At 31.8% G+C, this 57,671-nt stretch carries 53 protein-coding genes (1 of these 53 running past the window's edge); 25 read left to right on the top strand and 28 right to left on the bottom strand.

Annotated elements, in window-relative coordinates:
- Positions 1-160: the beginning of a hypothetical protein gene (locus IU405_RS11850; RefSeq protein WP_197438825.1), read on the bottom strand. 239 nt of this gene lie to the left of the window's left edge; 160 of the gene's 399 nt are visible here — the first part of the coding sequence; its start codon is at positions 158-160; its stop codon lies beyond the left edge, outside the window.
- A gap of 472 nt (positions 161-632) precedes the next feature.
- On the opposite strand from IU405_RS11850, the gene IU405_RS11845 reads away from it, so the two are divergent.
- Positions 633-1,670: an IS110 family transposase gene (locus IU405_RS11845; protein WP_197438824.1), complete on the top strand. Its 1,038-nt coding sequence runs from the start codon at positions 633-635 to the stop codon at positions 1,668-1,670.
- 241 nt (positions 1,671-1,911) lie between these two features.
- Here IU405_RS11845 and IU405_RS11840 read toward each other — a convergent pair whose 3' ends face one another.
- The 5 genes from IU405_RS11840 to IU405_RS11820 form a co-directional block, all read right to left on the bottom strand.
- Positions 1,912-4,116, bottom strand: coding sequence for a M1 family metallopeptidase (locus IU405_RS11840; RefSeq protein ID WP_197438823.1), 2,205 nt, complete (start codon positions 4,114-4,116; stop codon positions 1,912-1,914).
- Positions 4,117-4,268: 152 nt separating this feature from the next.
- Entirely contained in the window at positions 4,269-6,380 is a 2,112-nt protein-coding gene (locus IU405_RS11835) for a M1 family metallopeptidase (RefSeq protein WP_197438822.1), read from the bottom strand.
- A gap of 21 nt (positions 6,381-6,401) precedes the next feature.
- Positions 6,402-6,899, bottom strand: a complete 498-nt coding sequence (locus IU405_RS11830; protein WP_197438821.1) for a DUF6702 family protein — start codon at positions 6,897-6,899, stop codon at positions 6,402-6,404.
- A 30-nt stretch (positions 6,900-6,929) separates the two neighbouring features.
- Positions 6,930-7,736, bottom strand: a complete 807-nt coding sequence (locus IU405_RS11825) for a hypothetical protein (RefSeq protein WP_197438820.1) — start codon at positions 7,734-7,736, stop codon at positions 6,930-6,932.
- A gap of 105 nt (positions 7,737-7,841) precedes the next feature.
- Positions 7,842-8,636, bottom strand: a complete 795-nt coding sequence (locus IU405_RS11820; RefSeq protein WP_197438819.1) for a carboxypeptidase-like regulatory domain-containing protein — start codon at positions 8,634-8,636, stop codon at positions 7,842-7,844.
- Positions 8,637-8,768: 132 nt separating this feature from the next.
- Here IU405_RS11820 and pepE point away from each other — a divergent pair, with 132 nt between their 5' ends.
- Positions 8,769-9,473, top strand: coding sequence for a dipeptidase PepE (pepE, locus tag IU405_RS11815; protein ID WP_197438818.1), 705 nt, complete (start codon positions 8,769-8,771; stop codon positions 9,471-9,473).
- Positions 9,474-9,594: 121 nt separating this feature from the next.
- On the opposite strand, the gene IU405_RS11810 is transcribed toward pepE, so the two are convergent.
- The 14 genes from IU405_RS11810 to IU405_RS11745 all read right to left on the bottom strand — a co-directional run bounded on the left by IU405_RS11810 (position 9,595) and on the right by IU405_RS11745 (position 27,110).
- A complete protein-coding gene (locus IU405_RS11810) occupies positions 9,595-10,548 on the bottom strand; it encodes a transglutaminase domain-containing protein (protein ID WP_197438817.1) in 954 nt (317 codons plus the stop codon).
- 9 nt (positions 10,549-10,557) lie between these two features.
- Positions 10,558-11,484 carry an alpha-E domain-containing protein gene (locus tag IU405_RS11805; RefSeq protein WP_197438816.1) on the bottom strand — a complete coding sequence of 309 codons (927 nt, stop codon included), beginning with the start codon at positions 11,482-11,484 and terminating at the stop codon, positions 10,558-10,560.
- A gap of 10 nt (positions 11,485-11,494) precedes the next feature.
- Complete coding sequence (locus tag IU405_RS11800; RefSeq protein ID WP_197438815.1) at positions 11,495-12,940, bottom strand: circularly permuted type 2 ATP-grasp protein; 1,446 nt, start codon at positions 12,938-12,940, stop codon at positions 11,495-11,497.
- A 202-nt stretch (positions 12,941-13,142) separates the two neighbouring features.
- On the bottom strand, positions 13,143-13,757 hold the full coding sequence (locus IU405_RS11795; RefSeq protein ID WP_197438814.1) for a hypothetical protein: 615 nt from the start codon (positions 13,755-13,757) through the stop codon (positions 13,143-13,145).
- A gap of 64 nt (positions 13,758-13,821) precedes the next feature.
- Positions 13,822-14,601, bottom strand: a complete 780-nt coding sequence (locus tag IU405_RS11790) for an anti-sigma factor domain-containing protein (protein ID WP_197438813.1) — start codon at positions 14,599-14,601, stop codon at positions 13,822-13,824.
- A 1-nt stretch (position 14,602) separates the two neighbouring features.
- Entirely contained in the window at positions 14,603-15,133 is a 531-nt protein-coding gene (locus tag IU405_RS11785) for an RNA polymerase sigma factor (RefSeq protein WP_197438812.1), read from the bottom strand.
- Between the two features lie 52 nt (positions 15,134-15,185).
- Positions 15,186-18,599: a caspase family protein gene (locus IU405_RS11780; protein ID WP_197438811.1), complete on the bottom strand. Its 3,414-nt coding sequence runs from the start codon at positions 18,597-18,599 to the stop codon at positions 15,186-15,188.
- A gap of 12 nt (positions 18,600-18,611) precedes the next feature.
- A complete protein-coding gene (locus tag IU405_RS11775) occupies positions 18,612-20,090 on the bottom strand; it encodes a C1 family peptidase (RefSeq protein WP_197438810.1) in 1,479 nt (492 codons plus the stop codon).
- Positions 20,091-20,183: 93 nt separating this feature from the next.
- On the bottom strand, positions 20,184-22,133 hold the full coding sequence (locus IU405_RS11770; protein ID WP_197438809.1) for a DUF3857 domain-containing protein: 1,950 nt from the start codon (positions 22,131-22,133) through the stop codon (positions 20,184-20,186).
- On the bottom strand, positions 22,134-23,213 hold the full coding sequence (locus IU405_RS11765) for an exonuclease domain-containing protein (protein ID WP_197438808.1): 1,080 nt from the start codon (positions 23,211-23,213) through the stop codon (positions 22,134-22,136).
- A gap of 25 nt (positions 23,214-23,238) precedes the next feature.
- Positions 23,239-23,898, bottom strand: a complete 660-nt coding sequence (locus IU405_RS11760; RefSeq protein ID WP_197438807.1) for a YggS family pyridoxal phosphate-dependent enzyme — start codon at positions 23,896-23,898, stop codon at positions 23,239-23,241.
- 57 nt (positions 23,899-23,955) lie between these two features.
- The gene (locus IU405_RS11755; RefSeq protein WP_197438806.1) at positions 23,956-24,909 is read right to left on the bottom strand and encodes a D-2-hydroxyacid dehydrogenase; all 954 of its coding nucleotides are present in this window, start codon (positions 24,907-24,909) and stop codon (positions 23,956-23,958) included.
- A gap of 68 nt (positions 24,910-24,977) precedes the next feature.
- Positions 24,978-26,042, bottom strand: coding sequence for a 3-phosphoserine/phosphohydroxythreonine transaminase (gene serC / locus IU405_RS11750; RefSeq protein WP_197438805.1), 1,065 nt, complete (start codon positions 26,040-26,042; stop codon positions 24,978-24,980).
- 6 nt (positions 26,043-26,048) lie between these two features.
- The gene (locus tag IU405_RS11745) at positions 26,049-27,110 is read right to left on the bottom strand and encodes an acyl-CoA reductase (RefSeq protein WP_197438804.1); all 1,062 of its coding nucleotides are present in this window, start codon (positions 27,108-27,110) and stop codon (positions 26,049-26,051) included.
- Positions 27,111-27,182: 72 nt separating this feature from the next.
- On the opposite strand from IU405_RS11745, the gene IU405_RS11740 reads away from it, so the two are divergent.
- Both IU405_RS11740 and ychF read left to right on the top strand, forming a co-directional pair.
- The gene (locus IU405_RS11740; protein ID WP_197438803.1) at positions 27,183-27,533 is read left to right on the top strand and encodes a 4Fe-4S binding protein; all 351 of its coding nucleotides are present in this window, start codon (positions 27,183-27,185) and stop codon (positions 27,531-27,533) included.
- Positions 27,534-27,638: 105 nt separating this feature from the next.
- The gene (gene ychF / locus IU405_RS11735; protein ID WP_197438802.1) at positions 27,639-28,730 is read left to right on the top strand and encodes a redox-regulated ATPase YchF; all 1,092 of its coding nucleotides are present in this window, start codon (positions 27,639-27,641) and stop codon (positions 28,728-28,730) included.
- A gap of 145 nt (positions 28,731-28,875) precedes the next feature.
- Here the strand turns inward: ychF and rlmD are convergent, their stop codons facing one another.
- Positions 28,876-30,327 carry a 23S rRNA (uracil(1939)-C(5))-methyltransferase RlmD gene (gene rlmD / locus IU405_RS11730; RefSeq protein ID WP_197438801.1) on the bottom strand — a complete coding sequence of 484 codons (1,452 nt, stop codon included), beginning with the start codon at positions 30,325-30,327 and terminating at the stop codon, positions 28,876-28,878.
- Between the two features lie 262 nt (positions 30,328-30,589).
- Here rlmD and rocD point away from each other — a divergent pair, with 262 nt between their 5' ends.
- Together rocD and IU405_RS11720 are read left to right on the top strand one after the other, a co-directional pair.
- A complete protein-coding gene (gene rocD, locus IU405_RS11725) occupies positions 30,590-31,864 on the top strand; it encodes an ornithine--oxo-acid transaminase (RefSeq protein ID WP_197438800.1) in 1,275 nt (424 codons plus the stop codon).
- 41 nt (positions 31,865-31,905) lie between these two features.
- Positions 31,906-32,346, top strand: coding sequence for a DUF5362 family protein (locus tag IU405_RS11720; RefSeq protein ID WP_197438799.1), 441 nt, complete (start codon positions 31,906-31,908; stop codon positions 32,344-32,346).
- Positions 32,347-32,463: 117 nt separating this feature from the next.
- On the opposite strand, the gene IU405_RS11715 is transcribed toward IU405_RS11720, so the two are convergent.
- Positions 32,464-32,781 (bottom strand): YbaB/EbfC family nucleoid-associated protein, encoded by a 318-nt coding sequence (locus IU405_RS11715; protein WP_197438798.1) that lies wholly within the window; start codon positions 32,779-32,781, stop codon positions 32,464-32,466.
- 146 nt (positions 32,782-32,927) lie between these two features.
- Here IU405_RS11715 and IU405_RS11710 point away from each other — a divergent pair, with 146 nt between their 5' ends.
- The 8 genes from IU405_RS11710 to ald all read left to right on the top strand — a co-directional run bounded on the left by IU405_RS11710 (position 32,928) and on the right by ald (position 44,833).
- On the top strand, positions 32,928-35,042 hold the full coding sequence (locus IU405_RS11710) for a S9 family peptidase (RefSeq protein WP_197438847.1): 2,115 nt from the start codon (positions 32,928-32,930) through the stop codon (positions 35,040-35,042).
- A gap of 191 nt (positions 35,043-35,233) precedes the next feature.
- On the top strand, positions 35,234-36,238 hold the full coding sequence (locus IU405_RS11705) for a PLP-dependent cysteine synthase family protein (protein ID WP_197438797.1): 1,005 nt from the start codon (positions 35,234-35,236) through the stop codon (positions 36,236-36,238).
- 71 nt (positions 36,239-36,309) lie between these two features.
- Positions 36,310-37,551 (top strand): aminotransferase class I/II-fold pyridoxal phosphate-dependent enzyme, encoded by a 1,242-nt coding sequence (locus IU405_RS11700; RefSeq protein ID WP_197438796.1) that lies wholly within the window; start codon positions 36,310-36,312, stop codon positions 37,549-37,551.
- A 142-nt stretch (positions 37,552-37,693) separates the two neighbouring features.
- A complete protein-coding gene (locus IU405_RS11695) occupies positions 37,694-38,011 on the top strand; it encodes a hypothetical protein (RefSeq protein ID WP_197438795.1) in 318 nt (105 codons plus the stop codon).
- A 410-nt stretch (positions 38,012-38,421) separates the two neighbouring features.
- The gene (locus IU405_RS11690) at positions 38,422-42,219 is read left to right on the top strand and encodes a PAS domain S-box protein (RefSeq protein ID WP_197438794.1); all 3,798 of its coding nucleotides are present in this window, start codon (positions 38,422-38,424) and stop codon (positions 42,217-42,219) included.
- Between the two features lie 11 nt (positions 42,220-42,230).
- Entirely contained in the window at positions 42,231-42,635 is a 405-nt protein-coding gene (locus IU405_RS11685) for a two-component system response regulator (RefSeq protein WP_197438793.1), read from the top strand.
- A gap of 32 nt (positions 42,636-42,667) precedes the next feature.
- Entirely contained in the window at positions 42,668-43,366 is a 699-nt protein-coding gene (locus IU405_RS11680; RefSeq protein ID WP_197438792.1) for a GDSL-type esterase/lipase family protein, read from the top strand.
- A 381-nt stretch (positions 43,367-43,747) separates the two neighbouring features.
- The gene (ald, locus tag IU405_RS11675) at positions 43,748-44,833 is read left to right on the top strand and encodes an alanine dehydrogenase (RefSeq protein WP_197438791.1); all 1,086 of its coding nucleotides are present in this window, start codon (positions 43,748-43,750) and stop codon (positions 44,831-44,833) included.
- Between the two features lie 159 nt (positions 44,834-44,992).
- Here the strand turns inward: ald and IU405_RS11670 are convergent, their stop codons facing one another.
- Positions 44,993-45,877 carry a sterol desaturase family protein gene (locus IU405_RS11670; RefSeq protein WP_197438790.1) on the bottom strand — a complete coding sequence of 295 codons (885 nt, stop codon included), beginning with the start codon at positions 45,875-45,877 and terminating at the stop codon, positions 44,993-44,995.
- A gap of 118 nt (positions 45,878-45,995) precedes the next feature.
- On the opposite strand from IU405_RS11670, the gene rpsF reads away from it, so the two are divergent.
- The 11 genes from rpsF (at position 45,996) to IU405_RS11615 (ending at position 53,924) form a co-directional block, all read left to right on the top strand.
- Positions 45,996-46,337 carry a 30S ribosomal protein S6 gene (gene rpsF / locus IU405_RS11665; protein ID WP_197438789.1) on the top strand — a complete coding sequence of 114 codons (342 nt, stop codon included), beginning with the start codon at positions 45,996-45,998 and terminating at the stop codon, positions 46,335-46,337.
- A 3-nt stretch (positions 46,338-46,340) separates the two neighbouring features.
- Positions 46,341-46,637, top strand: a complete 297-nt coding sequence (rpsR, locus tag IU405_RS11660) for a 30S ribosomal protein S18 (protein WP_105045688.1) — start codon at positions 46,341-46,343, stop codon at positions 46,635-46,637.
- A 15-nt stretch (positions 46,638-46,652) separates the two neighbouring features.
- Positions 46,653-47,096 carry a 50S ribosomal protein L9 gene (rplI, locus tag IU405_RS11655; protein WP_197438788.1) on the top strand — a complete coding sequence of 148 codons (444 nt, stop codon included), beginning with the start codon at positions 46,653-46,655 and terminating at the stop codon, positions 47,094-47,096.
- 63 nt (positions 47,097-47,159) lie between these two features.
- Positions 47,160-47,624 carry a DUF6495 family protein gene (locus tag IU405_RS11650; RefSeq protein WP_197438787.1) on the top strand — a complete coding sequence of 155 codons (465 nt, stop codon included), beginning with the start codon at positions 47,160-47,162 and terminating at the stop codon, positions 47,622-47,624.
- 135 nt (positions 47,625-47,759) lie between these two features.
- Positions 47,760-48,173 carry a response regulator gene (locus IU405_RS11645; protein WP_197438786.1) on the top strand — a complete coding sequence of 138 codons (414 nt, stop codon included), beginning with the start codon at positions 47,760-47,762 and terminating at the stop codon, positions 48,171-48,173.
- Between the two features lie 2 nt (positions 48,174-48,175).
- On the top strand, positions 48,176-48,715 hold the full coding sequence (locus IU405_RS11640; protein ID WP_197438785.1) for a heme NO-binding domain-containing protein: 540 nt from the start codon (positions 48,176-48,178) through the stop codon (positions 48,713-48,715).
- Positions 48,715-50,700 carry a PAS domain S-box protein gene (locus IU405_RS11635; RefSeq protein ID WP_197438784.1) on the top strand — a complete coding sequence of 662 codons (1,986 nt, stop codon included), beginning with the start codon at positions 48,715-48,717 and terminating at the stop codon, positions 50,698-50,700. The genes IU405_RS11640 and IU405_RS11635 overlap by 1 nt, the downstream gene beginning before the upstream one ends.
- A complete protein-coding gene (locus IU405_RS11630) occupies positions 50,697-51,839 on the top strand; it encodes an FIST signal transduction protein (RefSeq protein WP_197438783.1) in 1,143 nt (380 codons plus the stop codon). The genes IU405_RS11635 and IU405_RS11630 overlap by 4 nt, the downstream gene beginning before the upstream one ends.
- Positions 51,836-52,885, top strand: a complete 1,050-nt coding sequence (locus IU405_RS11625; protein WP_197438782.1) for a sensor histidine kinase — start codon at positions 51,836-51,838, stop codon at positions 52,883-52,885. Before IU405_RS11630 ends, IU405_RS11625 begins: the two co-directional genes overlap by 4 nt.
- Positions 52,882-53,205: an Hpt domain-containing protein gene (locus IU405_RS11620; RefSeq protein ID WP_197438781.1), complete on the top strand. Its 324-nt coding sequence runs from the start codon at positions 52,882-52,884 to the stop codon at positions 53,203-53,205. Before IU405_RS11625 ends, IU405_RS11620 begins: the two co-directional genes overlap by 4 nt.
- A gap of 5 nt (positions 53,206-53,210) precedes the next feature.
- Entirely contained in the window at positions 53,211-53,924 is a 714-nt protein-coding gene (locus IU405_RS11615; RefSeq protein ID WP_197438780.1) for a LytR/AlgR family response regulator transcription factor, read from the top strand.
- A gap of 343 nt (positions 53,925-54,267) precedes the next feature.
- Here the strand turns inward: IU405_RS11615 and IU405_RS11610 are convergent, their stop codons facing one another.
- The 5 genes from IU405_RS11610 to IU405_RS15930 all read right to left on the bottom strand — a co-directional run.
- Positions 54,268-54,972, bottom strand: coding sequence for an SIR2 family NAD-dependent protein deacylase (locus IU405_RS11610; protein WP_197438779.1), 705 nt, complete (start codon positions 54,970-54,972; stop codon positions 54,268-54,270).
- Between the two features lie 54 nt (positions 54,973-55,026).
- Positions 55,027-55,395 carry a DUF4258 domain-containing protein gene (locus tag IU405_RS11605; protein WP_197438778.1) on the bottom strand — a complete coding sequence of 123 codons (369 nt, stop codon included), beginning with the start codon at positions 55,393-55,395 and terminating at the stop codon, positions 55,027-55,029.
- Between the two features lie 48 nt (positions 55,396-55,443).
- On the bottom strand, positions 55,444-56,640 hold the full coding sequence (locus IU405_RS11600) for an alanine dehydrogenase (protein WP_197438777.1): 1,197 nt from the start codon (positions 56,638-56,640) through the stop codon (positions 55,444-55,446).
- 6 nt (positions 56,641-56,646) lie between these two features.
- The gene (tsaE, locus tag IU405_RS11595) at positions 56,647-57,054 is read right to left on the bottom strand and encodes a tRNA (adenosine(37)-N6)-threonylcarbamoyltransferase complex ATPase subunit type 1 TsaE (RefSeq protein ID WP_197438776.1); all 408 of its coding nucleotides are present in this window, start codon (positions 57,052-57,054) and stop codon (positions 56,647-56,649) included.
- Between the two features lie 451 nt (positions 57,055-57,505).
- Positions 57,506-57,671: T9SS type A sorting domain-containing protein (locus IU405_RS15930; RefSeq protein WP_197437778.1), on the bottom strand; the 166-nt coding region annotated here is incomplete at its 5' end.

Here is a 57,671-nt window from a genome sequence, read left to right as displayed (position 1 = left end):
CCGCTTCTTTTGGCAGTTCTGCTAATCCGCCCCAATTTAGTGTCGTTTGGATTGCGTCTTTTTCTTGCCAAGGAAAAATAAAGCTTGAGAAGAAGTTTAAATAAACAAACACTAAAAGCAAGAATAGGAGTGAACCTAATATTTTAATTGTCTTTCTCATTTCTGTTATTTCCCAAATGTGATTTTAAAATCACTGCTAACTAGTTATTATACGCAAGTTTATAGTACTTTTTCATAGTTTTAAAAACATATTCGCCTCAGCTAAAATAACATTATATTTTAATAAAAACCAATTATTACCCCTTTTTTGTCCTTTATTAGCAACCATTCTATTTAGAGGACTTTGTATTTCTCTGCCTTTTTTTCTATGTTTCTCCTATGTTTGCGAAGTTATTGATTATAAAGATAAAAGTCAATAAATTTGAAAAAATAAAGTGAAAAGGAATGAGAGAAGATATGTCCCAAAATAGTTCAAAGAAACATATTGACACATAGAAAAATCCTCATTCCTTTTTATCTTTTAGAGTCTGAACAGAATGTAAGGAATTAAACAAGAATTAATATCCAGAATATCCAATTAGGAGACAAGACGAAGGAAGATTCATCACTTTATAAATTTAAACTTTAAGGTTATGAAAGAATTAAAACAAGTAGTTGGAATTGACGTAGCTCAAAAAGAATTGGTGGTTACTTTGGGCAGAATGTTTGAAGATTTATCAATTGAATTGTATAGATACAAGGTTTTTAAAAACACAGAAAAAGGATTTATTGGATTAACAAACTGGGTAAAAAAGTTAACTAAAGAAGAAGTAAAAGTTCTTTATGTAATGGAAGCTACAGGGGTTTATCATCAAAAAATTGCATATTATTTGGATAAGAATAACTTTGATGTTGCTGTGGTTCTTCCAAACAAAATAAGCAATTACATCCGAACTTTAGATATTAAAACCATTACTGATAAAACGTGCTCGCAAGCAATTACTAGATTTGGACTAGAAAGGAAACTAGATTTATGGAAACGTCCCAAAAGTATTTATAAAAACTTACAGCAATTAACTAGAGAACGTGATCAAATAGTTGCAGAACGGGTTACCGCAAAGAATCAATTGCATGCAGAATTATCAGAAGCAGAACCGTATGAGAAAAGTATAAAACGTATAAAGGCAAGAATCAAGCTATTGAATACTCAAGAAAAAGAAATAAAAAATGATATAGCTGTAATTGTAGCAAGTGATGAAAATATAAGAAAAGAAATAGACATCATTTGTACATTACCTGGTGTTGGAGAGTTAACTGCCGTAATCGTTTTGGCAGAAACTAATGGATTTGAATTAATACGAAACAAAAGGCAATTAGCCAGTTATGCAGGATTAGATGTAAAAGAAAAACAATCAGGCACCTCCATAAAAGGAAAACCTAGAATATCAAAAAAAGGAAATAGAAGCTTACGAAAAGCAATGCATTTTCCGGCATTGACTGCTGTAAAATGGGATGAAAACTTTAAAGAATTGTATGCAAGATTAGTGTCAAAACATGGAATAAAAATGAAAGCGCTAGTAGCTGTACAAAGAAAATTATTAGAAATGATTTTTACATTGTATAAAAACCAAACATCTTATGACAAGGATTATTTAAATAAAAAAAATAGCGTGAAAACTCAATTGGTTTAACACGCTATAGAGTCTAGCTCTATGACTGACTTAGCACAAAATTATAAAAAAAATATAAATTTTAATTGGAAATCAACACAGAATCTATGTGGCTATAAAATTTTATGATACTTCAAATTCATTTTTGATTTAATTTCACTCAAAAGTTCTCCCAAATAAATGTAAAGAACCAGCATTCATTTTTATATAAAAACGAAAAAAGCCCCAAAATTGGGGCTTTTACGTTTATATCAATTGGATATTAATTTTGTACTTTGTTTTTAAACTGATCAAACTTATCAGCTTCTTTTTTAGGCCAACTGTTGTTAGAAGTGTCCACATCTGCCGTTTCTAAATCTGGATCTACAGTGATGCTGATGATTTCTTGTGATGAAGCAAATACTCTTTTCACTGAATTGTCATCTCTCATCCAAATTTGTGCAGGGAAGGTTTGTTTTTCTTTTGTGCCATCTTTGTAAGTCAATTCTACAATTAAAGGAACTACCAAACCTCCTGGTTTGTCAAATTCAACAGAATAAATAAAAGAAGGTACTTCTTTCCCATCTACATATTTTGCCATCGCTTTTGGGTTTGCATCTTCTTTTATATCCGTAATATATACTAAATCTCCCAAGCTATCAAAATAGTCTTTGTATTGTGTTTTTAGTTTTTGAACACGCTCACTTGCTTTGTCAGTCAAATACAATGGTTTTACTTCTTTAATACCAATGTCAGTTACATCAGTAGTATAAAACCAACCTCTCCAAAACCAATCTAAATCCATGGCAGAAGCATCTTCCATAGTTCTGAAAAAGTCTTCTGGAGTTGGGTGTTTGAACATCCATCTTCTTGCATAGGTTCTAAATGCATGGTCAAATAATTCAGGACCCATAATGGTTTGACGCAACATGTACAATCCTGCAGCTGGTTTTGTATAGGCATTTGGTCCAAACTGTTTTACGTAATCTCCTTGAGACATGATTGGTGAAATATTGCTTTGATCACCACCCATATAACGTACAATATCTTTGGGTAAATTTCCAGTATTGAAGTTTGGATCGTAGTCCAATTCTGCTAAAATTTCAACAAATGAGTTCAATCCTTCGTCCATCCAAGTCCATTGTCTTTCGTCTGAATTTACAATCATTGGGAAGAAATTGTGCCCAACTTCGTGCGTAATTACGCCAATCATTCCATCTCTTACTCTGTCAGAATAGGTTCCATCAGGATTTGGACGACCATAATTGAAACAAATCATAGGATATTCCATTCCTTGTCTATCAGCATGAACAGAAACAGCTTTTGAATAAGGATAATCAAAGGTCAATTTTGAATATTCTTCTAAGGTATTTGCAACCACTCTTGTAGAATGTTTTTCCCATAATGGATTTCCTTCTTTTGGATATAAGGAAGTTGCCATCACTGTTCTTCCGTTGATATTCACAGCCATAGCATCCCAAATGTATTTTCTTGAAGTTGCAAACGCAAAATCACGCACCATATTGGCTTTGTAATGCCATGTTTTAGAAGTTGTTGCACGTCCTTTTTCGGTAACTTCAGCTTCAGCTTGTGTCACAATCATCACTGGGTCTTTGAATGATTTTCTTGCTTGATCAAAACGACTGCGTTGTTCTTTGGTCAACACGTCTTTTTCATTCAATAAATCTCCTGTTGCTTCCATGATATGGTCTGAAGGAACTGTGATTTTTACTTCATAATCTCCAAATTCTAACGCAAATTCACTACGTCCCCAAAACTGCATGTTTTGCCATCCTTCTACGTTATTGTACACACACAATCTTGGAAAAAATTGCGCAATCGTATAATTGTTGTTTCCATCAGGAAAATCTTCAAAACCAGAACGTCCTCCGTCTTTTACAGAGTTGTTGATTTTGTAATTCCATTTGATGCTGAATACAAATTTTTCGCCTGGATTCAATGGTTTTGGCAAATTGATGCGCATCATTGTCCAGTTGATTAAATAAGATAATGGTTTTCCATCAGCAGTTGATACTTTTTCGATGTTGAAACCAAAACCTTTTCCTTCTTTCATAAACTCTTTTTTGAAATCTTCAGGAGTTAAAAAAGCAGAAGCTGCATTGGATTGTGCTAAAGGAGTTTTAGAATCGTCAGCTCTCATGTTTTGGTCAAGCTGAACCCATAAATAATCCAATACGTCTTTTGAATTGTTGTGATAGGTGATTTTTTCATCACCATAAATTTTGTTGGTACTTTCTTCCAAACGGATGTCCATCACATAATCCACTTTTTGTTGTGTGTATTGATGTCCTGGTGCTCCAGAAGCCGAGTGTTGGTCATTGGGCGTTGCCAACAAATCTTTCATTTGACGAAACTTATTCTCGTCAGTATGCCCTTTTTGTGTTCCTTTTTTTTCGATTTTTTCTTGCGCAACAAAAGCTGTTGTGATGAAGAAAAACGAAAAAAGAACGAAATAAATTCTTCTCATTTGTATTGATTTGATTTAAATTGAATATTGCCCACTAAAGTAGTAATTCACATTAAATTTGAGCGAAAAATCTATAATTTTAACAAACCTTTACCAAAAAAAAAGTACTGTCAATGGACAGTACTTTTTTTAAAAGATATGGAACTACAAATTTACCCTTTAATCTCTTTTTTGAATTTGTCGAATTTATCGCTTTTTTCTCTTGGAAAACTATTGTTAGAAGTATCCACATCAGCCGTTTCTAAATCTGGATCCACTACAATACTTTCTATTTGTTTTGAGCTAGAAAAAACTTTGGTTACTTCGTCATCTGTATATCTCCAAATTTGTGCTGGATAGGTTTTTCGTTCTTTGGTGCCATCTTTATAGGTAAATTCTACAATGATTGGCATTACCAAACCTCCTGGTTTTTCATAGGTAATTTCGTAATGGTATTTTGAGTGACTTGTTGCATATCCTAAACCCTCAGAAGTATCTTCAATAAAGTTTACGGTGTCGTCTGAACTTGAAGAAGAATAGAATTTTTTCACTCCTTTAACTCCTATATCAGTAACATCTGTTGTGAAAAACCAACCTCTCCAAAACCAATCCAAATCGACTCCAGAAGCGTCTTCCATGGTTCTGAAAAAATCCTCAGGAGTTGGGTGTTTGAACATCCATCTTTGTGCATAGGTTTTGAATGCATGGTCAAACAATTCTTTGCCCATAATAGTTTCGCGCAACATCCAAAGTCCTGTTGCAGGTTTGCCATACGCGTTGTTTCCAAAACTATATACATTGTCTCCTTTTGACATGATGGGCGCAATTTTTGATTGATCTCCACTCATATAATTCACAATATTTTTTGGCAATCCTCTTGACATTGGGAAATTTTTATCATACGCCAATTCTGCCAACATTTCTAAATACGAATTCAATCCTTCGTCCATCCAAGTCCATTGTCTTTCATCTGAATTGACAATCATTGGAAAAAAGTTGTGACCCACTTCGTGAATGGTTACTTTAATCATGGTATATTTTACTCTGTCAGAATACGTTCCATCAGGATTTGGTCTTCCTGGATTGAAACAAATTTGAGGATATTCCATTCCCATTTGTCCGTCCACAGAAATTGCTTTGTGATAAGGATAATCAAACGTGTATTGAGAGTAGGTTTTTAAGGTTTGAGCTACTGCTCTTGTAGAATGATCACCATACAAAGGATTTGCTTCTTTCGAATACAAGGAATAAGCCATCACTGTTTTTCCATTGATATCAACAGCCATTCCATCCCAAATAAATTTTCTTGAGGTTGCAAAAGCATAATCACGCACGTTTTCAGCAAAAAACTTCCATGTTTTTGTTTTTGTTGCTTTCGATTTTTCAAAGTTGATAGCTTCTTCTTGAGTTCTAATGATGATAGGATTGTCAAAACTTTTTTTAGCGTCTGCCAATCTTTTCAGTTCCGTTTTTGACAAGACTTCTTTTTCATTTAATAAAACCCCTGTAGCACCCAACATGTGATCTTCAGGAACTGTGATGTTTACAGTGAAATCTCCAAATTCTAAGGCAAATTCACTTCGTCCCCAAAATTGGTCATTTTGCCATCCTTCTACATTGTCATACACACACAATCTTGGGTAAAATTGTGCAATTACATAGTTGTTATTTCCGTCTTTTGGGAAATGTTCAAAACCTGATCTTCCTCCATCTTCTCTATGATTATTGATGTTGTACCACCATTTGATGTTGAACTTAAATTTTTCGCCAGAAGCCAATGGTTTCACCAAATTGATACGCATCATGGTTTGATTGATGGTATAAGAAAGGGGAGAACCATCTACATTTGTAACACTCATGATGTTAAAACCGCCATCAAATGGTTCATTCTCAAAAGCTTTTTCAAAACGAGTTTTGCTTAACTTTTCAGGAATTTTATTGGGATTGATATCTGGAGTTTTTGAATCTTTGGCACGCATATTTTGGTCTAATTGCACCCACAAAAATTCCAATTTATCAGGAGAATTGTTATGATAGGTAATGGTTTCAGCGCCTGTAATTTTCTGTTTTTCATCATCTAAAGTGACGTCGATTACATAATCTACTTTTTGTTGTGTATAGCCTTTTCCTGGTGCACCAGTAGCATTGTGCTGTTCATTGGGTGTTGCCAACAAATCATACATTTGTCTGAATTTGTTTTCGTTGGTGTGTCCTTGTTTTGTAGTCTGAGCATAGGAAGTGCTCAAAAAAACAAAAGAAAGTAATAGAAATCCGATTTTTTTCATGTGTATTGAGGTTTGAATTGATTAATGTTCTAGGGTTCCAAAAGTTTCATCTTTGTTAAGAAGCACACTTTTGTTGGTTTTTCCAATAGAGGTTTTTACCAAATTTTGTTGGTCTGGAAAATGTTTGATCAATATTTTATTATTGATTTTAATTGTTTTTACTTGATTGATATTTTCAATTTCTAAATAAAAATACACCAAATCATTTTCATATTCTTTGCCTATATAATTGAATTTTTTTTGAGTTCCGTCAATGGTGAATTGCAATTTATCTCTTAAATATTTTTCAAAATACACATCGTTATTTGGTAATTCTTTTTTGGTAGTGAGTTGTAAATCAATATTGTAATCTTTATTGAGCGCCAATTCAATATCATCCATAAAAACATTGATGATGATTTGAACTGATTTAGCTTCGGGTTTAAATTTGATTTGTGTGAGACTTAAATAATATTTATGAACTGAAAAAGAACATAATGGAATGATAAAAAGTAAGAGTAAAAATGAATAGTTTTTCATGAATTATTTTCAATCAAATAAAAAGGCAATTTACTCATTTTTTATGATTTTAAGATATGTGACGCTTTCTGTTTTTAATATTTTTATCACTTCAAGCAATCGTCCTTCTTTGTGCATTTTTTCAATCCCTAAAGGATTGCAATATTCTAAGAAATGAAAATAATTGTCTAACGGAATTTTCAAATCATCAAAGAAAAATTTGTCACCCAATTCCGATAATAACTTATAAGGAAATGCTTTTTTACGTTCCAATTCTTTGCGCAAAGCCCACAGTTTTTCTGAATATTTGAAAGCAATATTAGCAGTGGCTCCAGCTCCAGCAAATCGTGCAGTTGGATCAACAGTTACGATTTGTGGACGCACTCTAGTGTCAATATAATCATCACCTTCAACGATTTTCATATTCACTTTCGATAAATCCATCACTTTTTTTAACAGGGAGTCTTTTTTATCAATAGGAACATTTTTAGTGTCAATTCCCAATCTTCCAGAAAGATTGTGTTTTTTTAGTTCAAATTCGTCCAAAACATAGGTAGAAGCTGTCAAGGTAATTTCAATGGTTTTATCATTGAAAATTTGGGTATTTATCTTTATTTTTTTTGTGTAATGTTGAATGGAAGAAAACTGAACACTATCGCCTTCAGAAACAAAAATTCGAAACAAACCTTCGTCATTTGAAAAAGTTCCCTGATTGGTTTTAAGGTTGATGATATTGGCATTTTTAACGATTCCAAGAGAATCCATCACTTTTCCGCTTAAAATGATGTTCTTTTTTTGAGCAAAAAATGAGAAACTAATTAATAGGATAAAAAAAAATGAAAATAATTTTTTTAACATTTGTTTGATTATAATCCCAAATTTATTGTTTTACTTGATAAAAACATAGAGCTTCCAATTAAACTTTTGTTAAAGCTAATAAGGAAAGTGAATAAGGTTTGTCCTTTATTCACTCATAATTTTTAAGTAATTTTTGCTTTCTGATGTTAAAAATTCAATCAAAGCCAAAATTTCTCCTTTTTTATGCATTTCATATATTTTTGAATACGAACAAAAACTAATAAATTGATGATATTTTTCTTGAGGAATTTTTAGTTTTTCAAAGAAAAAATCTTTTCCAAATTCGGATAAAATTTTATCAGCAATGCTAGTTACTTTTTGATTTTTTTCAATCAATGATTGATAAGGTTTTGAATTGCCTCCAAGTTTAGTTCCAACACCTTCAAAATAATTTGGCAATCTTATTACAGAAGCTTTTGTTAAATGAGCTTCATCAATACTTATTGGTGTTTTTGAAATTGCATTAAAATCTAACTTTTTTATGCTAGAAACCACATTTCTAACGATTTCTCCAATAGAATCTTTGGGTGTTTTTTTAATATCCAATAAAAGAGAACCTGATAATTTGTTTTTTTTAATAATTACTTCCGCTAATGTTGTGGTATATTCTTTTAAAAAAATGAGGTGTTTGGTTTTTTGAGAATGCAATTTTAATATTGGTATTTTTTTTGTTACATATCCAATTGAACTGATTTGAAGTGTGTCATTAATTGAAACATAAATATTAAAATTTCCTTCATCATCAGAAAATGTTCCTTTTTTGGTGTTTAAATTAATCACATTTACATTTTTTACAATGTTTACAGAATCAATTATTTTTCCATAAAAAGTAAAACTATTGTCTTGAGATAAACAATGAAAAGAAATAAATAGCAAAAGAGAAAGTAATTTTATTTTCATAGAAATTTATTTACAGCAAATTAAGAAATTAACTTTCTTAAATTGATATTAATAGAATTGTAATCTTATGTTAAATCCAGAATTTTGTTTTTTTATGTAAGCATAATTGTAAAATTATTTTATTTTTGGAGTATGAAAAATATGATTATCGCAAGTACTTCTACAGTGTATGGAAGTGATTATTTAGCTTATTTGTTACCCGAAATAAGCCTTTTGTTCAAAGATGCTGATACAGTACTTTTTATTCCATATGCAAGACCAAGTGGAATTTCATATGATGAATATACTCGAATTGTAAAGAATGCTTTTGCAAAAATTTCTAAAAAAGTAGTTGGCATTCATCAATTTGACAACCCAAAAGAAGCGTTAGAAAATGCCAAAGCAATTTTTACAGGTGGAGGAAATACTTTTGAATTGGTCAATCAGTTGTATAAAAACGATATTCTTGTTGTATTGAAAAAAGTACTTGAAAACGGAACTCCGTATTTAGGGACAAGTGCAGGAGGGAATATTTGTGGAGTTTCAATGATGACAACCAATGATATGCCCATTGTATATCCGCCAAGTTTTGAAACTTTAGGATGCTTGCCTTTCAATTTGAATGCACATTTTATAGATGCTGTTCAAAATTCCACACACATGGGCGAAACTCGCGAAACTCGCATCAAAGAGTTTCATGTTTTTAACAATACGCCTGTCATGGGTTTGCGTGAAGGAAGCTGGTTAAAAGTAACTGGAAATTCGATAACTTTAAAGGGAAATTTAACGGCAAGATGGTTTGTGCCCAACAAAACGCCCATAGAAATTGAGAGTGAAAGTGAATTTTTGAGTCAGTAAGTTTTCTTGAAAAAGAAACAGAACCCCTGAAAATCAATTATTTGAATTTTTGATTTTAGCAGTTTACTTTAAGTTTGAGAATAATTCAACGTTGAATCTTAAATTCAAAACGTTGAATATTTTACTGCTGCTGTTGATGTTGTTGCAATATTTCTAAGTTTTTTTGGTATCTATTGGCATCTTTAAATTGGTCAGTAGTTTCGAAAATCGGTTGTTTTTCTACAAATTTTTTGGTGGTATCTACTGTGACATTTACTTCAAGTTTGTCTTCAACTTTACCTCTAAAAACACCTTTTACTGGCGAACAATCGTTATAATTTCTGCCTATTGCCAAACGCACATGATGCTCTGTGGCAATGATATTATTGGTTGGATCAAAACCTAACCAACCATAATTGGGAATAAATGCTTCAATCCAAGCGTGTGTTGCACCTTCTCCACGTGAAAAACTTTCGTAAGGACACAAATAGCCACTGACATATCTTGCAGGAATCCCCATCATTTTGCAGGCTTGCAACATAAAATTGGTGAAATCTTGACACACTCCTGATTTGATTTCCCATACTTCATCCAAGGTAGTGTTTACGGTTGTAATCCCTTTGATATACTTAAATTCATTGAAAATAAATGAACTCAAAGCTTGTAGAAATTGATATGGTGTTACTGTATTTTTATCAAAAGTGTGCAAATATGCTAATACTTCTTCACTACCTGCAAATGATTTGAATTTTGTAAAATCAATAAATTCCGTTTTATGTGAAATAGTTTTCAACGTTTGCCATTGCAATACAGGATCAATCATATCTTCAGGAAACATTCTTGAATAGACATCCACCTCAATTTCCGATTCAATAATCAAGGTTGAATGAGGTTCTACAATCATAAAAGTACCTACTGTATTGTCAAAATAATCAGTATGAGTTTCAATTGATGGATTGGAATTGATGTTGATTTTTTGAGAAGTTACTTTTTGATATGCATCATTGATGGGAAACAACATAATTCTGTTGGCAGCATCAATAACGGTATTGCTATAGGTATATTTAGTAAGATGATTGATATAAAATGTAGGCATTAGTTGCGTTTAATTTGAATGTGAAAAGTACACGGTATTGATACTAAAAGAAATGTTTTTAATATCTTGTTTGATACCTAGTACAAACTGATTCAATCCTTGCTGATTGATACTTTCAATAGTAGCATATTTAATGGTGCTTTCCAATTTTCCGAGTAAAAATTCGGTATTATTTTTTTCCAGTTCCTGAATATCAATCAATTGCTTTACATGTCGATTCAGTTTATTTACGCAATAATACATAGATCTTGGAAATAATTGGTCTTGAAACAACATGTGAATCACATTATCCTCTTGAAAAGAAGACTTGTAAGTTTTCAAATACAATTGATATCCACCAACAGAAAGCAATAAGTTTTTCCAATAAAAGCTTTGTTCTAAGCTGTCAGTTGTTTTCGAAACTTCAATCAATTTCATGGCTGTAAATTCGGAAATTTGAATCAATCTCTCTAAAAATCGTCCAACATTCATGAAGTAATAGGAGGGACCACGTTCTTGAGTGATGTCCATAGTGCCAATATACATCAAATGAAATTTTTTCAAATCATCCAAGAAAACAACAGGATCTTCTGTTCGTAACTTTTTTATCAAATCTTTTTGTGTCAAATACAAATAATAATTATTGATACACAACCACAATTCGCGCGATAAATGTTCCTGAACACTTCGTGCATTTTCACGTGCTTTGGTGACTAAATTCAAAATAGAATTCGGGTTGTCTGCATTGAAAATTAAATATTCAATACATTCAATAGCATCTTCTGTATAAAATTCATTTTCAGAAGCATTGTAGTTTTTGATAATAGGCGACCAAGAAAACAATTCTGGCGAATCTTGATTGGCAGAAAAGTTTACTTTTAGCAAACTTAACATGCCATTGCCACGTTCCATATAACGTTCTATCCAAATTAAATTATTTGCTGCTCTACTTAACATATCTGTATGATTATTCTTGAATTACCCAAGTATCTTTACTGCCTCCACCTTGTGAACTATTCACCACTAACGAACCTTTTTTTAGGGCAACTCTTGTCAAACCACCAGGGCATATTTCAATACCATCTTTACCAGAAAGTGCAAAAGGGCGCAAATCTATACAACGTGGAGATAATTTTCCATTGATATAACAAGGCGCAGTTGAGAGCTTTAAAATTGGTTGTGCTATAAATGCACTTGGATTTTTTTGAACGGTAGCAAGGTAGTCATTTATTTCTTCTTCACTTGCTTCATGTCCCATTAACATCCCATATCCACCACTTCCATCTGTTTTTTTGATGACCATGGTTTTGATATTTTCAATTACGTGTTTCAGTTCTTCTGGTTTGCCCAATTGATAGGTTTCAATATTTTTTAAAATAGGCTCTTCATTCAAATAATAATGAATCATATCAGGAACATATACATAAATGGCTTTGTCATCAGCAACACCAGTTCCAGGCGCATTGATGATATTTACATTTCCTTTTCGATAAGATGCCATAATTCCAGCAACTCCCAAAATACTGTTTGCGTTAAACTCTAAAGGATCTAAAAAATCATCATCTACACGTCTGTAAATCACATCCACTTGTTTTAAACCATTAGTGGTTTTCATATACACAAAATGATTTTTTACAACCAAATCACTTCCTTCTACTAGTTCAATTCCCATCAATCGTGCTAAAGTACTGTGTTCATAATACGCAGAATTGTATATTCCTGGAGTTAACAAAACAATATTAGGATTGTTTTTGTAAGATAAATCTTTCAGTTTTTTATACAATAAATTGGGATAATTAGAAACCGAACGCACATTGTTTTTGGGCAAAATACCTGGATACAAACGCTTTGAAATTTCTCTATTTTCAAGCATATAACTTACTCCTGAAGGTGTGCGTAAATTGTCTTCCAATACATAAAATTCGCCATCATTATTCCGAATCAAATCTACCCCTGCAATGTGTACATAAATATCATGAGGCACTTTTACCCCTTTCATTTCTCGCAGATAATTAGGACAAGAATAAATCAAATCAGCAGGAACAATGCCATCTTTGATGATAAATTGCTCATTATAAATGTCTTTTATAAATAAGTTCAGTGCTTTGATGCGTTGTTTGATGCCTCTTTCAATAAAATCCCATTCTGCACCTGTGATGATTCTTGGAACAATATCAAAAGGAAATATTTTCTCAATACCTTCATTGTCATTATATACAGTGAATGTAACACCTTGACTCATAAAAAGTTGCTTGGAAAGTTCTTCTTTTTTACTGAGTTCTTCCTGTGAAATTTTCTTCAAGCACTCAATAATTGCTTCATATTGTGGCCTAATTTCAGCAGTATTGCTAATCATTTCATCCCACGTATTTGGAAGCTCGTCATAAGATGAAAATAAGAAACCTTTATCCATACTGTATCTATTTTTTTTCAAATATAAGTAAAGCTATATTATTTTCAATGAAATTGAAAGTTCAGTAATAATAAATTATGAAAAAGTTATTTTTATTAAATATTATTCATTATTCAATTATTTTTGATATAAATATTTCACAAAAATGAATAAATTAGTTTTTGAATATTAATAAAAAATTACTTTAGATTTAAAAAATGGGTTATTTTTTAAAATTTTCCCAACCCCAAGAAGGTGCAGGTTTTTCAATTTCTTTGGTCAAATCGAATGAAACTGTAAATACTCTATCTGAGCCAATTCTTCTTAAGTTATACGTAAAAGTGTTGTTATCTAAAGTTACCCACCAAACATTTGAAAATGCTGCAGGAATCAATTTTTGGGTTTCTTCATCAGCAGGAAAAATTTGCATTGTTGATGTTCCTTGATTTGAAGCAATTCCACCATACATGGTGATTTTGTCATTTTCACCATTTTTCATGCGATGATCATGTTTCAGTTGAATGCGGTTATTTTTGTTTGTAAAAATCCAAGTTCTCGATAAATTATCACCAACGTTAAAAGGAATTAAAATCGTTTCGTCATCGCTATAAAGCACATGCATTACTAATTTTTTATCAAAAAAATCGTCATTGGCAGGAGCATTTTCAATAGTGCCCTCAAATGTTTTTCCTTGCAATGCTTTTAAAGAATTCCAGAAAGATATTTCTCCAATAGTTTCTATGTTGGTTGTTTTTTGAGATGCGATTTTAGTTGAATTATTAGTGGAATTCAATAAAATAATCGCACTAAATCTCAATATTGATAAATAGTTAAGCATGTTTTTTGATGTTTATGTGTGAGAAAATATTTGTGAATTTGTGCACCAGAAAAGTAACAACTTTCTAAGAACTCACAGCTCCAAGAGCATACAATTGGTCTAGAGAAGGAGAGGAGCTACCTCCAGCTGGCTCTAATGTAATTCCAAAAGCTTCAGATTCATTCGGATTTTGGATAGTGAAAACCTTACTTGAGTTGGCTGTAAAAGTGTCTATTGTTCCTAAACTTGTTGGTGTTAACGGAGTTATTTTTAATGACCAAACTTGATAAACTTTTCCTTTAGGTGGAGCAGGTAACCCTTTAGCATCCAAATAAATAGTATTTGTTTTTTTGTTCCAATATACTTTTGCATACGAATTAGGAGAAGCATCTTGTCCTGCTAAAGGTACAGAAATAATGTCTTTATCTCTTAAAATTTCCAAAAGCCTTTCTTTTTCAGCTAAAGTATTTTTTGTTTTTTCAATTTGTGCTTCCAAAGCTTCTTTTTCAGAAACAATTTCTGAAGTTGATTGCTTGTTTTGGAAAGTATTGTACATTAAAATACTTCCAAAAAGAACAGCTGCAGCCCAGCCACTTATCAATTTCCAATTGGATGATTTTTGAATTGGAATTACTTTTGATTCTTTTTGAACCAATTGATTTTTTAGGGATTCAAAAGAAGCAACTTCACCTTGATACGTAGCAGCCGTAAGTTGTAAAATCGCATTTTCAATAGATTCCACTTCTGCTAACAACTCAGGATATTTTTGAATTGCAGCGTGCACTTCTTCGTTTTCTTTTTCAGAAAGCGAGCCTGCAACATACAGTTCTAAAATTCCAGATGCTATGTATTCTTCTATATTCATTTTATACTCCCAATACTGAGCGTAATTGCCCAATACACGTTTTGTTTTTTGTTTTTATGGTTCCCAAAGGAATGTTCAATTCTTCTGAAGCTTCTACTTGTGTATAACCTTTGAAATATAATAATTCAATCAAAGATTTACAGTTATCACCTAATTTTTCTACCATTTCTTTTAAACCAATAGCATTTGTGCTACTATTTAAATCATCATGAGTTTCAAGTATATCTACGAAAAAATCAGTTGTTTGGTTTTGTTGTGACTGTTTATATTTTTTTGAACGGGTGTAATCAATTGCAGCATTTCGTGCAATGTTCAATAACCACGTAAAAAAACGACCTTTGCTTGGGGAATAAGATGCAGCATTGTTCCAAGCTTTTAAAAACACATCTTGGGTAATTTCCTCAGTTACTTCAGCATCTTTTACGATGGTATTGATAACTCCTGAAATACTTTTACAATAAGCATTGTAAAGTTTTTCATAAGCTTGCACATCTTGTTGCTGAAACTGTAAAATTAAAAGCTCTTGATTCATACGCTGTATCAAGAGCTAAATTAATAAAAAAAAAGAAAGTTTGGTTAATTAATTACTTTTTAATGAAAATAAAATCTCCTCCTTCATCACCTGTATTTCCAATAGGTGCATATTGTGGTTGATTGTCGCCAGTAGTATTATTGATTACTGCATCCTCAATTTTATTGAATAATTGTCCTGCTGAAATATATTTATCAGTATTGTCTGTCAATCTATTCAGCAGATATTTCATAAAAACACTTTGATTTGGCACCGTTGTTAAAGTTCCACTTGTGATGGCTTTTCTACTTGGCAATTCATACTTTTTCTGAACAGCTTTTGAGGCTGTTTTAAAATCTCTGTTTTTTACTAAAATACTTCCACTGAAACAAGCATCTGCAATCAATAATGTGTGTCTTGAATTGATGGCTTTGATTAGCGTTACTATACTGGTATTTAATATCACATTCAATTCAAATTCCATTTGAGCATCTGAAGGCATCCAATAGCCTTTTTCACTTACTTGGTCATAATTTCCATGACCTGCATAGAAAATAACCAAGTTATCATTTTTGGTAATTTTGTTTTTTAGGATGGTAAATTGTTTCAGAATATCATTGGCTTTCGGATTTTTCAAAACCGTTACATTTTGTTTGTCAAAACTGTAATTATTTACTAAAACATCAGCCAAAGCTTGCGCATCTTTGGTAGGCTCACCATTCAAATCTTGAATGCTTTCATCTTCATAATCACTAACCCCAATAATCAATGCATAATATTTTCCGAAACCAATGTCAAGAGTTTCTTTGTTGTCATTGATAGTAACATCTGTATTGATAATTTCAGGTGAATTTCGTTTGATAACAAAGTTTTTCGACGAAGTAGCTTGTTTTAAATCGGTTGCTTTTACAATCAAATCATTCTTTCCATATCCTAATGGAACATTCGCAACAAAAGTTCCATTTTCGCTTACAACAGCTTCTTTTCCATTCACCGTTATTGAAAAAATTCCATCTGTGTCTGTGGCATTTCCTTTGACAGTGATGGTGTTTGCTTCTACAATTTTAAATCCTCTTACTTCTTCAACTATTGGATCAGTAATTACAATTACTGGAGGATTGTTGTAGCTTTCTGTTTGGTATTTAATGTCTAAATAATCTGCATCAATTTTACGATCGTGATAAATTGTATAGCCAAATTTATTTCCAAAAAACCGTTGAAATGGCGCTTCATTTACATACGTATTATTAATATAAAAACGAATCAATGTGCCAGATTTTACAATTTTAACGATGTTTTCAGCATTGCTTCCTGTTTTAATAGACGAAGCAAAAGTTAATGGAATGATTTCTTTGTAAACATCGTTGTCAAACTTTCTGAATTTATAATTTCCATTTCCAGAAAGTAAAAAGCTAAACTCATTGGAAGAGTTTTTTCTTCCAAAAGTTACTCCATACCAACCTGTAGAAGTATTGATTTCTCCTATCGAAGTTTCTATGATAAAATCTTTAGTATCATCAATATCTACATCTCTACTGATAAAAATTCCACCTTCTTTTTTACGATGCATGATGAGTTTTCCACCAGTAAGATCTAATGAATAATCGTCTGCGTTTTCTAAATTCCAACTGTTTTTGTTCGATGAAAAATCATCATACAAAGGCACTTTTAGAGCATTGTTTGTAACAATAATGTTGTCTATGTTTTCTTTTAATCCTTTGATACTTAAATAATCTATGGCAATTTTTTGTCTGAAATACACTCCATACCCAATTTCATTTCCAAAGAAATTTTCAAAATCAATGCGAGTAATGTAGGTATTATTGATATAAAATTTATAATAATCTCCTTCTCTGGTAATTTTTACAGTATTATCACCTCCAATACCTTCTTTTATATAGGTAGTTTTTGTCCATTTAATGATATCTTCACTTTGATTATTAACTACTTTGACTACTTTATAATACCCAGTAGCCGTAATTAAAAATTGAAAATAATTAGTGCCTTTTCCACCCCAAAAAATTCCATAAGGTGAATTTGTTTCTCCTGAAACATGTTGAAATTTGGTTTCAATTTCAAAATCTTTACTGCTGTCAAACTCTCTTGTAATATCGGTTAACCTACCTTTCTCATTTAACTTATGGTCTAAATAGTATTTTCCATTACTAATTTTAAAATCGTAATCTGTTCCCGAATTATTTATCCAATTATTTCCATTCGAAGTAAAATCATCAAATAAAATACTTTCACCAATATTATTATTGAAATTATTATTATTGTTATTATTGTTGTTGTTGTCTGAACCTGTATATCTCATACTCAAATAAGTAATGGATATTTTTTGACGACCATAAACAATAAAACCTGTTCTATCACCATAAAATGTTGGAGAATATTGAGTGTGAACTAGGGAACTATTGATGTAATAATTCAGCGCACTTCCTTTTTTCTCAACTTTCAAATAATTGTATTGATTATTTCCAGTTTTGATTTGGCTAGCACTCGTCCAACCTTTAACGGCTGTTGCTGTTCCATTGGATGTTTGCTGAATGTAAAACATTCCATTTCCCGAGATGAAAAATTCATTCTGATTGTCATTGTCTTTTCTTCCAAAAATGAGTCCAAAACCCCTGTCTTCAACTCCTGTCATTTTTAAGAAAGAACCTTCAATATAAAAATCTCTGTTGGTATCAATTTTCTTCTCATAGGTTGTATTCAAGCCACCTTCATCTCTTTTATGATCAAAATCATATCCTCCATTTACAATTTCTAGCGTAACATCACTTGTGTTTTGAGTTGCCCAATTATTATTATTATCATTAAAACCATCAAACAAAATTGTTTGTCCTAGTGAGGTATTATTATTAATAACTGTAGATGTTTTCTTTACTCTAAAATAATCAACAGAAATTTTTTGGTTTCTATACAATTGAATGGCTAATTTTTTTCCAACTATGGATTTGTGTGTGGTATTATACACATAAGAACCATTGATGTAAAAAGTTACAGAAGTTCCTTTTTTTGTAATTTTCAAAACATTCGATGCGTAATTCCCAGTTTTAAGAAAAGAAGATGTAACCCAAGCCTGCAAAGTAGAGTAGGTTCCTCCCACAGATTCTGCTACTCTATAATATCCATTTGCAGTGATTCCAAATTCTTTATAATTGTTTTCGTCTTTATAATCATATAAAAATGAAATCCCATAATCTTGAACTCCAGAAATTTTTTCAATAGCGGTTTCTATTTCAAAATCATCACTATCAGATAAGGTAAAATAATCTGCTGTGGAAACACGACAAGATTCTGTAGTTCTTTTGTGATCAAAATAATAACGACCATTGTAAACGCTTAATTCGCGGGTATCATTATTGCCTGTTGGCCAATTATTAGTTCCGTTAAATTCCTCTTGGTAAACATACGTTTGACCGAATCCAAGAAACGATATTACCGAGAAAAAAAGTAGTAGATTGTTTTTTAGGAATTTCATTTTTTATAATTTTTATTGATGATTCATTTCTATAAAAATAGGAACAACTTTTTCTGCAGTGCTTTTTGAGGATGCATCAAAAGAAATTTTAGCGCTGCTAAAAGTAACATCTGCTCCTTTAAACATACTCGATGACAATGCACCTTTCACATTTGATACAAAATCGTCTGATGTTGATCTTGCTTTGTTTACAATATCATCAATATTTAGTTTTTCTTTGCTGTATAATACGCATAAAATATCTCTACCTGGTTTGTTGTCAAATTCAATGAAATAATCTTCATTAGGCAATGCAATTTCGCTATCCACATAATTGAAGTAATCAGAGAAATTATCAAAAGGATACAATTTATTCACAGATTTATCTGAAGAACCAAATCCAATCAAATATACATAACCACGTTGTTTGCTTTTTAAATAAATTCGGAATTGTGTGCCTGATGTATAAGAAGTAGTAACCTTATAAGTCGTATTTGTTGCTTTTACAATATTAAAGTTTCTGGTAGCGCCATCTGCTAATTTGATAGGCATATTTTCACCAGTACTTAATTTCAATGTCAATTCGCCACCCAATTTGTTGTTCACAACAGTAATGTTGTTGTTGATATTGATGTTATTGTTGTTATTATTGTTGTTGTTATTATTGTTATTGTTGTTTTCATCACTTCTATCAATCAATACATAAGCCGTTTTCACTTGACGTTCAAAGTCTGCATAACGCATCCAAAAGAAACCATTATTCCCAAAATTTATTCCCCAAGAGTTCATGATTTCAAAGGCACCTCCAGCTTTGCTATCATCATAACCCACAACAACCATGGCATGTCCATTGGAACCTGTATTTGGAATCCACACTTTATTTGCATCTAAAATCAAGCTATTGTATTGAAATAATCCAATAACTACAGGATTTTTTTCAGAAATGGCTTTTTTTACTTTTCCAACCAAATTTACAGGATTGTCCCATCTTGCTAGGCGTTCATAAATAATGATTTTGTGCTGACTTGCTGAAGAATATACATAAGAAGAAGGAGCAGAAGTACAACTTTGGTCTGTATATGGAAATTCACTCATTTTGGCTGCACCATAGGTATTCAATAATTTCATGGCATTTTCTATGTATGCACCTTCACAGTTGTTATTCACACGGATTTGATTGTACACAAATGCAGGTGAATAGGTATTTTGATTGATCATAGAAGTGTTATACTGCCAGTTATTTTTGATAGCATTTGCAATAGTTCTTGCACCAAAAGCACTTGCCCATCCAACACATGAACCTTGTCTTCCTTGACTTTGTGGAGTAGGAGCGTAGCCTTTTAAACTAAAAGAGCTTGGCAAAGCCGTAAAACTTCTAGTGATTAAAGGTACAGATTGAGGAACTTCCTCATACAATTTTTCATCAAATTTTAAACCTGTCCCAAAATCATCTTGTGAAAAAATGCTAAATGAAAGGAAAAAACTAACTACGATGATTGATATTTTTTTCATGATTGATTAACTTAAATAGATTGCAAACAAATGTCGTAATAAATATGGAAAAAATAATACGTCATTTGACGTATTATTATAAAATAGTGATAGTTAGGGTTTTCTTTTCAGAGTTATAAAGTCTCTTTGACTGATAATTATTTGATTGAAAAACTCTTTCAAATAAGCATAATCATCAGCATTAAAGATACTTTTATTGATGCTAAAATTGACAAATATTTTTATCAAATTATTTTCTGCGGAACTTTTTAAAATAAATATTCCAGCATCATTATCTAGTTTAAAAGATTTGCTCTTTATTGTTTGCACAATTTCATAATTTTCAGGAATTGTCATATTTAATGAAAATGTTCTTCGAAAACGATTCCCAAAATTTACTGGATAAACACGTTCTTTTAGTTTGAAAGGATTGATTCCAACTTTTTCTAGAATAAATGGATTCAAATTAATTATTTCAATATCTTTCTCATCAAGTAAAAGTTTGATGTCAAAATTTTCTTCTAAAGGAAAATCTAGTTGTTTTTCAAACAAAGGTGTGTAGTTAGTAACCTCAATTAAGTCGTTTTCAGATTCAAATTCTGAAATATATGCTTCTCTTGTCAATGAAGACAATTTTTTTCTATGATCAGCTGCGTAATAACCTGTTCTTCTTGTTTTTAGGTTGCCTGTAATTTCACCCTCATTGGATAATTGTAAAGTAATAGCAGTATTTATTGACGTATTTTGACTTGGTTTTAACAAAATCCAAGAACCTTCTTCATCAAAATTGATGACTCTTCCTTCTCCATTAATAGTTCTTATGGGAAGCATTCCAAATGGTAAGAATTTATCAGTTGCATCTAAAAAATAATCACTACCATTGATAGATAGTTTTACAATGACATAATTATAATCATAAATTATTGGATACAGTTTTGTGGGCAATCCATTGTCTCTAGTTGATAAAACAACCAATTGAACATCTAAATCTGTGGCTTTTAAACTGTTGTATAATGACAGATTAATTTCACTTACATTTCCTGATTTTTCTTCAAATGCATCTTTGATTTTTGCATCATCATTTGTCCAGTTTTTTGAATTCCAAGTGAAATGATTTTGAATAAAGGTAAATGTTTTTTTTGCGCGTTCTAATTCATCCCCAGTTGTTACAATTTCTGAAGGAAGTATTTTTTCAAAATAACTTTTCTTATTTGTTTGATTGTTAAAAAACTGACTTTTTAGTTTGAAATCAGCTTCTTTCCAAGTTGTTGTGTAGTTTTTTTTAATACCACTAGGTTCAGTGTATGAAATCAGATCAAAGGCAATTCTAGAAACATAATTTACCTTACTTAGCATGTATTCTTCTTCAATAAAAGCAGGAATATCTGTCATTCCATAAGAATAAATAGCGCAATCTCCACTTCCAAAACCATCAATATGAACACAATTTTTTTTAATTGAAGGGTTATTTTTAGTAAGCGTCAAAAATCCAATTAAACGCACATTGTATTGATAATTTCCTAAAATGGCAGCATCATATTCACTTTTTATTTTTGGAATATCGGATTGAAATGACCAGTCAGCCAGTCCTAAATAATTAGACAAAATGCTATATTGATACTCAATTACACTCCCTTCTTGGATATTAGGAAGTGCGAATCTTTTCACATTCCAATCCTTAATCACATTGTTTGTGAAAATATTTTCTTCTAATAGATATTTTTTTTCGATAGAACCATTGGTTAGGTTGTGAGTCACTCCTTTAATATCAATTACTTGCTTTTTGTCAAAATACTCAATGGAGATATTTCCCAAATCAGCTGCTGATTTATTGAGAATTTTAATTCGAAAGTAGAAATCAGTTCTTGTTTTGTAATCATTTTTTTCATCCAAATAGGTATTTGCATGTTCATACAAAACAACCGCTTTTGCAGTTGAATCCTTTTCATAGACGGTCATTTTCAATTCATCAAGCGTGGCAAGTCCTATTTTTGTAGATTTATTTTCTTGCGCAACAATCCAAAAGGCTGTGAAACAGAATAGGAGTAAGAAGGTTTTTTTCATTTAAAATCGAACAATTTTGGAAACACGATTTTTATTCAAGTAACTTTTTACGAGGTGTTTTGCCAACGATTTATTTTCTATTGGCGTTACTATTTTTCTCAAAATGGGTAATTGTTGTTCTTGAAATGCCAAATTGGTATGACCAAACCCCACAATTTCATTATTTTCAACCAATATGATTCCATGTTCTTCTACCATTCTTCCTTTATCAATAATCAGAAAATCAGGATGGTTAAAATCATCAACTTGTAGTTTGAACTTTTTCTTAAAATTATATTTTGGCGAAAGGTTATCCAATTCTAGGTAATATTTTAAGCGTACTAAAATTTCAGTTCCAAAAGTATCATAAGAAATTGATTGTGCTTTTGTTTGCACTTTGATGGCACGTTTTGTGGTTTTCATCAGCACACGATTCAATTCAGATTTCATATTTTTATGCTTTGCCATAAAAATGACAGTGCCATTTGCATCGTGAATGTAAAATACACCCAAACTTTCGGGCATTTCTTCAATCATTTTTTTCAACTTTTCTTTTTCATACTTTTTATCAAAGTACTTAATCGCTTTGTTGATAATGCTTTTTTGAATGTCTTTTTCCAATAAAATTTTAAACAAATGCACAGTTGCCAAAGCATCTCCTGAAGCTCTGTGTCTGTTTGCCATCGGAATTCCCAATGATTTGGTTAGTTTTCCTAGGCTATAAGAAGTTTCGTCTTTGATCAATTCCTGACTCAATTCAACCGTACACAAAGTATTTCGTTGAAAATCGTATCCCAATCTGTCAAACTCCATTTTCAAAATCCGATAATCAAAACTCGCATTGTGCGCAACAATTGTACAATCTTCCGTGATTTCGATAATTCGTTTGGCAATTTCATAGAATTTTGGAGCATTTCGCAACATGCCATTGTTGATGCCTGTCAAACGAACTACAAATTCTTGAATGTCTTTTTCTGGATTGACGAGAGAGATAAATTGATCCACAATTTCATGACCATCAAATTTGTAAATGGCAACTTCAGTAATGCCTTCTTCATTATATTTACCTCCTGTGGTTTCGATGTCAACGATTGCGTACAATTTCTTTTTCTTTAGATAATCAAAGTTAGAGAATATAATTTCTATTTCCAAATATGGAACTGCCAACGCGAATCATAGTGCTACCGTTTTCAATCGCTATTTGATAATCTCCACTCATTCCCATGGATAAAATAGTGAGTGATGGATTGGATACTTTCAATGCATCAAATAATTTTTTTAGTGATGAAAATTCTGAGGAAATTTTCAAAGTATCATTTGTAAATGTAGCCATTCCCATCAAACCTACAATTGAAATGTGTTTCATTTCAGCAAATTCTTTAGAGGCTAAAATGGCAGTAATTTCCTCAAATGACAAGCCAAATTTTGTTTCTTCATCTGCAATACTCGCCTGCAACAAACAATTGATGATTCTGTTGTTTTTGGCAGCTTGTTTATTGATTTCTTTCAACGTGCTAAAACTATCCACACCATGAATCAAATCCACAAAAGGAGCCATGTATTTCACTTTGTTGCTTTGCAAATGTCCAATCATGTGCCATTGAATATCTTTGGGCAAAGCTTCATATTTATCAACCATTTCTTGCACTTTGTTTTCGCCAAAAATGCGTTGTCCAGCATCATAAGCTTCCTTTAAATCTGCAATTGGTTTTGTTTTAGAAACAGCTACCAAAGTCACATTTTCTGGAATATTTTTTTTGAAATTATGTATATTTTCTTTAATCATCACAAAGTTTGAAAGTTTACATCTTACTACTAATTGACAAATGCTAAAAGCAAAAAACTATTTTTTAAACAAATCAATAATTTGAGTTGCCAATTCAATACCAATTCTGTCTTGAGCTTCTTTAGTGCCAGCACCAATATGAGGACTCAACGAAACTTCAGGATTCATTAAGATTTGAATTTCTGGAGTAGGTTCGCTCTCAAAAACATCCAACCCTGCAAATTGCACTTTGCCACTTTCTATAGCATTGATCAAATCCACTTCATTCAAAACGCCACCTCTAGCAGTATTTACAATGCCAACACCATTTTTCATCATCGCAAATTCTTTCGCTGTCAAGGTATACTCCTCTTGAGAAGGAATGTGCAACGTAATAAAATCTGACTGAATCAAAAGCGTTTCCAAAGGTTGCGTTTCTATGGGAAATACCATTTTTTGTTGATTGAAAAAAATCAACTCAATAGTTGCTTTTTTGATTTCGGTATCTGTAGCAATCACGTTCATTCCCAGTCCAATAGCTATTTTTGCAACTTCTTGACCAATATTTCCAAAACCGATAATTCCCAGCGTTTTTCCATTCAATTCCATTCCTTGAGAAAAAGCTTTTTTCAATTCATTGAAACGAGTGTCACCTTCTAACGGCATCTCTCTGTTCGAAATATGCAGAAAACGAACCATTCCAAACAAATGAGCAAAAACCAATTCTGCTACAGATTTTGTAGACGCTTCAGGAGTATTGATAACCTTCAATCCATGATCAATAGCATATTCTACATCGATCTTGTCCATCCCAATGCCACCTCTTCCAATCAATTGTAAACTAGGACAAGCTGCAATCAATTCTTGCGAAACTGAAGTTGCACTGCGAACCAAAAGACCATTAATTTGTTCTTCATTTATAAATTTAATCAACTGATTTTGTGCTACTTTTGTGGTAATTACGGTAAAACCGTTTTCTTCTAGTAAGGCAATTCCACTTTTTGAAATGCCATCATTTGCTAATATTTTCATTCAATTCAAACCTTCCCAATAGGAAGGAGTTTATTTTATTATAAAATCTAACTTCTAAAATCTAACTTCTAACTTCTTTTTTCCAACTCCTGCATTACATCCACCAAAGCCTGAACACTATACAATGGCAATGCATTATACATACTCGCTCTATAACCTCCCACACTTCTATGACCATTGATACCACTGATGTTTGCTTCTTTCCACAACGCATCAAAAGTGGATTTTAAAGATTCATCTACCAAATTAAACGTTGGATTCATAATGCTTCTATCTTCTTTTGCAGCAAATCCAACAAACAATGGATTTCTATCAATTTCGTCATACAACAAGGCTGCTTTTTGATTGTTAACCGTTTCAATAAATGGAATTCCACCCAAATTTTTCAACCATTCTAAGGTCAATAAAGAAACATACACTGAAAAAACAGGAGGCGTATTGTACATACTTTCTTTGCTGATATGCACTTGATAGTCCAAGATTGACGGAATTACTCTAGATACTTTTCCAAGCAATTCCTCTTTTACTACTACTAATGTTGCTCCTGCAGGACCCATATTTTTTTGAGCTCCAGCGTAAATCAACTCAAATTTTGAGAAGTCTAATTGACGAGAAAAAATATCAGAACTCATGTCACAAATCAATGGAACTTCGGTTTCTGGAAATTCTTTCATTTGTGTACCAAAAATGGTGTTATTGCTAGTCACATGAAAATAATCAGCATCAGTTGGAATGCTATAATTTTTAGGGATATAACTGTAATTTAAGTCTTTTGATGAAGCAACTACAGCAACCTCTCCAAAGTTTTTAGCTTCTTTGATGGCGTTGTTTGCCCACGTTCCTGTATCTAAATAGGCTGCTTTTTTGTTCAAAAGATTGTAGGCAACCATCAAAAATTGCATGCTGGCACCACCTTGCAAATACAAGGCTTGATATCCTTTGTTTTCCAATCCTAAAAGTTCTAAAGCTAGACTTCTTGCTTTTTCCATCACATCTACAAAAGGTTTGCTTCTGTGCGAAATTTCAATCAATGATAAATTATCATTGTTAAAATTCAATACAGCAGCAGCTGCTTTTTCGATTACTGATTCTGGCAAAATGCAAGGTCCTGCACTAAAATTGTGTTTTTTCATTTGTTTTTAAATTTGCGACAAAAAATTCAACGTATTTACACCATCTGCATAGTCCCACAACTGTGGATTTTGAGTTTCGCCAAACGCAATTTCATCTGGCAAAAATCCTTTAGAAACAATGCATTGAATGAGTTCTTTGTCTTGGTATAATTTTATTTTTAAATCTATTGGATTGTCATAATATTCATAAAAAACAGTCGCAATAGGAGAGGAGTAACTTTCATCTTCTTTGATCATCAAAAAGCCATTTTCGAGCAAATCAAATTCGCTCATCAAATACACAGCCTTGTTATAATCGTAATTATTGGCGTATTTGGCATTGTAAATCAAGTCTTTTTTGCCATAGATGCCATTGAAAAAAAGATTGAAATCAAACTCTCTTGGAACATATAATTTGGAAACACTTCTGCATCCCAATCCAAAATAGGTAAAAATATCATCAGCTAATTTTTCAAAATCTTCCTCAGTTTCAGTCCCTGTAATCACAGCAACTGAATTGCGACTTTTGCGAATGATATTTGGTTTATTCCCAAAATAATATTCAAAATAACGGGCAGTATTGTTGCTTCCTGTGGCAATGATGGCATCAAAATCAGTCAATTTTTCGTCTGTAAAAGTAATGTGTCCTTTCAAACTTGGCTCAACATATTCTAAGTATTTTGCCAAAAAAGGCAGCAAATGCTTGTCATTAGAAGATTGTTTTACCAACACAGAATGTCCGCAAATCAATACCGATAAAAAATCATGAAAACCCACCAAAGGAATGTTTCCAGCCATGATGATGGCAACTTTTTTAGGAGAAACTTCTTTCAAATTTTCTCTTTCAATCCAAGTTTCTAAATTGGATTTGCGTAGCGCAACAGCCCAATTTTCAATAGCCAACAATAGGTTATCCTCTGTAAACCAACTGTTTTTCTCTTGCGCTATTTTCAATTGATGTAAAAAACCATTAAAAAACAATTCATTGAATGCTATTGTTTCATCCTTCAAAATGCTTTTTCTTGAAAATTGTCCTAAGAAAATTCCCAATTTGTTAAAAGCTTCCAATCTGCTTTTTATTAACTCCATTAAATTTGTTTCTAAATAATTTTGGGTTTATTTTTGCAGCAGCAAAGTTACACAAACTATAAGAAATAAACCATGGCAATTATAATAACTGATGAATGCATCAATTGTGGTGCATGCGAACCAGAATGTCCAAATACAGCAATTTACGAAGGCGCTCAAGACTGGAAATATAAGGAAGGAACAAATCTTAAAGGAAATGTAATTCTTCCAAACGGAAAAAAAGTAAACGCAGATGAATCTCAAGAACCTGTTTCTGACGAAATATATTTTATTGTAGCAGACAAATGTACAGAGTGCAAAGGCTTTCATGACGAGCCTCAATGTGCTGCAGTTTGTCCTGTAGATTGTTGCGTTCCCGATGAAAACAATGTGGAAACAGAAGAAGAATTACTGGCAAAACAAAGTTTCATGCACAATGACTAGTCTTTTGATTTGAACACGATCACATCCCGATTTTTTAGTCGGGATTTTTTTTTGATTTAAATTCTTAAATATTCAACTATATTTGCACCGCTAAAAAACGTATTCATGAAAGCCGGAATTGTAGGATTACCAAACGTAGGAAAATCAACCTTATTCAATTGTTTATCAAATGCAAAAGCACAAAGTGCCAACTTTCCTTTTTGTACTATTGAACCTAATATTGGTGTGGTGAATGTGCCAGACAAACGCTTGGAAAAATTAGAAGAATTAGTAGTGCCTGAAAGAGTGGTGCCTGCTACTGTTGAAATCGTAGACATTGCTGGATTGGTAAAAGGAGCTAGCAAAGGAGAGGGTTTGGGAAATCAGTTTTTGGCAAATATCCGTGAAACAGATGCTATTTTGCATGTGTTGCGTTGTTTTGATAATGACAATATCATTCATGTGGATGGTTCTGTAAATCCTATCAGAGATAAAGAAACCATTGATATTGAATTGCAATTGAAAGATTTAGAAACCGTTCAAAAACGTTTGGAGCGTGTAAAACGTACTGCCAAAACTGGCAATAAAGAAGCACAAACAGAATTGGATATTTTATTGAATATAGAAAATACGCTACTTCAAGGAAAATCTATCAGAGGAATTCAATTTAGTGAAGCTGATTTAGAATTTGTTACGCCCTTGCAATTCATCACAGCAAAACCAGTGTTGTATGTGTGCAATGTAGATGAAAATTCGGCAGTATCTGGAAACAAGTATGTGGATTTGGTAAAAGAAAATGTAGCACAAGAAAACGCAGAAGTGATTGTATTGGCAGTAGCTACAGAAGCAGATATTACAGAATTAGAAGACTACTCTGAGCGTCAATTATTTTTGGAGGACATTGGTTTGGAAGAAGCTGGAGTTGCCAGATTGATTCGTGCAGCCTATACCTTATTAAACTTACAAACCTATTTCACTGCAGGTGTAAAAGAAGTCCGTGCTTGGACAATTCCAATAGGTTCAACTGCACCACAAGCAGCAGGAGTCATTCATTCCGATTTTGAAAAAGGATTTATCCGTGCAGAAACGATTGCTTTTGATGATTATGTGAAATACGGCAGTGAATCCAAAGTAAAAGAAGCAGGAAAAATGCGTGTTGAAGGAAAAGAATACATTGTAAAAGACGGAGACATCATGCATTTTAGATTCAATGTGTAAGACTTCTTCTTTTTGATCATATATAAAAACATCCCAATTTTTGTTGGGATGTTTTATTTTTAAGAATGTGTGTTTACTGAAATATATAAAGCACTTGTTTGACTCAAATAGATTTTTCTAGTTTGAAAACACTCATATTGCGTGTTTATTTCTCAAATAAGGCAACCGTTTCAATATGTGAAGTATGTGGAAATTGATCTACCAAACTGATTTTTTTGAGTTCATAACCTGCTTCTCGTAACAAGGAAGTATCTCGTGCTTGAGTGGCAGGATTGCAGGAAACATACACCATTCTGTCTGCATTCAAATCAATGATTTTTTGCAATGTTTTTGGCATAATACCCGCTCTTGCAGGGTCTAAAATGATGGTTTTAATTTTATTAGTATACTCAGGATGAGCCGTTAAAAACTTGCCTACATCAGCCGCAAAAAATTGAACTCCTTGAATGTTGTTTCTTTTTGCATTTTTTTGAGCATCTTCAATGGCAGAAGCTACAATATCAACCCCAATAATTTTCGCATTATTGCTCTTTGCGGCTACAATTTGCCCAATGGTTCCTGTACCACAAAACAAGTCCATCACCACTGTATTGTCCACTTTGGATTGGTCTTCCAGCACATATTCAACCACTTTGCTATACAATTTTTCAGCCGCTTTTGGATTCGTTTGAAAAAAGCTTTTCATACTAATTTCGAACTGCAAGCCCAATAATTCTTCTACAATTTTTTCTTTCCCAAACACCAATTGTTCGCTTCCAGCTGTTGCAATGGTTCTATCACCAGTTTCATCATTGATGGTATGAATCAAACCTGCCATTCTTTCGCCAAAAAGACTTTGTAAAAAGGAGATAAATTGTGGCATTGAAAAGGAATCCAATCCATCAGAAGTGGTTACCAAATTGAATAACAATTCATTGGTTTTGAATGATTTCCGAACAACAAAATATCGAAAAAAACCTTCTTTTTTGGGACCATGCCAAGGTGCTAATCCTGTTTTTTCACAATAAATTCGGATGTTTTTGATGTTGTCTTCCAATTGTTTGTCAAACAATCCTGAATCTTTCTCCAAATTGTCTCCCATCCACCAAACACCACGTCTTTTGAATCCTAAGGTAAAAATATCAATATCTGTTTTGTTGATGCGATCATATCCAATGGCAGAAAAACCATATTCCATTTTATTTCGATAGTGAAAATCGTTGGGAGAAATGATGAATTCATCAAACAAATCTTCAATATGAGGCACATTTCCAATACGTTGAAACAAAGACAAGGTGCTTTCTTTTTTGTATTTGTGTTGCAATGCAACTGGCAATTGAATGTAAGGTGCACCAGGAATATCTTGATAAGGAACTTCTATTTCATCTTCTGAAGGTTTCAAAACATCGATCAAAGCAGCTTCTGCATATTTTTTACTTGATGTTTTTATTTGTGCTTTCACCAATTGTCCAGGCAATGTATTGGGCACAAACACCACAAAATCGCCTTTTTCATTTCGAATTCTGGCAATTCCTTTGCCACCAAAAGCATAATCTTCTATAGTAAGTTCTAAAATTTGGTTTCTTTTTACAAATGGATTGCGTTCTCTACTTGGCATACTTCTTTTTTTATTGAGGGCAAAATTAAACAATTAATTTATGTAGCAATGTATCAATGTATCAATGTAGCAATGAAACAGTTTAACAATGGAACAATAGAAACCACAGATACCCTAAAATCTTTCAACTTTTTTCGTATTTTTGCGCAACTTCGAGGATGATTTCTTTCCCACGCTGAATTTCTATTCCAATAATTATTGGAGTTTAGAAGGATAAAGGTAGAACAGGAATGGTTATTTTATCAATAGTAAAACAAAAAAAATGACTGTTTTAGAACAACTTACTTCGCAACAAGCGATTGAATTAGAAAACAAATATGGTGCGCATAATTACCATCCTTTGCCAGTAGTATTGAGTAAAGGAGAAGGAGTGTATGTTTGGGATGTGGAAGGAAAAAAATATTATGATTTCCTTTCTGCGTATTCTGCTGTAAATCAAGGACATTGCCATCCAAAAATCGTAAATGCTTTGGTGCAACAAGCACAAACATTGACCTTGACTTCTCGTGCTTTTTACAATGATATGTTGGGAAAATATGAGCAATTTGCCTGCAATTTTTTTGGATTTGACAAATTGTTGCCCATGAATACAGGTGCAGAAGCTGTAGAAACTGCGCTGAAAATTGCTAGAAAATGGGCTTATGAAATAAAAGGAATTGACGAAAATGAAGCTGAGATTGTAGTTTGTGAGAATAATTTTCACGGACGGACAACTACCATTATTTCATTTTCAAATGATGAAAATGCACGCAAAAACTTTGGCCCTTTCACAAAAGGATTTGTCAAAATTGAATATGACAATATCCAAGCATTGGAAAATGCACTGCAAAATAATCGAAATATTGCTGCTTTTTTAGTAGAACCAATTCAAGGTGAAGCTGGTGTTTATGTTCCTTCTGAAGGATATTTAAGTGCTGCAAAAAAGCTGTGCGAAAAATACAATGTATTGTTTATTGCAGATGAAGTTCAAACAGGAATTGCCAGAACTGGGCGCTTACTAGCCACTTGTGGAAATTGCAGTTGCGCAGATAAAAACTGTTCAGGAACACCTGAAGTAAAGCCAGATATTTTGATTCTTGGGAAAGCGTTGAGTGGAGGAGCATATCCTGTTTCAGCGGTGTTTGCAGACAATCACATCATGAATGTTATCAAACCTGGAAATCATGGATCCACTTTTGGAGGAAATCCAATTGCAGCAGCAGTTGCAATGGCTGCTTTGGAAGTAATTCGTGATGAACATTTGGCAGAAAATGCAGATAAATTAGGTCGCATTTTCAGAGAAGAATTATCAGCGTTTGCCGAAAATAATGACTTGGTAAAATTGATAAGAGGAAAAGGATTGTTGAATGCGATTGTCATTAATGATACTGAAGAAAGTGAAACTGCATGGAATATTTGTTTAAAATTGCGCGACAATGGATTGCTTGCAAAACCAACACATGGCAATATCATTCGTTTTGCACCTCCATTAGTAATGACAGAAATTCAATTGCGAGAGTGTATTGATATTATCAAAACCACCATTGCAAGTTTCTAGAAAACGAGTATATTTGGGAATCACTTTAAAAAAAATCGATTATGAATGAACCAATTACACTGTTAGCAGAATTAAAACTCACTTCTGAAGCCAAAGGATATTTGAAAGAAACCGCGAATTGGGCTTTTTTCTTATCAATTATTGGTTTTATCGGAATTGGAATTTTAGTAATTATAGCCTTGTTTGCAAGTACGATCATGGGCTCAATGCCACAAACACAACAATTGCCTTTTGATATGGGAAAAATGGTAGCGATTATTTATTTAGTCTTAGCAGCAATTTATCTTTTTCCAGTTTATTATTTGATGCAATTTGCCAATAAAATGAAAGCTGCATTGTCTTTAAAAGAAGATGCTATTTTAACAGAATCTTTCCAGATGTTGAAATCGCATTACAAATTTATGGGTGTTTTTACCATCATCATTATTTCTTTATATGCAATGATTTTTGTGGTTGCCATGTTTGGTATGTTAGCTACGTAAAGATTTCCAGATAAAATATATTTTAAAAAAAACTTTGCGAAACATTGTTTGATTAGCGTGAACTAACAAACAATGTTTCGCAAAGAAAAAATTAGTTTTATTCGAATGATTTAATGCCTAAAAATTCATTCCAGGGATTTTCGGCATTCCCATTTTTGCAACGCTTGCCAATTCATTTTCGTTGATGGTTTTTGCTTTTTCAAGCGCTTTGTTCAGTGTTAAAATCAAATAATCTTCCAATTCATCTGTATCAGAAAGCAATGAATCATTGATTGATATAGACTTGATTTGACTATTGGCAGTTACAGTTACACTTACTTTTCCATCACTTGAAACTTCATCAATCAGCACAGAATCCAATCTTTTTTTGGTTTCTTCCACTTTTTGTTGTGTTTCTTGTAGCTTTTGCATCATTCCTGATAAGTCTCCAAACATAATTTATAGGTTTTAGTGTATTTATACTTGCAAAATTACTAAATTTAGCATGAATTAAATTCCATCAAAAAATGAGAAAAAAAATCCTGAGCACATTGTTTTTAAGTACTATTTTTGCAATCGCTTGTAAAAATGATGCAAAAATTATGAAAAGTACTGATGCAAACGCGCCTATAGCTGAGAAACAACCAACAAAACTTGAAAAACACGGGGACGTGCGAATTGATAATTACTTTTGGATGCGTCTTTCTGACGAGCAAAAAGTGGCTCCTGTAAAAGATGCGCAAACCCAAAAAGTTATTCAATATCTAGAATCTGAAAATACGTATTATGAGACAGTGACTGCTTATACGAAAGATTTTCAGGAGGAATTGTTCCAAGAAATGAAAGGGCGCATCAAAGAAGATGATTCTTCAGTACCCTACAAAGAAAATGGATATTATTATATTACACGCTATGAAACTGGCAAACAATATCCTATTTACAGTCGTAAAAAAGGAAGCTTGGATGCTAAAGAAGAAATTCTTTTCAATGTGAATGAAATGGCTGAAGGGTATGAATATTTTCAATTGGGAGGTTTGAGTATTTCTGAGGATAACAAGTATGCCATTTTTGCAACTGATACTGTAAGTAGAAGACAGTATTTCTTAAGAATCAAGAACTTAGAATCAGGAGTTATTTTAAAAGATATTATTGATAACACTACTGGAGGAGCAGTTTGGGCGAATGACAATAAAACTATTTTTTACACAAAGAAAAACCCAATTACCCTTAGAAGTGAAAAAATTTACAAGCATATTTTAGGAACTTCAGAATCTGAAGATGTGGAAGTTTATCATGAAAAAGATGATACTTTTAATACCTATGTAACGAAATCAAAATCCAATCAATTCATCATTATTGGTTCATACAGCTCAGTTTCCTCAGAATCTCGTTTTTTAGATGCGAACAATCCATCAGGAAAATTTACCGTAATTCAACCAAGAGTTCGTGATTTGGAATACTCCGTTTCGCATTATAAAGATCATTTTTATTTATTGACAAACAAAGACAAAGCCATCAATTTTAAATTGATGAAAACGCCCATCAATGCTACCTCCAAAGAAAATTGGGTAGATGTAATTCCACACAGAAAAGAAACCTTATTAGAAGATTTTTCCATATTCAATGACTATTTGGTTTTAGAAGAAAGAACCAATGGTTTGAACAAAATCCGCATCAAACGTTGGGACAATACTGAGGATTATTATTTGCCTTTTGACGAAGAAACCTATTCAGTGGGTGTGTATGACACTCCTGATTTTGATACAGATATCATTCGTTATTCTTACAATTCTTTTACAACTCCAAGTTCGGTAATTGATTTCAATATGAAAAATAAGACCAAAGATGTCAAGAAAGAACAAGAAGTGTTAGGAGGGAAGTTCAAAAAAGAAAATTACATCAGCAAACGAGTTTGGGCAACAGCGAGAGATGGAAAAAAAGTGCCTATTTCGTTGGTGTATCATAAAAATACGGTGTTGAATGAAAACACGCCTTTGTTGCAATATGGGTATGGTTCTTATGGCGCAATCATTCCTGATGGATTTTCTACAACCCGTTTGAGTTTGTTGGATAGAGGATTTGTATTTGCGTTAGCACATATTCGTGGAGGAGAATATTTAGGCCGTGAATGGTATGAAGATGGAAAAATGTTGCAAAAAATGAATACGTTTACTGATTTTATTGATTGCTCAACATATTTGATTGAAAACAAATATACTTCTGCCAAACATTTATATGCGATGGGAGGTTCAGCAGGAGGATTATTGATGGGTGCTGTTGTAAACATGAATCCTGAATTGTACAATGGAGTTATTGCAGCTGTTCCTTTTGTAGATGTTGTTTCAACAATGTTGGATGATAGCATTCCATTGACAACAGGCGAATATGATGAATGGGGAAATTCGAATGAAAAAGTTTATTATGACTATATGAAATCCTATTCACCTTATGATCAAGTAAGTTCAAAAGCCTATCCAAACATGCTTGTTACCACTGGTTTTCATGATTCGCAAGTACAATATTGGGAGCCTGCAAAATGGGTTGCCAAATTACGTGAATTAAAAACAGATAAAAACTTATTGTTTTTGCAAACAAATATGGAAGCAGGTCATGGAGGAGCTTCAGGACGATTTGAAGCATTGAAAGAAACTGCAAGAGAATATACATTTTTCTTAGCATTGGAAAACAAAATAACTCAGAAGCCAGTAAAACCATAAGCATCGTAAAAAAGTTTAGGTAAAAAACGAAGGAGTTATTCGCTTTAAAAACAAGTTGTTGCAATTTACATTTATGCTAAATTGGACAATTTCACTATTTATGTTGTTGAAATTTGGTAAAGAAATGTATTTTTGCACCACTATTTCTACAGCAACCATCTTGCAAATGGCTTTTTTGAGAAACGATTATAATGACTAGAAACCAAGGAATCACTGATAATATCCTGCAACTTGTAGGACAAACACCATTGGTGAAACTACATCAAATAACGAAAGATTTTCAAGGTTCTTTTTACGCAAAATTAGAAGCTTTCAATCCAGGACATTCTGCAAAAGACAGGATTGCCTTGCATATTATTGAAGATGCTGAACGCAAAGGAATCATCAAAAAAGGCTCAACAATAGTAGAAACTACTTCAGGAAATACAGGTTTTAGTTTGGCTATGATTAGCATTGTAAAAGGCTATAAATGTATTTTGGCAGTAAGTGACAAATCTTCAGTTGACAAAATAGACATGCTAAAATCAATGGGAGCAGAAGTGCATATTTGTCCTGCTTATGTAGCTCCTGATGACCCCAGATCCTATTATTCTGTAGCGAAAACCATTCATAAAAAAACTAAAAATTCGGTGTATATCAATCAATATTTTAATGAATTGAATATTGAAGCACATTACAGATCAACAGGCCCAGAAATCTGGAAACAAACGGAAGGAAAAATCACACATTTGATTGCTGCAAGTGGAACAGGAGGCACCATTTCAGGGACAGGAAAATATCTAAAAGAACAAAATCCATCCATCAAAGTGTTAGGAGTTGATGCTATTGGTTCCGTATTGAAAAAATACCATGAAACAGGAATTTTTGACAAAAACGAAATCAGTCCATACAAAATAGAAGGATTAGGAAAAAACCTGATTCCAACTGCCACTGATTTTGATGTGATTGATATTTATGAAAAAATTTCTGACAAAGATGCTGCTTTGACAGCTAGGGAAATTGTAAAAAAAGAAGGAATTTTTGCAGGATACACTTCAGGTGCTGTTGTGCAAGCGACCAAACAATTTGCTTCTCAAAATTATTTTGATTCAAACAGTGTCATTGTAATGATTTTTCCTGATCATGGCTCACGATATATGAATAAAATTTACAGTGACGCTTGGATGAAAGAGCAAGGTTTTTACGATGATAAATAACCTTTTAATATACTTGATAAACTGCAAAAAAAGCAGTTAATTTGTACTCATCAAAACTTAATTTATAGATTATGACGAAAGATTTATTTGAAAGAATAAAACTAGATAAAGGGCCTTTAGGAAAATGGGCTTCACAAGCAGAAGGATATTATGTTTTTCCAAAATTAGAAGGACCAATTTCCAACAGAATGTCTTTCAAGGGGAAAAAAGTAATCACTTGGAGTATCAATGATTATTTAGGATTGGCAAATCACCCAGAAGTTATCAAAGCGGATGCTGACGCTGCTGCTGAACATGGAATGGCGTATCCTATGGGCGCAAGAATGATGTCTGGACACACCGATTTTCACGAACAATTAGAACAAGAATGTGCTGAATTTGTGAACAAAGAAAGTGCATATTTACTCAATTTTGGGTATCAAGGAATCATGTCAGCAATTGATGCGTTGGTTACAAAACACGATATCATTGTGTATGATATTGATACGCACGCATGTATTATTGATGGAGTTCGTTTGCACCAAGGAAAACGTTTTGTATATCGTCATAATGATATGGAAAGCTTTGAAAAAAATATCAAACGTGCAACTAAAATGGCCGAACAAACTGGAGGAGGTATTTTAGTAATTTCTGAAGGTGTTTTTGGAATGCGTGGTGAACAAGGAAAATTAAAGGAAATTGCAGCATTTAAAAAACAATACAATTTCCGTTTAATGGTAGATGATGCTCACGGATTTGGAACGCTTGGAGAAGGAGGAAGAGGTACAGGTTTTGAACAAGGAGTACAAGATGAAATTGATGTGTATTTTGCAACTTTCGCCAAATCAATGGCTGGAATTGGTGCTTTTTTAGCAGGTGATAAAGATGTAATTCAGTATTTACAATACAATTTACGTTCGCAAATGTTTGCAAAATCGTTGCCTATGGCAATGGTAAAAGGCGCTTTAAAGCGTTTGGATATGATGCGTACTATGCCAGAATTGAAAGAAACTTTATGGAGAAACACAAATGCGTTGCAATCAGGGTTACGTGCAGCTGGTTTTGATTTAGGATCTACACAAACTTGTATTACTCCAGTGTATTTGCAAGGAGACATTCCTGAAGCAATGGCAATGGTAAATGACTTGCGTGAAAATCATGGAATTTTCTGTTCTATTGTGGTGTATCCAGTAATTCCAAAAGGATTGATTATTTTACGATTGATTCCTACAGCAACACATACACAAGAAGATATTGACGAAACTATCAAAGCATTTTCTGCGATAAGAGAAAAATTAGAAAATGGAAGTTATAGACAAGTTGCTGTAAGTTAAACAGTATTTCTTTCTAGTTTTCAAATCATTAAAACAAAAACTGTGAAGTGCTTTATCAAGTATTTCACAGTTTTTTTTATACTAAAAAAAAGAAAAGTAGTTAAAAGTTCAAATCATCAAACAACCTAAAAATTGATATCATATGAAAAAATCAACAATCCGTATTATTATCAATCTTTTATTTGGACTTTTATTTTTTTATATCGGTTTTGTCAATACATTTTGGGGAAATGATCCTTTTTATGGATTGTTCATCATTCTTTTATCAATACTTTTCTTTTTGCCAATTATAAATTTATTTATTGAAAAAATTCCACAGAAGACATTATTTATTCTTAAAATAATTCTTGGTCTGTTCATCATTTGGTCTAGTTTAGGAGTTGGAGAATTGTTTGACAAAATTGAATTGATGAAAATGAGCTTTCCTTTACCCACTTATGAAGCGGTTGGAAAGGATTAATGTAACACGTTGTGCAATTATTTTATTGAATAATAAAATATATTTTTTTCAACGAATTCACCAATTTTAAGGATTTCATCACCATAATTATTTTCATCTTTGATGAATATTTAAATTTATTGAAATCATATTTTTAAAAAATCCGTGAATTCGTGGCAAATTTATTTCAAAACTCAATTACACCCAACAGGTTAATGTAGTGTGGTAAATCTATTTTCTACCTCTAAAACATACGTTTTTCATTCAAATTTTCACCATAAATTCCTAAGCAAAAATAATTTGTGTTAATTAACAAAAATTTCTTAAATTAGATATAAATATCAAAACAATAAAATGCTGTCTTCAATATGAAGAAAATGAATGTATAAAACTGCTTACTAACTTAAATCAATTACTGATTTGAAAAGAATATGAAAACTCCCCCAAACCAGCTTCCTAACACTTTCCAAGCAGTTTTTAAATCACTGCCAATACCATCATATATATGGCAAAATATAGATAATGACTTTGATTTAGTTGATGCGAATGAATTGGCGATCAGTGATTTTAGTTATAAAAAAAATGGATGCATTGGAGTCAAAGCAAGTGAATTTTACAGTAATGTTTCATCAATAATTGATGATTTACAAAAATGTATAGCAACTAAAAGTTCTTTTGAGAGAATTGTTCTCATTCCTTTTGATGACAATTCTACAGCCCAATTTTCACTTCATCAATTTACTTTTATTGATGAAAAAACAGTTTTGTTGCAAACCAAAGAAATCAATAATTCAAAGTCAACTTTTTATGACTGCCAAGAATATGATCAGTTATTAGCTTCATTTATTCAAGACAATCCTACTGAAATTGCAATGTTTGATAATAACATGTGTTTCTTGATTGTGAGCAAAAAATGGATTAGCAGCTATAAATTAGAAAACATCAACATTATAGGGAAAAACCTTTACGATATTTTTCCTGAAATGACAGACGACTGGAAACAAGTGCATCAACGTGGTTTGAAAGGCGCTACAGAAAAAAAAGATGAAGATATTTTTGTGCGATTAAATGGCGATATACAATGGGAGAAATGGGAAATTCGCCCTTGGTATAAAATTTCTGGAGAAATTGGTGGTATCATGGCTTTTACAGAGAATATTACCGAACGAAAAAGAGCTGAGGAAAAAATTAAAAAAGATGCTGAAAAGCTAAATCAAATTCTAGAAAATCTTCCTTTTGGGTTGAGTATTGAAAAATTGAATAATGAAATTACTTTTTTCAATAAAACTTTGATTGAAATGTTAGGCTATGAAGTTACTGATGTGCCAACTGAAGAAGCTTGGTTTCAAAAAGTGTATCCGAATGAAAAATATAGAAATCAAATCAGAAAAATTTGGGATGACAAAGTAGCAAAGTCGATTAAAACAAATACAAGATGTGAGCCTATAGAATCTAAAGTACAATGTAAGTACGGAAATTTTAAAATTATTGAAAGTTATTATGTAGCTATTGGTGATGAATATGTGACTTTAGTTCAAGATATTACAGATATTAAAAACAAAGAATTTCAAATAAAAGAAGTTAATGAGGTCATTATTGAGCAAAACAAGGAGCTTCTTAAAGCAAATAAACTAGTTGAAGAAAGCGAATTTAGATTGTTGCAAGCCCAAAAAGCCGCAAAAGTTGGGAATTGGCAAACAGATTTAGAAACCCTAGATGTAATTTGGTCTGAAGAAAACTTTCATACTTTTGAGTTAGACTCTGCAACTTTCAATCCTACACACGAATCTTTTATAAGCTATGTGCATCCAGAAGATAGAGAATTGGTCAATGAAGCATTTTTTAAGTCTTTTACTTCAAAAGATTTCAATACTGTTGAACACAGAATCATTACTGCTAAAGGAAATTTAAAATATGTGGAAGAACGTTGGAAAGTTAACTTCAATGAACAAGGAATTCCTATAAGTATTTTTGGAACCTGTCAAGATATTTCCGAAAGAAAATTGATTGAACTACAATTGATTGAAACAAATAAAAAAATTGAAGAAAATGAACAACGATTAAAATTGGCATTTGATGCTGCAAAAATAGGTGTTTGGGATGGTATTATAGAAGAAAGAAAAATGATTTGGGATGATAAAATGTTTGAAATGTATGGTTTAAAAAGGGCCAATAATACTGTTGATTATGATGATTGGGCAAATATATTACATCCTGATGACAGAGAAAGAGCCATGTATGAATCAACTTTGATTCTTGAAAATGATGACCCTTTTGATTCTAGTTTTAGAATTGTCAAAGAGAATGGAGAAATAGCTTACATAAAATCGGATGCGAAAATTATCAAAGACAAAAACGGAAAACCCTTTAGAATTATTGGGGTAAATAGAGATATTACTGAAAAATATCTTCGAAATAGAGAGCTTCAAGAAAAGGAGTTGAAATATAGGTCTTTGTTTGAAAATTCTGTGGATGCAATTTTACTGTATTTAGATGGTTTTTGGGTAGATTGTAATAAAAGTGCACTTAATTTATTTGGAACTACAAGAGAGCAATTTATTGGTGGGAATCCAAGTAAATATTCTCCAAAATATCAATCTGATGGAACACTTTCAGAAGAAGATATTAAAAAAAGAGTTCAAGCAGTTTATCAAGGAAAATCACAATTTTTTGAATGGGAGCATTGTAGAGAAGATGGTACCGTTTTTATTGCTGAAATAAGGCTTAATCTTCTTAAAATTGATGAAAAACCATATATCCAAGTAATTATTAGAGATATTACAGCCAATAAAATTGCGGAAAATAAATTGAAAGAATACCGTCATTTTTTTGAAAATAGTAATGACTTATTGGCTGTAACCAATGAAAAAGGGTTTTTTGAAATTGTAAATCTGAAAATGCTAAAAACATTGGGATATGCTAAAGAAGATTTATTGAAGAAAGAATATGACGAAATTATCCATGAAAGCAATGTCACTGAAGCACTAAAAAGAGCTCAAGATTTAAGAAATGGAATAGCACTTGAAAGTTTTCCTGTTCAAATTTTAAAAAAAGGAGGTGATACCATTTGGATTGAATGGAACGTTTTTATCAACAAAATATCCAAAAAATATTATTCTATTGGGCGTGACATTACCGAACGAAAAAAATACGAAGAGCAACAAGCATTGTCATCTTTGATTGTAAATTCAACCCATGATGCCATTATGGCTATTTCAAATGAAAATATCATAACTTCATGGAACAATGGTGCTGAAATAATGTTTGGTTATAAAGCGAGTGAAATTATTGGAAAACCAATTTTTCAATTAATGACCCCAAGTTTCTATGAAGAACATGGAATACTTTCCGAAAAAATTCAAAATAAAGAACTGTTAGATCATTTCGAAACTTTGCGTGTAACAAAAAGTGGCGAAGAAATTCATGTTTCATTAACGCTGTCTCCAATAGTAGATGAAAATGGCAATGTAATTGCTACATCTAAAATCATGAGAAATATTTCGTTGCAAAAAAATATTGAAAACGAAAAAGTAAAAATCATGAACGATTTAATTCAACGAAATAGAGATTTAGAACAGTTTACAAATATTGTTTCTCATAATTTAAGAGCGCCAGTTGCCAATATTATTGGTCTTAATAATTACATGCTCACAAAGGATTTGATTCCTGAAAAGAAAAAAGAATTAGATGTTGCCTTAAACAAATCAGTGTTAAACTTAGATAATGTTATCAGAGATTTGAATAATATCTTGCAGATAAGAAAATCTATAAGCGAGCAAAAAACAATTGTTAAATTCTCGGATTTGGTTGAAAAAATTTCCACATCAATTTCTAATCAAATTAATAGTGATCAAGTTCGATTTGTTTTAGATTTTAATGAAGTTAGTGAAATGATAACCATTAAAAGCTACCTTTACAGTATCTTTTATAATCTTATAACAAATAGCATAAAATACAAACAGTTTCAAGTAAATCCGGTGATTGAAATTAAAAGTGCTTTGAATGGAAAAAATATTGTTTTATTTTTTAAAGATAATGGTCTAGGTTTTGATATGAGTAAAAATCAAGAGCAAATTTTTGGACTCTATAAACGATTTCATATACATGTAGATGGAAAAGGTTTGGGATTGTTTATGGTAAAATCACAGGTAGAATCTTTGGGTGGAAAAATTTCGGTAAGTAGTGAAATTAATAAAGGAACTGAGTTTAAAATTGAATTTGAAATATAAATTACATTTCTATGAATGAGCAATTAACTTTTGTTTTGGTTGATGATGACGTTATCAATAATATGTTGAGCGAAATTTTGATTGAAGATGAATTTCCTGAAGCAAAAATGATTTCTTTTTTAGACCCAGAAGAGGCTATTGCATCATTTTCAACCTTTTTTTCACCAGAAAGCCAAAGCAAAACATTTCTTTTTTTAGACATCAATATGCCTCTAATGTCAGGTTGGGAATTTTTAGAAATCTTGGATTTGAAAGGAGTAAAAAAATATGATTCTCTTTTTATTTATATGCTTTCATCCTCAGTAAATAAAGAAGATTTGAAAAAAACGGAACTCAATAAAAACATCACTAGTTTTATAGAAAAGCCATTAAATAATGAATTTTTAAATCAACTTTCAGAAATTCATTCTCAATAATAATTAATAAAATAAGCAGCCTAAAAATCAGGATGGATATAAAAAACAGTATAAACACGGACATGCGAATTGACAAATATATCATTCTTTTTATTTTTAGTGTCATAGTCTCTGTTTCAAATGCTTTTTCGCAAAACAAAACTATTTACTCTGAAGAAATTCAAACAATTAAAAATCTTGAAAAAATATACAAACCACCCACAAATCCTATTGTTTTTGTAGGAAGTTCATCTATTAGATTGTGGAAAAATATTGAAAAAAAGTTCGATAAATACAAAGTAATCAACAAAGGATTAGGAGGAGCTCAAGTCAAAGATATTATTCATTATGCAGATCAGCTCATTTTTGATTACAATCCAAGCCAGATTGTCATGTATGTTGGCGAAAATGATTTGAAATATCCAGTATTTACCGCAGACAGCATTTTTCAAAACACCAAGAAATTAATCACCATGATTCGTGAAAAATTACCTGAGGTTCCTATTGTTTATATTTCAATAAAACCAAGTCCTGCAGGTGATTTGTATAAAGATAAAACTATAGAAACCAATAAGTTAATGAAAGAATATATTGAAAATGAAACCAATATGACTTTTGTTGATATTTATAATGACATGCTGACAAGTAATGGAGGCTATCGTCCAGAATTGTTTGCAAGTGACAAACTTCACATGAAACCCGAAGGTTATCGTATTTGGTACAAAGCGTTAAAACCTTTTTTAAAATTCTAATTACAAATAAATTTGATTTTTTTTAAAAATTAAAATTTCATGAGTCAAAATTTAAAATAAGACACTTTTTAATCTAAAAACCACTTTCAAAAGAAGTGGTTTTATTGTGTGAAAAAGTCTTCAAAAATCAACTTAATCCCCAGAATTGTTAAAATTCTTACTGTGGATTCGTTTTGAAAATTCATAAAATTCACAAACCTCATTAACAATTTTCATAATATTTTGAGTTAAAAATCGAATTTACATGATTATATTGCTAAAATATCAATTAATTTAATTTTCTAATACAGTTAAAATAAAAACGCTTCAAAGTCAGGATTTGTTTTAAGAATTCTGAAAATCAACGTACTTTTAACACCGTAAATTCATATATCAAAAATCATGATTATAGGTATTCCTAAAGAAATTAAAAACAACGAAAACAGAGTAGGAATGACTCCTGCTGGCGTTTTTGCGTTAAAGAAAAATAATCACACAGTTTATGTGCAATCAACTGCAGGTGAAGGAAGTGGTTTTTTAGATAAAGATTATGAAGAAGTTGGCGCTATTATATTGCCAACTATCGAAGAAGTCTATGCAATCAGTGATATGATTGTAAAAGTAAAAGAACCGATTGCATCTGAATATGATTTGATTAAAGAAGATCAAATTTTATTCACCTATTTTCATTTTGCATCAAGTGAGGAATTGACAAAAGCCATGATTCGCAGAAAAGCGATTTGCATTGCTTATGAAACCGTAGAAGATGAAGACGGAACTTTACCTTTGTTAACGCCAATGTCTGAAGTTGCAGGAAGAATGGCAATTCAGCAAGGAGCAAAATATCTAGAAAAACCAATCAAAGGAAGAGGAATTTTATTAGGAGGTGTTCCAGGTGTTGCCCCAGGAAAAGTTTTGATTTTAGGAGCTGGTGTAGTAGGAGTTCAAGCTGCAAAAATGGCTGCTGGTTTGGGTGCAAGTGTAACAATTATGGACATCAATATGAAACGTTTGCGTTATTTGAACGATGTTTTACCAAATAATGTAATAACTGCTTTTTCGAATGAATACAGCATTCGTCAGCATATTAAAACGCACGATTTGATTATTGGAGGAGTATTAGTAAAAGGTGGAAAAGCTCCAAAATTGATTACAAGAGACATGCTGAAAGAAATGAAACCAGGCACTGTAATTGTGGATGTTGCTGTAGATCAAGGTGGATGTTTTGAAACGACAAAACCAACAACTCATGAAGATCCTACATACATTATTGATGATGTAGTGCATTATTGTGTGGCTAACATGCCAGGTGCTGTTCCTTATACATCTACATTAGCATTGACCAATGTAACTTTGAATTATGTTGTAAAAATTGCTAATTTAGGTTGGAGAGAAGCTTGTAACAGAGATAAAACGTTGGAAAAAGGATTGAATATCATCAAAGGCGAAGTTGTATATGAAGAATTACTTCACGCTTTTGAATCCTAATTGATTTCAACTAAGATTCAAAAAGGCAAGTGATTTCACTTGCCTTTTTTTGTATTTTAAATTTAAAGAAATTACTTTAATAACCTTTTGCGAAACTTTATTTTTCTTTAGGTTTTTTATGGAATAATTTTGAAATATATTATTAAAATTGTCTATATTTTAATTGTTTTTCTCCCATTCCTTTCTCAAATCACCAGAAAGAATTCCAGTGCCATCGTGTTTCCAACCTGGAGGTTTTAGGAAATAGTTGATCCTGTTTTTAAAACTAGTATTTGTTGTAAATACATCTCTAAACAACTGAAACCATTCATTAAAAGCCACTTTTATAGGATTGTAAGTTTCGATGTTTTTAACCAAACCATACACTGGTTTTTCCACTTCAGGTTCAAAAGTGCCAAAAAGTTTGTCCCAAATGATAAAAATACCAGCATGATTTCGGTCTAAATACTGAGGATTTGTAGCATGATGCACTCTGTGATGACTGGGAGTATTGAAAATAGCCTCAAACCATTTGGGCATTTTGTGAATCAATTCTGTATGAATCCAGTATTGATATAATAAACTAATAGAAATTTGAGTCAATACCATCATGGGATGAAATCCTATTAAAATTAAGGGAATCCAAAAGATAAAAGAATAAAAACTTCCAGACCAAGTTTGTCGTAAAGCAGTACTTAAATTGTATTTCTGCGAAGAATGATGAACTACGTGACTTGCCCAAAACAATCGATTTTCATGACTTATTCTGTGAAACCAATAATAGCAAAAATCTTCGGCAAACAGAATCAAAATCCATGACCACCAAGCAAATGGAAGTGTAAAGAATCGGTATTCATAAAAAAATAGGAATACAACAAAAACCAAACTTTTCGATATCAAACCTAAGAAAACATTTCCTAAACCCATGGCAATTGAAGTTGCAGCGTCTTTAAATTCGTAGTCTTCCATTTTTACTTTTACAGTCAAAATGACTTCAATTATTACGGTCAAAATGAAAAAAGGAATCGCAAAATGGATTAAATTCGGAATTTCAGGAATTTGCATTTGTATGTCATTTATTGGTGATGCAATATAAAAAAAATTTAACCTAAAATAAGTAATTGATAATTTCTAAAAAGTTACTATATTTGCACCCTTAAAAATAAACAATAAATATTTACTTATGAATCATTACGAAACTGTTTTCATTTTGAATCCCGTTTTATCTGATACTCAGATAAAGGAAACAGTACAAAAGTTCGAGGACTATTTGGTTTCTAAAGGTGCCGAAATGATTTCAAAGGAAGATTGGGGCTTAAAAAAATTAGCGTATCCAATTCAAAAGAAAAAAAGTGGTTTTTATCACTTATTTGAGTACAAAGTAGCTGGTGAAGCAATTGCTGCATTCGAGTTAGAATTTAGAAGAGATGATAGCGTTATGCGTTATTTGACTGTTAAATTTGACAAACATGCTGCAGCTTGGGCTGAGAAAAGAAGAGAACGTGTTAAATCTGCAAAAAAATAAGCCATGGAAACTATTGAACAACAATCAAAAGGAGGCAAATCTGCTGATGTTAGATATTTAACACCTCTTGACATTGAAACCAAAAAGGAAAATAAATACTGTAGATTTAAGAAAAAAGGTATCAAATATATTGATTATAAAGATGCTGATTTCTTATTGTATTTAGTAAATGAACAAGGTAAAATTTTACCAAGACGTTTAACAGGAACCTCATTAAAATATCAACGAAAAGTGGCTCAAGCCATTAAAAGGTCGCGTCATTTAGCGTTAATGCCTTACGTTGGTGATATGCTAAAATAATAAAGAAGTAGAGATATGGAATTGATATTAAAACAAGACGTAGAAAATTTAGGATTTAAAGACGATGTTGTAATTGTTAAAAACGGTTATGGTAGAAACTTTTTAATCCCTACAGGACAAGCAGTTTTAGCTACTTCATCTGCAAAGAAAGTATTAGCAGAAAACTTAAAACAACGTGCTTATAAAGAAGCAAAATTAATTGCTGATGCAAACAAAATAGCAGAAACAATTAAAGGATATGAAATTAAAATTTCATCAAAAGCTGGAGGAGACAAATTATTTGGTTCTGTAAGCAATATTGATGTAGCTGAAGCTATCGCAAAAGCAGGAACTGAAGTGGATAAAAAATTCGTGAAAGTTACTGGTGGTACAGTGAAAAGATTAGGTAAATACGAAGCATCTATCAGATTGCATAGAAATGTAGTTGCGGAAATTACTTTCGAAGTAGTTGCTGAATAATTTTACCCAAAAAATACCTCAAAGCTCGTTAGAAATAACGAGCTTTTTTTAATTCTATACTTTATGAAATACCGTTTGTTAACCAAAGAACAATTCGAAAATTTACACCAAGAGTTTGCCCTTTTTTTAGCTTCACAAAGCATTGATGTGAATGAATGGGATGAAATTAAAGAACAAAAACCTGATGTAGCTTTAGAAGAGATGAAAGTGTTTTCGGACATTGTTTGGGAAGATGTTTTGACAAAAACAACTTATGTAGAGCACTTTTCAGAAACTTCTGCCAATTTTTTTAAATGTGAAGCTGATAAAATTCACAGAATTGCCATCAAAATTACTTGGGACATCAATTTGCTTACTCAAGAGGGTTTTGAATGGTTGATGCACAATCCGTTAGACAATTCTGTCGAAATTTTTAAAGGAAGTAAAGGCTATACTTCCGAACGAAATACAGAAATATTTGATTTGATTGAAAAAGGAAGTGTCATTTCAAATGGCGAAATATTTGAGTATTTCCAAACATTAATTTGATATTTTTAACAAAGTTTTAAATTGATTCATCTACACTTTATGGTCATTCATCGATACTTTTTGGTAAATTATGCTATTTTCTCACAAAAAATTGTGTATTTACAGTATCATTGATGTTAATTAATGTTTCAACCTATGAATAAACAACTAGATATTTTATTGATTGAAGATAATTTTCTAGAAATAATGAAAATGAAAAGAACACTTTCATTATTGGAATTAAATCATACACTTACTGAAGCGAAAGATGCTGAAATTGCGCTAGAAATTTTACAAGGAAAAAATAGGTTTCCTGATTTAATTTTGTTAGATTTAAACATGCCAAAGATAAGTGGTATTGAGTTCTTAGAAATAATAAAAAAGAGTGAGGATTTTAGACATATTCCTACTGTAATTTTAACCACTTCTGATAACAAATCAGACCTTGAAGAATGCTATAAAATAGGTGTTTCTGGGTACGTTTTAAAACCTTTGAAGTATGAAGATTACGTTAAAAAAATGGAAGCTGTTTTAACGTATTGGAGTATGAATGAATTAAAAAGATATTAAAATTGAAAGGAATTATATTCAGAGAGTTTATAGATTTGGTTGAACTCAAATTTGGTCTAGAAATGGTAGAAAAAATTATTCAACAATCTACATTGGAATCTAACGGAATATACACAGCTGTTGGAACATATCGTTTTCATGAAATGCTTCAACTAATAACTAATTTAAGCAACAATACGGGAATTTCTATTGATGATTTGTTATTGGTGTATGGTGAACACTTTTTTTATGTAATAGAAACAAGTTATGCTGGTTTATTGGCTTCTTATAATGATCCTATAGATATGTTGTCATCCATTGAAAGTCATATACATGTTGAGGTAAAAAAGATTTACCCTGATGCAGAATTGCCAACATTTTTGGTGGAAGAAAAAACAGCTAATTCACTGGTAATGATTTATAAATCTAGCAGATCTATGCATTATTTTGGACTTGGTTTGATGAATAAAACGTTTGCTCATTTTAATTCAACAGCCACTGTAGAATTAGAAAAAATAAATGATGATGGAACTGAAATAAAGTTTATCATTCATAAAAATTAATGAGCCAAGAGAACACTGATATTTTACTTCGCACCATTGAGCGTGAAAAAGCGGCTAGAAAAGTTGCAGAAAAAATATTGGAATCTAAATCTCTCGAGCTTTACCATTTATCAGAAGAACTTAAAAAATCAAACGCAAAGCTAGAAACACTTTTAGATGAAAAATCATCTCAATTAGAAGGTGTTTTTGAAAACATTGTTGATGCGTATGTAGTCATTGATCTTCAGGGAAATGTCATTAAATTTAATGATGCTGCCATTGAGCTTTTTGGGTATGACATTGATAAAGAACCTTTAAATGTTATGGATTTAGTACATAAAGACGACGCAGAATATGCGCTAATGTCTTTTGTCAAACTTCAAGAACATGGTTTTTTCAAAAATTATGAATCCCGTATTTATACGAAAAATTGTCAAGTAAAATGGGTTCACATCAATGCCAGTGTTGTTTTCGATAAAAATAAAAAACCCATTGCTGCTCAAGGAATTGTTAGAGACATTACCGATGCAAAAAATTCTGATGAAAAACTAAAGGAATCAGAAAACAGACTTTCCACATTGATTTTAAACTTAGATAGTGCCATTCTTTTAGAAGATGAAAACAGAAAAATAGTATTAACGAACCATAAGTTTTGCGAATATTTTAAAATTCCTGTTTCGCCCGAATTTTTAGTTGGACAAGATTGTTCGAATGCTGCCAATGAAAGTAAATTCATGTTTGACAATCCTGATGAGTTTGTAACTCGGATTGATACTATTTTGGCTGATAAAATGATGGTTTTAGGAGATGAAATATCAATGGTTGATGGAACAATTCTTGAAAGAGATTTTATCCCAATAAAAAATGGTAATGAGTACAAAGGTCATCTTTGGACCTACAAAAACGTGACGTTAAGTAGAAATTATCGTAAAAGTTTAGAAGCTCAAAAACAAAAATACAGCAGTATTATTGCCAATATGAATTTAGGATTGTTAGAAGTAAATAATAATGACGAAATTCTATTGGTAAATCAATCTTTTTGTGAAATGTCTGGTTTTAAGGAAGAAGAATTGATTGGGAAAAAAGGAAGTGAAGTTTTATTACTTGATACAGGTTTGGATATTATTCAAAATGAAAATGTAAAAAGACTTAAAGGAGAATCAAATTCCTATGAATTAAAAGTAAAAAATAAAGCAAAAAAAGAGAGAATTTGGTTGGTTAGTGGTGCGCCAAATTATAATTTGAATGGTGAGATCATTGGTTCTATTGGAATTCACTTAGATGTCACTGAATTTAAAGCACTTGAAAAGCAAAAAGAATTGATTTTAAATGAATTAGAAAATCGAAATGAAGAACTCAATGAATATGCGCATATTGTTTCTCATGATTTAAAATCTCCTTTGCGTAATATTGATGCGTTAGTTTCATGGATAAAAGAAGATAATAAAGATAAATTAGATACCAGAACACATCAAAATTTAGAACTCATTGAAAAGACGTTAGAAACTATGGAAAACTTAATTTCCAATATTTTAACCTATTCAAGTTCAGGCACTTTACAAAACAATGATGAATTAGTAGCATTGAATGAAGTAGTTCATAACATTATCAAAGTAATATTAATTCCTAAAAACATTTCTGTTACTGTTGTAAAGGAGCTTCCTACAGTTTTTGGAGATGCCACAAAGTTTCAACAATTATTTCAAAATCTTATCAGTAATGCTATCAAATTTACGGATAAAGAAAAAGGAATTGTTGAAATTGATTATTCAGAAAACGAAACACAGTATCAATTCTCAGTCAAAGACAATGGAATTGGTATTGAAAAAAAATATCACGAAAAGATTTTCAAGATATTTCAATCATTAACTAAAAGAGAGGATTCAACAGGTATTGGTTTGTCCATTGCCAAAAAAATAGTTGAATTGTATCAAGGAAAAATTTGGTTAGAGAGTGAAAAAGGATTAAGAACAACATTTTATTTTACCATTGCAAAAAAAATATGAAAACAGTACAACTAAGAAGAAACATTGACACTGATTGGCAATATTTGGGAGAAAATATTCCTTTAAGTAAACCACTAGTTTTGGTTTTTGGAAATAGGTATTTGCTAGAAAGTAACAAAATCTATCAAGAAATCAAAGAAATATTTAACGATGGTGAAATCGTATTTGGTTCCTCAGCTGGAGATATTTCTTCACATTCTGTTGATGATGATGGAATTACAATCACAGCCATTGAATTCGAAAAAAGTAGTTTTGCAATTAAAACGGTCAATGTAAAAGATGACAATCAGTTTGTAAATAGTTATGAAGCTGGTTATGCATTAATTCAACAATTTGACAAAGAAAACTTAAAATACGTTTTGGTAATTTCTGATGGAAGTGTCATCAATGGAAGTCAACTTGCAAATGGTATGAACAAAGTTACCAACAACGATATTTTAATCACGGGTGCTTTGTGTAGTGATGCAGCTAGGTTTGAAAAAACAATTTGTTCGTATAATGAAAATCCGAAATCAGGCGAAATTGTAGCCATTGGTCTTTATGGTGAACACTTAGAAATTTCTTTTGCTATCAATGATGGTTGGACACCTTTTGGACCTGAAAGGATTGTAACAAAATCAAAAGACAATATTTTATACGAATTAGATCACAAACCCGCACTTGATTTGTATAAAAAGTATTTGGGTGAAAAATCAAAAGAATTGCCTGCTGCAGCATTGTTATTTCCATTGAAAGTAAAATCTAGCAATGAACAAGAATCAATTGTAAGAACTATTTTGAACATCAATGAAAAGGATAATTCTATGATTTTGGCTGGTGATATTGCCGAAAATTCTACTGTGCAATTGATGATGACAAATGTAGACAGCATTATTAATGCAGCTGAAATCGCTGCTAATAAAGCAAATCATCAAAGAGAAAAATCACCAGAACTTGCCATTTTGGTAAGTTGTATTGGAAGAAAATTAGTACTTGATCAACGCGTTGAAGAAGAAGTTGATGAAGTAGTGGAAGTAGTTGGAAATAAAACAACCATATGCGGATTGTATTCCTATGGTGAAATTGCCCCTTTTAACGGAGAAAATAATTGTCAATTGCACAATCAAACAATGACAATTACCTTAATAAGCGAAAAATGAATTCACTATTAAACAGACAAATTAGAAAATATTTAACCAATGAATTAAAGACTCATCCAGATATGTTGCTATTTTTGGATGCGGTCAATAAGTCATATCATACTTTTGATGATCAATTTGTGATGCTTCAAAGAGCCACAAAAATTAGTTCAGAAGAACTTTCGCAGACAAATAAGTTACTAAAGAAAGAGTATGATGCTCAAAATAAGATTATTGGAAAATTACAAGATATTGTTGAAACCTTAAAATCATATAGTTCAAAAGGAAATAATAGTCTTGACAATTTAGATCTTGACACTACAAATCTTGTTGATTTTATAGATCATCAAGCAAAACAAATCATTAAGTTTAATAATCAAAGAGATAAAATTCTTCAAAATGTTGAGCAACAAAACCGCGAACTCAACTATTATGCTCACATGGTTTCACACGATTTGAAATCGCCTTTGCAAAGCATAAATGCCTTAACTTCTTGGATCAAAGAAGATTATAAAGATGCTATTGACAAAGATGGGATAGAAAAATTAGATTTGATTCAGGAAAACGTTGATAAATTATATCATATTGTTAACGGAATTTCTGAATATTCAAAAGTCAGTAAAGTTGAAAGTAAATTTAAAAATATAGATTTAAAAAGTGTTTTAACATCAGTCATAAAAAAGATAGAAACAACTAAAAAATATGAACTGATTCTCCCTGAAAAACTTCCTGTGATACATGGTGATTTTTATACTTTAGAGCGATTATTTACCAATATTATTGAAAATGGCATTAAATTTAATGACAAAGAAATTGCCATAATCACCTTAAATTTTGAGCTAGAAGATACGTTTTGGAAGTTTTCAATAAGCGATAATGGCAAAGGAATTGAAAGTAATTATTTTGATAAAATATTCATTGCTTTCAAAAAATTAGAGAATGATGATAAATCTTCTGGAATTGGGCTTTCAATTGTCAAAAAAATTATAGAACTTTACCAAGGTAAAATATGGTTAGAATCAACGATAAATGTTGGAACTACTTTTTATTTTACCCTTAAAAAATGATTTCAGAAGAACCAAATTTAGACTACATTGATCAATTAGCTAGAGATGATGATGCTGTAAAGCAAATGCTTATTGATGTCCTTAAAAATGAATTTCCTACAGAGCAGCAGGAATATTATGATAGCTTAGCAGAAAAAGATTTCAAAAAGCTTGCATCAAATGTTCATAGAATGAAACCGAAAATTAGTATTCTAGGTCTCGAAAAAAGTTATAAATTAGCAAACGACTATGAACACAACCTTAAAAACAATAATTTAGAAGGTTTTGAAGGTTTTGAAGAGTTATTGCAATTAATTTCATCTTTTTTGAAAACTATCTAAATTCTATGAATTGCATAATAATTGACGACGAAAAAATGGCAAGAGTTATCATTCAAACTCTTTCTAATAACTTTAACGACCTTACTGTTGTTGAAGAATTTTCGAGTGCAATTCAAGCAATCAAGTTTTTAAATGAAAATGAAGTAGATCTTATTTTTCTAGACATTCACATGCCTGATTTCAGTGGCTTAGATTTTATCAAAACTTTAAAAAATCCACCAAAAATTATTTTAACAACTTCTGATCCTCAATTTGCTATTGAAGCTTTTGAGTATGAATGTGTTATTGATTATTTGTTGAAACCAATTCAATTGCCAAGATTTGAAAAAGCGATTGTTAAGGCACAAAATTCAGGGTCAAAAAAACCAAAAATAAAAGAAGCTAAAAGCGAAAAAGAACCTTCAATTCAAAATGATTTTTATGTAAATATTGATAGACGTCTTATCAAAATAGACCTTGCAAGTATTTACCTAATTGAAGCAAAAGGGGATTATATTCATATTAAGACAGAAGATAAAAATTACGTTGTGCATTCTACCTTGAAAAAGATTGAAGACAAATTGCCATCATCACTTTTCTTAAAAGTACATCGTTCTTTTATAATTAACGTGAAAAAAATCATTGATATTGAAGATAATAGCGTTCTTATCAAAAAAGATGTAGTGCCTGTAAGCCGTTCAAATAGACCTGAACTGATGAAGCGTTTGGATTTATTATAATTTTTTTTATCGTTTTTTTATTATTTTCATTCATAGGATTCTCAATCTTTCTAAAAAATCATTTTCTTGTTTTAACTTCAAAACACAATTGTGTGTAGTATTCATATGCTTTCATCGAAATAAACAAGTTCATTCATCGATACTAAAATGTAGTACAACGAAATCTATTCAAAAAAAAAGTAAAGGCAAACTATCTTTGTAGTGTAATTAAAGTGAAAGTAGTAAATCATAAAAAAAAGTATCCCTAACGAAACACCCCTTAACACCCCTTAATACCCCTTATTTTAAATTTTTACCAAGGTAAGATTTTTGAAAAGACTGTGAAGATTTAAACATAAAAGAGCTACTTAGTAGCTCTTTTATTTTGTAGTAAAAGATCATGTAAAATTGTTGTTCCAATACTCGCTAACTCGTCAATAATTGTCAAATTACGAAACTGATTTGCAGAAATTTGTGGATTGGGATCAATAAAATAAATAGGCGTATTTGGCTGAATATAATGCACCAAACTCGCTGCAGGATACACTTGCATAGAGGTGCCAATAATCACCAAGATGGCTGCTTTATCTGTAATTTCAATTGCTTTTTCTAGCATAGGTACTTCTTCTCCAAACCATACTATATGTGGTCTCAACTGACTATTTTGTTGGCAAACATCTCCTAAATTGAGATCGTTTTTCCATGATATGATATTTGTTGGATTTTTAGTACTTCGCACTTTTAAAAGTTCTCCATGCAAATGCACTACATTTTTACTGCCTGCGCGTTCGTGCAAATCATCAACGTTTTGAGTAATAATTGCTACCTCAAAATGATTTTCTAATTCCACCAAATTATAGTGTGCTTTGTTAGGAGAAACTTCTAACAACTGTCTTCTTCGTTGATTGTAAAAATCCAAAACCAATGCAGGATTTTTCGCAAAACCTTCAGGCGTTGCCACTTCCATCACATCATGACCTTCCCACAAACCATCAGCATCTCTAAAAGTTTTGATGCCACTTTCTGCTGAAATTCCTGCGCCTGTAAGAACCACTAATTTTTGCTTCATCGCTTTTGAAAAACTTTGTATTGGTTATGAAAACTTGAAAGTTAAAAATACGGTTTACTCTATAATTACCTTTTCAATAGTTGCCGTAGAATCGCATCTAGAAATATACAAACTGATGTATTTCAGACTCTCTTTGCCAGTCACATAGTACTCAGCACACGGTTTTTGTCTTGGTTTTCCTTTTTTAAAATCCACGTCTGCGTTTCTTAAAATCTTAGAGATTACTGTAGTGTCCAATTGTTTATTTTGAAGTGTTTGCAAGGCTTCATTTGAATACAATCGCTTTTTAATACGAATGGTTTTCAGTGTTCTTGCGTCCATTCCATAATCAAAAGAAGCGTTTTTATGTTTCCAAATATAGGAAACAGCAATGGCTCCAATGGAAACTCCTATCAAATAATATCCAATTCTTTTCAGTAACATTGTATGAATTTATGCTGCAAAAATACCTTTTTTAACCAAGAAATAGACTTACATAAGCAATAAATTAATGTCTCTGTAAGGCAAATCAAACCAATCTGCAACTGTTTTATTGGTTAAAATACCATGATAAAAATACATGCCGTTTCGCAAACTTCTATCAAATCGAGCCGAATTTTCAAATCCTCCTTCTTCGGCAATGTTTAGCAAATAGGGAGTAAAAATATTACTGATGGATACAGAAGCTGTTCGTGCATATCTGGCAGGAATATTGGGGACACAATAATGAATTACTCCGTGTTTTACAAAGGTTGGTGTATTGTGTGTAGTAACGTTTGAAGTTTCAAAACAGCCACCTCTATCAATACTTACATCCACAATCACAGCACCTTCTTTCATGGTTTTGATCATGTCTTCTGTAGCGCAAATGGGCGATCTGTTTTTTCCTCTGATGGCTCCAATAGCCACATCACAACGCATCAACGCTTTGGCTACCGATTTTGGTTGCACTGTAGATGTATAAATAGGTGCATGTAAACAATCTTGCAATTTGCGAAGTTTGCTGATGGAATTGTCAAATACTTTCACTCTAGCACCCAAGCCAATAGCCGTTTTTGCTGCGTATTCGCCAACAGTGCCTGCACCAAAAATCACCACACTTGATGGTGGCACGCCTCCAATATTTCCTAGCAGCAATCCATTTCCTTTGTTAATGCCACTCATCAATTCGGCCGCAATCAAAATAGATGCAGTTCCTGCAATTTCGCTCAATGATTTTACTATGGGATAAGAATTGTGCTCGTCTTTGATAAAATCAAATGCCACAGCTGTGATTCTTTTTTTTGCCAAATTCTCAAAATAGGCTTTGGATTGTGTTTTCAGTTGAAGCGATGAAATCAAGATGGTTTGAGGATTGATGTAGCCAATTTCTTTTTCAGTAGGTGGCGCCACTTTCAATACAATGTTACATTTAAAGGCTTCTTCTACATTATCAGAAATTTTGGCTCCTGCTTCTGAATATTCTTTGTCAGAATAACTTGCATGCAAACCTGCGCCTGTTTCTACCACAATTCGATGACCATGCGCACACAAGGCAGAAACAGCATCTGGAGTCAAACAAACACGTTTTTCTCCCAAATAGGTTTCTTTGGGCAAGCCTATAAAAAGCTCTCCTTTGCGTTTTTGTATTTCAAGCATTTCTTCTTGGGGTAGCAAATCTTCTTTACTGAAAGGAGAAAAAGAACTCATAGTTTATTAGTTTAGTTGAATAGTGCGTTTGTCATCATCATTCAATGAAAGATGAATTTCAACAGCATCTAAAGGTAGTAAATTTTTGATATTTTGTGGCCATTCTATCAAACACCAATTGCCATTGTAAAAGTAATCGTCAATTCCGATGTCTAAAGCCTCAGTTTCATCGGTAATTCTATAAAAATCAAAGTGATATATGGATTCATTTTCAGCAGTTTGATATTCATTGACCAATGAAAAAGTAGGAGAGGAGATGTTGTCTAATACTCCAAGTTGCAAGCAAATTTCTTTAATCAGCGTAGTTTTTCCAACACCCATTTCACCATAAAAAAGAAGAGTTTTATTGTTCACAATGGCAATAATTTCTTTCGCAATTGAGGGCAAATCCTGTAAAGTATAGCTCGTTTTCATGAGGCTAAAAATAACAAAGAATTTGAAGTTAACGTTTAAAAATGTTTGAAAATTGTTATCTAAACCATGCTCTAGCTGAAACAACAATTATCATTGTGAATTCAATTGTTTTTTGTGTGGTAAAACGAAACATAATATGTATCGAAAACAATCAAACCCTTTTTTTGTTTCCTAAAGCAAGTTCACGAATGCTTTTCGCAATATTTTTTTAAAAAGAATAAGACACTAATTACACGAATTAGCACAAATTAATTTTCTATTAAATTTCACGAATGCTTTGCGCAATATTTTTTGAAAAGGATAAGACACTAATTGCACGAATTTCTCGAATAAAGTGAATGCGAATTTCACAAATGCTTTTTACTAAAACAATATTTTACATTAACATGGATATCAAAAAAAAGACCGTCAATTCTGACAGTCTTTTTTTATTAGATATTCAATACTTTATTTATCTAAAAATAATTTTAGTAGTACCATACGTTGCTTCGCTGCTTGATACTTTTAATAGATAAATACCCGATTTCACTTTAAAGTCAAAGGCTAATTCATTTTTACCTATTGTTAATTGAGCCTTAGATTTATGGATTGTTTTTCCTGTAACATCCGTTAAAGTT

It is taken from the genome of Polaribacter sp. BAL334 (assembly GCF_015767435.1).
Classification (GTDB): domain Bacteria; phylum Bacteroidota; class Bacteroidia; order Flavobacteriales; family Flavobacteriaceae; genus Polaribacter.
The sequence above is the reverse complement of the archived record's forward strand: the minus strand, read 5'-3'. Positions and strand labels throughout refer to the sequence as shown.

What these genes read in the sequence shown, in the direction of transcription:
- IU405_RS11845 (WP_197438824.1), top strand. Translation starts at nt 633, where the DNA reads ATGAAAGAATTAAAACAAGTAGTTGGAATTGACGTAGCTCAAAAAGAA.
- IU405_RS11840 (WP_197438823.1), bottom strand. Translation starts at nt 4,116, where the DNA reads ATGAGAAGAATTTATTTCGTTCTTTTTTCGTTTTTCTTCATCACAACA.
- IU405_RS11835 (WP_197438822.1), bottom strand. Translation starts at nt 6,380, where the DNA reads ATGAAAAAAATCGGATTTCTATTACTTTCTTTTGTTTTTTTGAGCACT.
- IU405_RS11830 (WP_197438821.1), bottom strand. Translation starts at nt 6,899, where the DNA reads ATGAAAAACTATTCATTTTTACTCTTACTTTTTATCATTCCATTATGT.
- IU405_RS11825 (WP_197438820.1), bottom strand. Translation starts at nt 7,736, where the DNA reads ATGTTAAAAAAATTATTTTCATTTTTTTTTATCCTATTAATTAGTTTC.
- IU405_RS11820 (WP_197438819.1), bottom strand. Translation starts at nt 8,636, where the DNA reads ATGAAAATAAAATTACTTTCTCTTTTGCTATTTATTTCTTTTCATTGT.
- pepE (WP_197438818.1), top strand. Translation starts at nt 8,769, where the DNA reads ATGAAAAATATGATTATCGCAAGTACTTCTACAGTGTATGGAAGTGAT.
- IU405_RS11810 (WP_197438817.1), bottom strand. Translation starts at nt 10,548, where the DNA reads ATGCCTACATTTTATATCAATCATCTTACTAAATATACCTATAGCAAT.
- IU405_RS11805 (WP_197438816.1), bottom strand. Translation starts at nt 11,484, where the DNA reads ATGTTAAGTAGAGCAGCAAATAATTTAATTTGGATAGAACGTTATATG.
- IU405_RS11800 (WP_197438815.1), bottom strand. Translation starts at nt 12,940, where the DNA reads ATGGATAAAGGTTTCTTATTTTCATCTTATGACGAGCTTCCAAATACG.
- IU405_RS11795 (WP_197438814.1), bottom strand. Translation starts at nt 13,757, where the DNA reads ATGCTTAACTATTTATCAATATTGAGATTTAGTGCGATTATTTTATTG.
- IU405_RS11790 (WP_197438813.1), bottom strand. Translation starts at nt 14,601, where the DNA reads ATGAATATAGAAGAATACATAGCATCTGGAATTTTAGAACTGTATGTT.
- IU405_RS11785 (WP_197438812.1), bottom strand. Translation starts at nt 15,133, where the DNA reads ATGAATCAAGAGCTTTTAATTTTACAGTTTCAGCAACAAGATGTGCAA.
- IU405_RS11780 (WP_197438811.1), bottom strand. Translation starts at nt 18,599, where the DNA reads ATGAAATTCCTAAAAAACAATCTACTACTTTTTTTCTCGGTAATATCG.
- IU405_RS11775 (WP_197438810.1), bottom strand. Translation starts at nt 20,090, where the DNA reads ATGAAAAAAATATCAATCATCGTAGTTAGTTTTTTCCTTTCATTTAGC.
- IU405_RS11770 (WP_197438809.1), bottom strand. Translation starts at nt 22,133, where the DNA reads ATGAAAAAAACCTTCTTACTCCTATTCTGTTTCACAGCCTTTTGGATT.
- IU405_RS11760 (WP_197438807.1), bottom strand. Translation starts at nt 23,898, where the DNA reads ATGATTAAAGAAAATATACATAATTTCAAAAAAAATATTCCAGAAAAT.
- IU405_RS11755 (WP_197438806.1), bottom strand. Translation starts at nt 24,909, where the DNA reads ATGAAAATATTAGCAAATGATGGCATTTCAAAAAGTGGAATTGCCTTA.
- serC (WP_197438805.1), bottom strand. Translation starts at nt 26,042, where the DNA reads ATGAAAAAACACAATTTTAGTGCAGGACCTTGCATTTTGCCAGAATCA.
- IU405_RS11745 (WP_197438804.1), bottom strand. Translation starts at nt 27,110, where the DNA reads ATGGAGTTAATAAAAAGCAGATTGGAAGCTTTTAACAAATTGGGAATT.
- IU405_RS11740 (WP_197438803.1), top strand. Translation starts at nt 27,183, where the DNA reads ATGGCAATTATAATAACTGATGAATGCATCAATTGTGGTGCATGCGAA.
- ychF (WP_197438802.1), top strand. Translation starts at nt 27,639, where the DNA reads ATGAAAGCCGGAATTGTAGGATTACCAAACGTAGGAAAATCAACCTTA.
- rlmD (WP_197438801.1), bottom strand. Translation starts at nt 30,327, where the DNA reads ATGCCAAGTAGAGAACGCAATCCATTTGTAAAAAGAAACCAAATTTTA.
- rocD (WP_197438800.1), top strand. Translation starts at nt 30,590, where the DNA reads ATGACTGTTTTAGAACAACTTACTTCGCAACAAGCGATTGAATTAGAA.
- IU405_RS11720 (WP_197438799.1), top strand. Translation starts at nt 31,906, where the DNA reads ATGAATGAACCAATTACACTGTTAGCAGAATTAAAACTCACTTCTGAA.
- IU405_RS11715 (WP_197438798.1), bottom strand. Translation starts at nt 32,781, where the DNA reads ATGTTTGGAGACTTATCAGGAATGATGCAAAAGCTACAAGAAACACAA.
- IU405_RS11710 (WP_197438847.1), top strand. Translation starts at nt 32,928, where the DNA reads ATGAAAAGTACTGATGCAAACGCGCCTATAGCTGAGAAACAACCAACA.
- IU405_RS11705 (WP_197438797.1), top strand. Translation starts at nt 35,234, where the DNA reads ATGACTAGAAACCAAGGAATCACTGATAATATCCTGCAACTTGTAGGA.
- IU405_RS11700 (WP_197438796.1), top strand. Translation starts at nt 36,310, where the DNA reads ATGACGAAAGATTTATTTGAAAGAATAAAACTAGATAAAGGGCCTTTA.
- IU405_RS11695 (WP_197438795.1), top strand. Translation starts at nt 37,694, where the DNA reads ATGAAAAAATCAACAATCCGTATTATTATCAATCTTTTATTTGGACTT.
- IU405_RS11690 (WP_197438794.1), top strand. Translation starts at nt 38,422, where the DNA reads ATGAAAACTCCCCCAAACCAGCTTCCTAACACTTTCCAAGCAGTTTTT.
- IU405_RS11685 (WP_197438793.1), top strand. Translation starts at nt 42,231, where the DNA reads ATGAATGAGCAATTAACTTTTGTTTTGGTTGATGATGACGTTATCAAT.
- IU405_RS11680 (WP_197438792.1), top strand. Translation starts at nt 42,668, where the DNA reads ATGGATATAAAAAACAGTATAAACACGGACATGCGAATTGACAAATAT.
- ald (WP_197438791.1), top strand. Translation starts at nt 43,748, where the DNA reads ATGATTATAGGTATTCCTAAAGAAATTAAAAACAACGAAAACAGAGTA.
- IU405_RS11670 (WP_197438790.1), bottom strand. Translation starts at nt 45,877, where the DNA reads ATGCAAATTCCTGAAATTCCGAATTTAATCCATTTTGCGATTCCTTTT.
- rpsF (WP_197438789.1), top strand. Translation starts at nt 45,996, where the DNA reads ATGAATCATTACGAAACTGTTTTCATTTTGAATCCCGTTTTATCTGAT.
- rpsR (WP_105045688.1), top strand. Translation starts at nt 46,341, where the DNA reads ATGGAAACTATTGAACAACAATCAAAAGGAGGCAAATCTGCTGATGTT.
- rplI (WP_197438788.1), top strand. Translation starts at nt 46,653, where the DNA reads ATGGAATTGATATTAAAACAAGACGTAGAAAATTTAGGATTTAAAGAC.
- IU405_RS11650 (WP_197438787.1), top strand. Translation starts at nt 47,160, where the DNA reads ATGAAATACCGTTTGTTAACCAAAGAACAATTCGAAAATTTACACCAA.
- IU405_RS11645 (WP_197438786.1), top strand. Translation starts at nt 47,760, where the DNA reads ATGAATAAACAACTAGATATTTTATTGATTGAAGATAATTTTCTAGAA.
- IU405_RS11635 (WP_197438784.1), top strand. Translation starts at nt 48,715, where the DNA reads ATGAGCCAAGAGAACACTGATATTTTACTTCGCACCATTGAGCGTGAA.
- IU405_RS11630 (WP_197438783.1), top strand. Translation starts at nt 50,697, where the DNA reads ATGAAAACAGTACAACTAAGAAGAAACATTGACACTGATTGGCAATAT.
- IU405_RS11625 (WP_197438782.1), top strand. Translation starts at nt 51,836, where the DNA reads ATGAATTCACTATTAAACAGACAAATTAGAAAATATTTAACCAATGAA.
- IU405_RS11620 (WP_197438781.1), top strand. Translation starts at nt 52,882, where the DNA reads ATGATTTCAGAAGAACCAAATTTAGACTACATTGATCAATTAGCTAGA.
- IU405_RS11615 (WP_197438780.1), top strand. Translation starts at nt 53,211, where the DNA reads ATGAATTGCATAATAATTGACGACGAAAAAATGGCAAGAGTTATCATT.
- IU405_RS11610 (WP_197438779.1), bottom strand. Translation starts at nt 54,972, where the DNA reads ATGAAGCAAAAATTAGTGGTTCTTACAGGCGCAGGAATTTCAGCAGAA.
- IU405_RS11605 (WP_197438778.1), bottom strand. Translation starts at nt 55,395, where the DNA reads ATGTTACTGAAAAGAATTGGATATTATTTGATAGGAGTTTCCATTGGA.
- IU405_RS11600 (WP_197438777.1), bottom strand. Translation starts at nt 56,640, where the DNA reads ATGAGTTCTTTTTCTCCTTTCAGTAAAGAAGATTTGCTACCCCAAGAA.
- tsaE (WP_197438776.1), bottom strand. Translation starts at nt 57,054, where the DNA reads ATGAAAACGAGCTATACTTTACAGGATTTGCCCTCAATTGCGAAAGAA.